Genomic DNA, 57,671 nt, shown 5'->3' with positions numbered 1-57,671 from the left:
GACGCGCTCGTGGTTGAGCTGGTTGGTGATCAGCCGCCAGCCCTGGTTCTCCTCGCCCACGCGGCGCGAGAGGGGGACGCGGATGTTCTCGTAGTAGCTGGCCGTGGTGTCGTGCGAGGCGAGGGTGTTGATCAGGGTGCAGGAGTAGCCGGGGTCGGAGGTCGGCACCAGCAGCATGGTGATGCCCCGGTGCGGCGCGGCGTCCGGGTCGGTGCGCACCGCGAGCCACACCCAGTCCGCGGTGTCGCCGTTGGTCGTCCAGATCTTCTGACCGTTGACGACGTAGGCGTCGCCGTCCCGCACGGCGCGGGTCTTCAACGCGGCGAGGTCGGTGCCCGCGTCGGGCTCGCTGTAGCCGATGGCGAAGTCGATCTCGCCGGTGAGGATCTTCGGCAGGAAATACGCCTTCTGCTCGTCCGTGCCGTACTGCATGATCGTCGGGCCGACGGTGTTGAGCGCCATCAGGGGCAGCGGTACGCCGGCCTGGGCGGCCTCGTCGAAGAAGATGAACTGCTCCATCGCGGTCAGGCCGCGGCCGCCGTACTCCTTGGGCCAGCCGACGCCGAGCCAGCCGTCGCTGCCGAGCCGCCGGATCGTGTCACGGTAGAACCGTTTCTGGGCGGCCGGGTCGGCGAACCGGGCCTGGGCGTGCCGTGGCACCAACTCCGCGAAGTAGGCACGCAGTTCGGTGCGCAGCCGCTGCTGCTCGGGCGTGTAGTCGAGATGCACGGCGCCTCCAGGCTTCCCCAGGCCGGTCCTGACGGCGCACACCGTAGAACGTGTTCCAGAAATTGGGAATGGCGAATCGGGAATGCCTGGGCTGCCGGCGGCGCGGTCAGCCGAGGCTGGCGATGAAGTCCGTGCACGCCCGCGCGCAGTCCCGGCACGCCGTGGCGGCCGCCTCGGCGTCCGGCTGCTGGTCGTACAGGTGCGCGCACTCCAGGCACACCGCCCGGCACCACTCCAGCTGCATGCGCACGCCCGCCTCGTCCTGGTCCTGCTGTTCGGACAGCACACGGCAGGTCGCGTCGCACACTTCCGCGCACATGATGCCCTTGCGTCGTACGAGTTCCTGGTTCTGTGTCCCGTCGGGGTCCAGGAGGCTGGCGCGCAGAGCACACGCGCGTGCGCACTCGGTGCACGCCTGCGCGCATGCGAAGCGGTCCTCGAGGAACCGGACGAGTTCCTGTTGGGATGCCGTCACACCGGGCGGGTAGCCGGAGCTGGACGCGCCAAACCCCGTGTGCCCGGTTCACGGCGGGCACCTCGGGTACTCGCGCGCCATGAGCACCCCATGGACCGAAATCGCAGGGACGGACCTCGCCGTCAGCCGCGGCGTCGTCGGCGCCGGGCTGGTCCTGGCGGGCCTCGTGGTGGTGGCGCTGCTGCTCGGCGCCGTCCGGCTGGGCGCCCGCGTACGTCGCCGAGAGCCTCCTCCGCCGCGTCCCGAGGAGCAGCCGAGGCTGCCGGACGACGGGCCGGTCCGCGAGGTCCTTCAGAACCGTGAGCCCAACGAGGTGCCCCGGGGCCGGCACCGTCTGACGCCGCACCGGCTGGACGGCCACGGCACCGCGGCGACCCGGCCGGGCCCGCCACACCGAGGGAAGTGAGACCCATGGCCGACTCCGGCCGCAGCACCCTCCCGCTGCCCGACTACGACCATCTGCCGATCGGCGGCCTGGAGAGCCGCGTACGGTCACTGACCGCCGAGGAGGTCGAGACACTGCTTTCGTACGAGCGCGCGCACGCCGACCGCGCTCCGGTGACCGCCGTCCTGACGGCCCGGCTGGAGCAGCTGCGCGCGGGCGCCGAGCCGACGTCCGGCGATCCGGGCGCCCTGCGCCCTGAGCAGACCGCCCGCCACTCGGGCTCCCCGGTCTCGCCCGCCACCTCACCGGAACCCTCCGGCCCGCCACCGCACGGCACACCGGACCAACGGGGCAGGCCGAAGGCCGACCGCACCTAGGCCGGCTGTCTACGTCGCGGCTCGGTCGGACTCGCTGCGCAGAACGCAGAATTCGTTGCCTTCGGGGTCGGCAAGGACTGCCCAGCCCGAGCCATCGGGATTCCGTCGGTCGGTGACAAGGGTGGCACCGAGGCCCAGCAGCCGTTCCACCTCCTGCTCGCGCGAGGTCTCAGGGCGCAGGCACAGGTGGATCCGGTTCTTGACCGTCTTGGCCTCGGGCACCTGGTTGAAGTACAGGTTCGGGCCCTCCGCGAGCTCCACTTGAGTCTCCCGGTCACCTGGCTTGTCCTCCGGATGCAGGGGACAGCCCGTCACCCTGCTCCAGAAGCGGGCCAGCTCGTAGGCGTCCGCACAGTCGATCGCCACGTTCTGCACTACCGAAGCTGTCCCTGCGCGCTGATGCCTGCCCGCGTCCAGGCGTGAGACCCGGTCCATGTTCTCCCGGTCCTCCGCGTCCTCGCTGGCCGTGCCGGCGAACCAGGCGTCGAGGATCTCCTTGAGGAGGGGTTCGGAGGTCAGGCGCAGGCTGAGGGCCAGCACGTTGGCGTCGTTCCAGCGGCGGGCGCCGTCCGCGGTGTAGGCGTCGGTGCACAGGGCCGCTCGCACCCCCGGCACCTTGTTCGCGGCGATCGAAGCGCCGGTGCCGGTCCAGCAGCACACCACGGCCTGGTCCGCCGTCCCGGAGACGACGTCCCTGGCCGCCGCCTCCGAGCACACCGCCCACTGCGGGTCGTCGCCGGCGTGCAGCGCCCCGTATGTCACCACCTCGTGGCCGCGCGTGCGCAGCTCCGCGACGAGGGCGCGGGCCACTGGTTCGTCCATGTCCGAGGAAACGGAGATCCGCATGTCCCCGAGCCTACGGTGGGCCGGTCCCTCATCGGCAGTCCAGGAGGACATCCGATGCCTGCCATCCGCTTCCCGAGGCGAGGGCGTCCAGGTGTGCCTGGACGTACGGCTTGGCGACCGTGTCGAGTTCGCCGTCGACGAAGGCGGGCTGGACGTTGACCTCGAAGACGACGCCGCCGTTCTCGACGGCCAGGTCGACGCCGGCGAAGGGCAGTCCGACCGACGCGGTGGCGGCTACGGCGAGGTCGGTGAGGCGGGTGGGGAGGTCGGGCGGGGCGATGGGGACGGGGGTGGCGCCCTGGCAGGTGTTGCAGGGCGTGTCGGGTTCGGGCTGGAGGTGCTCGCGGGCGTGGATGACCCGGCCGCCCAGCACGAAGACCCGGAACTGGTGACGCCAGCCGTCGGCGGTGATGTTCCCCGCGTCCCGGGACAGCAGCCAGGCGGTGCGGCGATCGGCGTAGAACGTGGCCGCACGCTCCAGCTGATCGCCGGTCGTGAGGTGGAAGACGTCGTTGCCGCCGGTCCCGACCACGGGCCTGGCCCAGGCGTCCCGGCCGAGCTTGTCGAAGGCGGCGGCAGCCTCGTGCGGGTCCGGCGCGGACAGGACGACGGTCTCCATGTGGGCGATGCCGTCGCGCCGGAAGCGCTCCATGGTCAGGTCCTTCTCCGTCGCGGTCCGCCAGGCGGCCACACCGGTGCCCAGGGTCACCACGTCATGGCGGGCGAGGAGGCGCTGGAATTCGGCGAGTGCGCGGCGGCGATGCGGCGGGATCTCGTACAGGACGACGATGTCGGGCACCAAGTGCAGTTCCTGTTCCGGGACTTCGAGGCATAAGCGCTCTCCGTCGCGTACGCCGATGCCGGTACCGCCGGCGGCGAAGTGCCGGGCGTCGATCCGGATCGGCGGCGCGCCGGTGAGCAGTTCCACGGCTCGGGCGAGTACGTCCCCGCACCCTTCGGGCGACGTCGGGTCGGTGATCAGGGCGATGCACGGTCGGGACACAGCGGCCTCCAGCGGTACTCGACGCGCACGGGTGCCGCGCACCGGCGGTGATGCGGCCCGGACGCTGTCACGGGTGTCGTTTCGCGCGGGGCGGTCATCGGCACCCGTCGCTCTTCACGCCGTACCGGTCTGCGAGGTGCGCCGGAACCGGACGGTGGCCGGGCCTGGATAGCCGGTGACCACGAGGTGGGGCTCCGCCCTGCCGGATCCGTGCCGCAGGGCCGTGGCGCCACACTGTAGGCGCGTGGCGGAAGCCCGTACCAGGGCGCACGAGCAGCCACCTTCTGCCCCTGCCTCTGCGCCGTCCGCCCCTGCCGTGCGCCCTTCCGGTGACGGCAGTGGCGTCGCACCCGCGTCAGCCGACGGGCACCGCATGCTCGGGGCCGCCGAGCTTGGCCCGCTGGATCTGCTCGTAGACCCGTGCGCGCAGTTCGGCGAAGCGGGGGCTGGAGCGGGTGTGCAGTTGGTCGCGTTCGTCGGGGAGGTCGATGCGCAGGTCCTCCTGGATGACGGTCGGTGACTTGGACAGGATGATCGTGCGCTGGCCCAGGTAGACGGCCTCGTCGATGTCGTGGGTCACGAACAAGACGGTGACGCCGAGTTCGCGCCACAGTCTGCGGACCAGGTCCTCCAGGTCGGCGCGGGTCTGCGCGTCGACGGCGGCGAACGGCTCGTCCATCAGCAGCACTTGAGGCTCGTACGCGACGGCACGGGCGATGGCGACGCGCTGCTGCATGCCACCGGAGAGCTGCCAGGGGTAGGCGTGGTGGGCGTCGCCGAGGCCGACGACCTCCAGGGCGTGTCCGACCAGCTCCGCCAGGCGGGCCTTGCCGAGCTTCTTGCGGCGCAGGGGCAGGGCGACGTTGTCGAACACCGTCATCCAGGCGAAGAGCGAGCGGCCGTACTCCTGGAAGACAACGGCCATGCCGGGCGGCGGTCCGGTGATCGGCTTTCCCTGGAGGCGCACTTCGCCGCCGGTGGGGTCGAGCAACCCGGACATGCACTTGAGGAGCGTGGTCTTGCCGCAGCCGGACGGGCCGACCAGGCAGACCAGTTCGCCCGCGTCGAGGGAGAAGGTGATGTCGCGCAGCGCCTCGACGGTGCGGTTGCGGCCGGAGTAGGTCTTGTTCAGGTTTCGTACGTCGAGCATGGACATGGACGCCTCCGTGGGGGCCTGTCGGTCAGGAGTCGCGCTGGGCACGGCGCAGACCGTGGTACCAGGCCAGGGCCCGGTTCTCCGCGAACCGGAAGAACAGGGAGAGCAGGAAGCCGAGCAGGCCGAGCAGCAGCACGCCGCTCCACATCTCGGGGATGGCGAACGAGCGCTGGAACTGCACGATGGTGAAGCCCAGGCCGTTGCTGGAGGCGAACATCTCGCTGATGACCATCAGGATGATCCCGATCGACAGAGCCTGGCGCATACCGGTGAGGATCTGCGGGCTCGCCGAACGCAGCACCAGGTGCCACAGCCGGGTGGGGCCGGTGATGCCGTACGACCGGCATGTGTCGCCGAGGACCTCGTCGACGGCGCGGACGCCTTCGACGGTGTTGAGCAGGATCGGCCAGACGCAGCCGCTGGCCACGACGATGATCTTCATGGTGTCGCCGATGCCTGCGAACAGCATGATCACAGGGACGAGTACCGGGGGCGGAATGGCCCGGAACAGTTCCAGGACGGGTTCGAGTACGTCGCGCAGGAGGCGGTGGGAGCCGACGGCGAGGCCGAGGGCGATCCCGACCGCCGTGGCGAGCAGGTACCCCGCCGTCAGCCGGAGCAGGCTGGGCACGACGTCCGACATGAGCCGGTCGGCGGTCCAGACCTCGGTGAACTTCTGCAGGATCGTGGAGAGCGGCGGCAGATAGAAGTCGGTGCTGTCGGCGCTGGTGAACCACCACACGGCGAACAGCACGGCGGGCAGGGCCGTGGCGAACAGGGCGCGGCGGGCTGCGATACGGACGGTCATGCGGGCCTAACTCTCTCCGCGCTGGGACTGGTGCCAGTGCAGGACACGATGCTCGACCGCCCGGGCGGCCACGTTGACGGCGACGCCGATCAGGCCGGTCGTCAGGACCAGCGCGTACACCTCGGGCACGGCTCCGGAGGTCTGCGCGACGGCCAGCTGCTGGCCGAGGCCGGGTGCGCCGATGACGAGCTCGGCGGTGACCGCGAGGACGAGGGCCACGGTGGCGGCCAGGCGTACGCCGGTCATGACGTACGGCAGCGCGGTGGGCCACAGGACGTACCGGATCCGGCCCCAGGTGCCCAGCCGGTAGCTGCGGGCGGTGTCCTGGGCGACGGGGTCCGCGTCCTGGAGGCCGGCCAGCACCTGGACGAGCACCTGCCAGAACGACGCGTACACGACGAGGAGCAGTTTCGAGCGGAGATCGGTGCCGTAGAGCAGCACCGCCACGGGGATCAGCGCCACGGAGGGAATCGGGCGCAGGAACTCGATGGTCGAGGCGGTCGCCGCGCGCAGCACGGGTACGGAGCCGATGACCACACCCGCCGCGACTCCGGCCGCGACCGCGATGGCGAGGCCGATCCCCCAGCCTGTGAGGGTGTCGCCGAGCGCGCTCCAGAAGGTGCCCTCGCCGAGCAGGTGCCAGAAGGCGCGGCCGATGGTGGAGGCCGGGGGAAGGTAGTCGGCGGAGACCAGCGGGGTGCGCGGCAGGACCTCCAGGACGGCCACCAGCCCTGCCAGGCCGCCAAGTCCCCGCAGTACCACGGGACTTGGGACCGGGCCCCGCCGGGCGGCCGGCGATGCCGGCCGCGGGACGTACGTCGTGGTCACGAGAACAGCGCTCCGATGTCCGGCTTCTTCCCGCCGAAGATGCCGTCCTGCTCGCCGAGTTGGGCCAGCTTCTCCAGCGAGGCGGTGTCGACCTGGGCGGGCCAGTTGGGCAGCGTCAGCTTGGTGAGCACATCACCGCTGATCTTGGTGTAGGTGGTGAGGATCTGACGTGCCTCGTCGGGGTGCCCGGAGGCGTACTTCAGCGACTCGGTCATCGCCTCGTTGAACTTCTTCACCAGGTCCGGGTTCTCCTGCGCGATCTTGGTCGAGGTGAAGTACGTCGCGACGGTGAGGTTGGGGTCCGTCTCGGCGAACGGCGAGGCCACCGCCCGCGCGCCCTGGGCCTTGGCGATGGTCTGGGCGGGCTCGCCCATCCAGGCGGCGTCCACGCGTCCGCCGTCCAGGGCGGCCGGCATCTGATCGAAGGGGATCTCGACGAACTTGACATCCGCGGGGTCACCGCCGTCCTTGCGCACCGATTCGCGGACGGTCGTGTCGCCGATGTTCTGCAGGGTGTTGACGGCGACGGTGTGCCCGACAAGGTCCTTGGCCGACTTGATCGAGCTATCCTTCTTGACCATGACGGCGGTGACGTCAGCGCCCACCTTGCCGTTGGAGGCGGCGCCGTTGACCACGGACTTGACGGGAACGCCCTTGGTCTGCGCGAGCATCAGTGACGTCGTGTTGCTGAAGCCGAACTGGAACTGCCCGCTCACCACTCCGGGGATGATCGCGGCGCCGCCCTGGGCGGTCACCATCTTCAGTTCGATCCCCCGGTTGCTGAAGAAGCCCTGCTTCTGCCCGAGGTAGAGCGGCGCCACGTCGACGATCGGGATGACACCGACCGTGACCTGCGTGGTCTTGCCGTCACCCGCGGGCGAGGCAGCGGAACTTGTGGAGTCCGACGAGCCGCACCCGGCGACCCCGGCGACGGTCACTACGGCGAGGGCAAGCCCGAGTATGCGCCTTTGCATGGGCTCCTCCTTGAGGAGAACGAGATGAGTGCCGCACGGGGGACGTGGACGGGCGAGCCGGCGAGATCCATGCGGCGAGAACGGTGAAGGCGACAAGCGCGAGAGCGGCCGGCGCTTCTCTTGGAGCGGTGAGACCTGCGGGACCAGAGGGGCTCCGGCGAAACCCCGGAGCTTGATGTTGTGCATTTTCTTGACGCCCGCAATCTACACACCTACCTTCGCCGTGTCAGGCCCCCCGACCGAGGGAATTTGTCGCTCTCCGTCCTCGCATCACCCGCGTCCACGACGAGGAGTTCCGACCCGTGAACCACCGCATCCGCACGCGTACGCTCACGGCCCTCGCGGCACTGCTGCTCGCCGTCCCCTTCGCACCGTCCGCCGCTCAGGCCGCGGAAGCCGCCCATGTCGAGGACCATCTGCCGTCGGGCGCCGCCTACCTCATGGACATGCCCGCCACGCGGAACGGCACGGTCCTGCTGGACCAGGGCTACGCGCTCATCGGTTCCTCGTACGCCACGAACGGCTGGGCGGTGACCGACGCCGTCTCGCACACCCTGGAGGCCCGCATCGGCACCGGCCGCTGGGCGGGAACCACCCCGGCCGTCCTCAACACGCGGGCGGCCGAGGCCGACCCGGCCTCCCCGGCGCGTTACGTCCCCTACGCGCCCGCCGCCTACCCCCGCCCCTACGACCGGTCCCACCCGTGCGACGGGCCCCGCAGGTGACGCCGCGCCGCCTGCTCGCCGCATGTCCGGCGACCGTACCCTGGCTCGGGTGAACGTGAACGCCGAGCCCCAAGGGGATCTCCAGGACCCGCCGGGCTCGCCCGACTCCCCGGCCCGACCGGGGAGTTCCACAGCGCGCCCGCAGTCACTTCTGCTCGCCTTCTTCGGCAACCACGCCCTGGACGAGCGCCCGCTCTGCGTCTACTCGGGCAGCGTCATCGACGTCCTCGCCCGGGTCGGCGTCGGCGAACAGGCCGTCCGTTCCACGCTCACCCGCATGGTCAACCGCGGTCTGCTGGTGCGCCGGCGGCAGGGGCGCCGCATGTACTTCGGCCTGACCCCGCTCGCCATCCAGATCCTGCAGGACGGCGGCCGGCGGATCTGGGAGACCAGCGCGGTCAACGACGACTGGGACGGCACCTGGACGCTGATCGGCTTCTCCCTCCCCGAGTCCTGGCAGCGCCGACGCCACGATCTCCGCTCGCGCCTCACCTGGGCCGGATTCGGCCCCCTCTACAACGGTCTGTGGATCGCCCCCGGTCGCATGGACGTCTCCGACGTGATCACCGAGCTCCAACTGTCCGCGTACGTCAAGGTCTTCCGCGCCCGCGCCGACGAGGCGACCGACATCGGCCTCATGGTCCGCGACACATGGGACCTGGACTCCCTCGCCGCCCGCTACACCGACTTCACCCGACGCTGGAGCGCCCTACCGGATCCGGGCACCGACGACGCCATCGCCACCCGGCTGCGGCTGGTCAGCGAGTGGCTCCGGATCATCCGTACCGATCCGCGGCTGCCCGGACGGCATCTTCCGCCCGACTGGCCGGCCCGGCGGGCCGAGGAGACCTTCCGCCGGGTCGCCGCCGCGACCGAGGCGCCGGCCCGCGCGATGGCCTGCGCCATCCTGGACACCATTCCGCTGGGCACGTCCTGATATCAGGAAGCGACCGCACCCCGACGCCGGGCAAACCCCTGAACGCCCTCGCCGGCCGCGCAGGCCCCGGTCGGTGACGACGTTTGCGTGCCCCTGCTCCGCCGCGCGTGACCTTCGCTGTCGCAAGGTCGATACTGCCGACAACAGGGGCTCCGACCACAAGGCCACGGAGCACCCGCAGACAGCGCAGGCACCAGGCATCCCACTTGCCGGTCTCACCAGGAGGTTCCCATGAAGATGTTGATCAACGTCTCGTAATTTGGTGCGGCCGCAGGTCAGGACCATGCTGAGGGCTCGTTGGTCAGCAAACTCCCAGCATGAGTCAGGAGACGTGCACGTTGGCGACCCAGCTCATACGTGGGATGGGCAGCTGCTTCAAGCTCTGCGCCTGTTCCCGTCAGACCCGATGCCCCCACCCTTACGCCATTCGCTATCGCGATTCAACAGGCCGCCAACGCGAGGAGACGGGGTACTCGACGCAGCAATCTGCGATCGAGCGGCTCACCAAGGTCTACAACGAGAAGATCAACACTCCGCGTCAGCAGGCGGACCTCAAACGCGAGATCGGAAAACAACGCTTCGGGACGTATGCCTCCACGTGGCTCACCCGACAGCGACACTACGCCCCCGGTAGTGTCCGCACGGTCAACCAGGTCCTCAACAACCACGTTCTTCCGGTTCTGGAATCCCGCCGGATGAACACCTTCACCTCGACCGTCGTCGAAGACTTCATCATGTCGATGGAGGAACGTTCCGTCGGCCTGGCCGCGCAGCAGAACTCCTTCGACACGCTCAAGAAGATCCTCCTCGACGCACGTCGCCGGGGAGGCATCACCGAGGACCCGTTCGACGGGGTCATACCGCCCGAGTACATCCCTCAGAAGATCACCATTCCGACGCTGGACGAAATCCACGCCCTCAAGGCGGTCGCCAGCGACGGCCTCGTCGTCGTCATCGACCTGATGTCGGGCTGCGGTCTCCGCAACGGAGAAGCCTACGCAGCCAACCTGGAGCGGATGGTCGCGGACGACGTCTACCGGATCACCGAGCAGATCGAGGGAAAGACGCGTGAGCGGTCACGCCTCAAGCACCGCAAGCCAGGAGAGTTCCGCGAAACTCCCATGCCCTGCACCGTTCGCGAGTCGCTCCTGCGGTACGAGAAGAACCACGGCGCGTCTACAGACGGGTAGCTTCTCCGGACCCAGCGGTCCGCCTATTGGGCACACACCACGCTCGAATACCAGTGGAACATTGCGAAGAAGAGGGCCGGCATTACGAGGAGGCTGACGACCTACTCTTTGCGCCACTTCTTCGCGTCAAACTGCTTGTCCAGGGGAATACCCATCACGGACGTGGCGGAGTGGATGGGGCACAAGAACATCAACATGACCTTCAAGATCTACCGCCACCTCATGCCGGCGTCGATCGGCCGAGCCGCTCGGATTCTCAACGAAGGCCTCTGAACGTGAAAGGGCCGGGCTTTCACCCGGCCCTTTCACGCAACCTTCTGCTGCTGTGCCCATCGGTCAAGATCCGCGATCTTGAACTTCAACTTACCGCCGAAGTAGTACCTGGGGATGCCATGCCGTTGGGACTCTTCGATACATCCAACGCTCAGTCATGTCGAGATAGGCGGCCGCATCAGCGACCCCCACGTACTGGCGATCCATCCATTCCTCCTCGTCACGCTCACGGGAGGTATACACAACGTTTCCGGCCGCACCCAACGAAAGGTCGTCACGTCATCCAAGCCCGGGCACCGCGTTGGTACCACGGAACCTGTTCCGGTGCTCACAGCCTGCGGCCGGACGTCGCACACGGATCTCCGCCAGCGATGTTCCGGGGCGGGTCGACGGCGCCCAGGTGCTCGGTTGCACAGCGGTAAGCTCAAGCGGCCTGCCAGTAGATGAAGCCGAGCGAGGTGAGTCCTTCGGACCGACAGAGGCGATCCGAAGGGCCACCGGCCTCCGTTTGGAGGAGCTGGTAAGCAGCCCCATTGACCTGGCCCCAGTGCATCGCCGCCCGCCACAGCAGACGCCCCAGTCCTGCGCCGCGGTGCTCTGGGAGGACACCGAAATACTGCGGCATCAGTTGTGGGGTACCGATCGCGTCGGGACGGATCTCCATCGGGCCGATAGCGCCAGCCACCCTGCCGTCCACGACGGCGGTCAGGACTGGGCCGACCGTTCCGGCCTGCATCTGTTCATAGAGAAAGACGAAGCCGTCGGATGCCATCTGCTCGGCGAAGTCGGCGAAGGTACCTCGTACGCCCGCCGGCCATTCGTCGATGGAACGAACTGGGCCATCCGGAGGCAGGCAGAGGGCCGTCCTGAAGTCCTTGAGCTGGATGCGCGTACCGCGGCCGCCCGGAGACTCGGGGCCGAGGAACCGTACGACGCGTGACTTGCTGGCACCGTGTTCGGCGGACAGCTTCTGGGCGAGCTCGGTGGCGGCGAGGACGCTGCTTGGCTCGATGCCGTAGAGGTGGACCTTGATCATGCCGACACCGCGCCGGGACAGCGTGGGGATCAACGTCTCACTGGACCGATGCACGATGCTCTCGACGAGGACGGTTTCGTCCTTGCTGTCGGACCAGCGGATGTCCTTGTCGTACCGCAGGAACCACCGATCGGTGGAGGCCGCGGTCAGGGTGTCCGTGAACAGATCCTCGGTCAGTACGGACGGGTGGACCGGCCCGATCGTCGGCACGTAGGGCGCCAGCACCACTGGACGGAGCCAGTCCCAGCGGAATCGCATTGCTTCAGGGTACTCATCTCGTGCTCAGGTCTCAGGCCCCGACGCGGATGCGCCAGGGCCTGAGGGCAGGTGACCGAAGAGGGTCAGTTCGGGTTGTCGTCGCCGGCGGCGCAGGAGCAGGCGCTGCCCTCCATAAGGGCGTCGGCGTCGACCTCGATGACGACCGCCGTGGTCGCAACGAGCGTAGTGGGCAGGGCCGGGCGGATGGCCGGCGGACGGCGGGTCTGGATCTCGACGGGAACGGGACTCATTAGTGCACCATCTCCTTGGTGTCTCCGTGCTGGCAGTAGGTGTTCAGCGGTGCCTTCGCCTCCTGGTAGACCTTGGCGAGCGGTCGGCACACCCGGCAGGTACCGGAGAGCGAACAGCCCGAGCAGCCACCGGTGCGAAGCATGAGCCGATCGGAGATCTCTCCGAGTCGGTGAAGGCCGTCGATGCCCTCGGTCATGAGGTCGATCTGGTCATCGCGTCCGATCTTGCAGATGGAGACCTTGGCGTGCGGGTCGGCATGGAAGAAGGTCACGCCCGCGTTGCAGCCTTGGAAGACCGGTCGCCTGCGCAGGTGCTCGGTGGACTGAACGAGCAGCGGCTCACCCTTGCCGGAAAAGGTCGGCTGCATGTTGGTGTAGACGTGGTGGTCGAGGCCCCAGCTTTGAGCCAGGGCCACCATGGCGTCGACCTCGTGGGCGTTGTCCTCCGTCACTACGACGGACACTCGCAGGGGCAGGCCGGCATTGCGGGCCGCGGCCATGCCCCTCTGGAAGTTCTTCCACGCGCCTTTGCGCTGGGTGAGCTCGTCGAAGGACTCCTCCGTCGCGCCGTACATGCTGACGACGACGCGGTATGGCGGGCAGTCCCGGAACAGCCGCAGCAGCGCAGGTTTCCACAGGCGCGAGGCGTTGGTCGAGACCGTGAGCATCATGCCCTGGCGGTACGCGTACCGGTAGGCGCCCTCGAAGTCGGGATCGACTGTCGGCTCCCCGCCCGTGATCTGGAGCCAGAGCACCCCGGAGTCACGGACGATGTCGATCAGCTTGACCTTGTCGTCCCAGCCCAGGCCGGCGAGGGGGCGCTCGCCGAGGTAGCAGTGCTTGCAGCCGAAGTTGCAGTAGAGATTGATCTCCCAACTCGCCCGGGCGAAGGCGAGTTCGGTCGGTTCACGCACCAGGAGTGCCTCCTGGGATGCCTGGCCGTCCAGGTCAAGGTCCCATGCTTCGGCCGCGGTGGCCACCAGCCAATCGGGCACGCGGTCGTCGGCCCGGGCATATTGCCGTAGGTCCTCGTAATGCTCGGCCGGCAGGCGCACGCACGCGGTACTCCCAGGCCGGACGGCCAGGTAGCCGTCCAGGAACGGGCTGACGATCAGCCGGTGCATCCTGTACCTCTTCTCTTGAGACTGATCCCGCCCCTGCTGCGACCTGTCCTTCTGAGGTGGGGAAACCTCCAGTTCGAGCAGCAGGGGCGGGATCAGGTATGGGGCCGGTCCAGGGCGTAGCTGTCCGCTACGCCCTGGACCGGCAGTCCTGGGAGCGGCGTTGTAGCCGGCCACTGATCAGGAGGACGGAACTCATCCGCGGATGTGGCTCCTCCGCGGCGACGGACGGCTCGTTCGCTCATCGTCCAGTGGAGCTGTTCGAGCCGGAACACACACCGTTGGCAGGCGAACAGCGGGAAGACCACGTCGGCCACCGCAATGTCCCCGACTTCTGCTACCGGAACACCGGTCTGCTCGCACTTGAAGCAGCTGCCCACCTGCCAATCGAAGCGCCCCCGCAGTTCCTCCGGTCTCAGCCCCATGGCATGCCTCCGGACGGCCGGTGTGGCAGTGGCTTACCGCCGGCGACAGTCACGAACAGCACCGGGCGGGCGTGCCACACAAAGGAGAACGGCTCCGCCACCAGGGGCAGCGTGAATTCCGCGCCCTTTTCAAGGGCCGACACGGCGCCTTCCCACCACGGGTCGCTTCGGTCGACGAGACGGTCAACGAGGTACGGCCCGACGACCGAGGCGATAATGCGGATGTTGAGGCGGGCCCACCGCACGGCCGACTCAGGAGTGCGCTGCGAGGCAGACCGGATCCGCTCTCCATCGGCGTGACGCCACTCGCACCAGAAGCCCGGCTGGGGCTTACCGACGGTGCTCATGAACGCGGACGAGCGGTGAAGCAGCATGGGGTGATCAGGTCGCATGGTGGCTCGGCTCCGTGTAGATCCACAACAGACGCCGGGCCACGTTGGCCACGTCGCGCATATAGACGAAAGCGTTGAAGGCCGCGGTCTCCTTCGTGGGGCGGCTCGTTAGGTCCAGTAGCCGGTAGGCCTGTCTGAACAGGTCTCTGACATCGGAATCTTCGTCGGCACCGAGCTCCTGGGCGAGGAGTTGGTTCAGGTGCTTGATGACGAGCGTCGTTCTGGTATCGATGTCCTCGCGGGTCGAGGTCCCGAGCTGCATCCGGAGGGCGGCGTCGGTGCAGTGCGCCATCAACTCCGCATCGACCGTTGGAGCCTCGGGTTCGTTGGTCACGGTGGCCACCACACATCTCCCCTCGGTGCCGCACGGCGCGGCTTCCTTGCTTGCTCGGGTTCGAGAACGACCGTAGGACTGCCGTCTTCCAACTCCCAAGAAGATTGCGCGAGTTTGCGGCAAGTCGATTGACGGCCTCGAATATGCCCTCGACCATCGAGGCATCGCGCAAATCAGCGCAAGACAGCAGACAGGAGAGCGCCATGCAGCTACGGTTCCTTGGTAAGAACTCCACCGTGGGCGACTGCCCGACCCTGTACGCCACGGACCGGGATACGTACCTCGTCCAGGGCTGGAAGATCTTCGCGAACGACCTGCTGATGCAACTCGACATTCCCGAGGGTCAGACAGCAGTAGAAGTACCGACGGAGCTGTTCGAGTTCCTGAAGGAGGACGGACTGGCAGCCGGCGAGTTCAGGCAGATCGAGGATCCGATCATGGTCCTCACGCCCGGTGGCACGTACGTCGTCCAAGGCCTGGAGGTCACCGACCCCGAGGCGCTGTCCCAGATGGAGATTCCGGACTACGAGACCGTGGTCGAGGTCCCCAAAGCCGCGATCACCGCCCTATTGGAGGAACCGCGTGGAGTTGATCTCCAGCGCCAAGCGCAACCGGCTCTTTGAGACCTTCACGAAGGACGCCTTCCATCTGGAGCTGAGGGACGACTACTCCGTGCCGGACGAGGACGGGCCGTTCGAGTGCTGGCTTCGGGGAGATCCGGTCGACTACTCGTACATGGAGCCGTGGGCGCAGCTCATCAAGCGCGCCTCCCAAAAGGGCAAGACCGTCCGTCGCGTGCGCGTTGTCACCGAGCCCCACTCCCCCTACATCCAGTGGGAGTACGCCGCCACTCCGCACAACGAGCAGGCTGGCGAGGAGATCCGTTGGCTGCCGCGTCACTTGCTTCCCGACGAGCTGGCCTTCCCCGTCGACGGCAACGACTGGTGGCTGTTCGACGGTCGCCTCCTGGCCGTGGGGCACTTCGACAGCGACGGCCGCGTGCTCGGCTCGGAGCTGGTCGAGGCTCCCGAGGCCGTTGCTGAGTGCGTCCGAGTCCGCGATCTGCTCTGGGAACTGGCCATCCCGCACCGCGAGTACAAGCCCTGAACCATCCGTGAGCAACCAAGCACAAGAAACGCGCGAGGCACTGGGTGCCCGGTTGCGCGGCTTCCGGAAGGATGCCGGATTCACCAGCGGCCGGGCCCTGGCACGTGCCCTCAACTGGCAAGAGTCCAAGGTCTCTCGCCTTGAGCACGGCAAGCAGAACGCCAGCGAGCAAGACATCAGGGCCTGGTGCACGGCGACCCGGCAAGAGCAACACATCGAGGACCTGATCGCCACGGTTCGCCACATTGATGAGCTGTGGCTTGAGTGGCGCCGGCAGGTCCAGACGGGCGCCGAGACCAGACAGAAGAAGTCCCTACCGGTCTATGCCAAGACCAAGGTCTTCCGGATCTGGCACCCCAACATGATCTGGGGGACCTTCCAGACAGCGGACTACGCCGCCGAGATCTTCCAACAGGCCGTCAGTTTCCTGGAGTTCCCCAACGACACAGAGGCCGCCGTCGGCAAGCGTCTAGAACGGCAGCGGTACCTCTATGAGGGCAACCGGATCTACAACGTGCTCCTCGGCGAACAGGCCTTGTACTCCAACGTAGGCGGGCCAGAGGTCATGAAGGCTCAACTCGACCGCCTCCTGGCCCTGATGGGACTGCCCCGCGTGAGCCTCGGCATCGTCCCCCGTGCCGCAGCCACCGAGATTTGGCTCGGTCACGGCTTCTCCATGTTCGACGACAAGCTCGTTCTGGTGGAGACCTACTCGGCAGAGTTCTCAGTAACCCAGCCACGAGAGATCGACCTGTATGCCAAGGCCTTCGCCCTGTTGAAGCAGTCCGCGGTCTACGGCACGGCCGTCCGTGACCTCATCCTCACCGCCACCCGACATTTTGATCAGATGCCGAACGACTAGGAGAGCACCATGCCCCCTGTGACCCCAAAGTGGCGTACCAGCTCCTACACGGGCACAGAGAACTGCGTTGAAGTGGCCGACAGTGAACCGGGATTGGTGATGGTGCGGGACACCAAGGCCCGCAGTCACGGAATCCTGGCCATCCAGCCCGCAGCTTGGGCGGTTTTCGTCGAGTTCGCCAAGAACGGATAGCAAAGACGGCCGCACCTGGACGTTCACGTCGTGTCGGCAAAGGAAGTAGTCGGCCCGGCTGATGCCACGCGATCCCACGGCATCGAAGGTCCAATCGTGACCGGCTCAGCCCGTACGGCTGGAGCAGGATCTGGGGAATAGACCTCTCTTCACCGCGATTGTCCATACGCAGTGATCAAGGTGGAGTCGGGGAGGGGCATGAGCAACCTGAAGGTCTTCAGGCTGCGAGGTGGGCGAGCTACCGAGATATCTGGGGCGTCCGTGGGGGTGGAACGCGAGCTGCAGACGCTGATCGAGGCCAACATGGAGACCATGCTCGGTATCCGCTTCCTGGTGACCGAGTACCGCACCGGACGTCACCGTGGCCGGATCGACTCCCTCGGCTTGGACGAGAGCGGGACACCAGTCATCGTGGAGTACAAGCGCTCCCGCGACCAGAACGTCATCAACCAGGGGCTCTCCTACCTGTCATGGCTCCACGACCACCACCATGAGTTCGAGAGTCTGGTCAAGAACAAGTTCGGCGCTGAGGCCGCTGCCGAGATCGACTGGAGCAATCCCCGGATCGTCTGCGTCGCTGGGGCTTTCACACGCCACGACACCGTGGCGATCGAGATGATCGGCCGCAGGATCGACCTGGTGATGTATCGGATCTTCGACGACGTGCTCACGCTGCAGCTCGTTGCCACGATTGCCGGTGTCGCTGCTCCGTCAGGACGGACGATCCTCGACGCCCCCCGATCCTCGAGTTCGCCCGCTCCCAAGTCGGTGCAGCAGTACCTCGACGAGGCGCCTCAGGACCTCAAGGACCTCTACTGGGATCTGGACGAAGTGCTCCTGTCACACGGTGACATGCAGAAGGAGACCCAGCAGCACTACATCGCGTACCGACGGATCAAGAACGTCGCCACCGTGCGCATCCAGCCGCGCAACCGAGTGCTCGTGGTGAACCTGAGACTGGATCCGGACTCGGTCGAGCTGCACGACGGTTTCTCGCGAGATATTCGCGGGCTGGGGTGTCTCGGCATCCGGGAGGGCGTCGAGATACGGATCGGGTCGCGTGCGGACCTCGCGCGGTCCAGTGCCCTGATCCAACACAGCGTCGAGGCATCCTGACTCCCTCACGCACAATGGCGGTTGCGCCACCGCTTTACGGTGATGCAACCGCCTTTTCCTGTGCCATCGCCCCGGTGATGGAGCTTCTCGCTCTCACTCCTCGGGCCCAACGAGTTCGAAGTCATTCTGCGTCAGGGCAGCACGCAGGCGCTCCTCCGCGATGTCTGCGTAGTGCTCGGAGAGTTCGATGCCGATGAACTTGCGGCCTTCTCGGAGGGCGGCTACACCCGTGCTCCCGGAGCCGGTGAAGGGGTCGAGGACGGTTCCGTCCGGCGGACAGATCTTCACGAGTTCCTGCATCACCTCGACAGGCTTCTGGGTGATGTGCACGCGGTCCTTCCTCGGCTGGCTCGCTGTGTAAAGACCCGGGAGGTAGACGGGGTTGCGGTTGGCGTCGACGGGCCCCTTGGTTCCCCACACGATGTACTCGCACGACTGCTTGTGTCGGCCCTTCTGGGGCCGGAGCCGGGCGCCAGCCACCACGGGTCAACGATGTTCGGGTCCCCAAACGGCGCTCATGGAGGTGATCGCAAACGCAGAGACCAACACCGCAGAAGGGCGCACGCCGACCTCAGCAACCGAGCCGCGAGGACACGCAAGACCCTCTCCGGACTCACGGAAATCGCTAGCGCGAACGGACCAACGACCCGGCGAAGCTCCTGCGGGAACAGTCTCGGACCCTACGTCAGGCCCACATGAGATCAAGGCCGGAAAGCTGCCCCTCAAGGCACGACAGGGCGGGTTCGCCATCCTCAACAAAACCTAAGAAATCGACCATTACCGATTTTCGATCATGGCCCTGAACTGCTGATTCACTTGCGGTCATATTGGTCACCGCAACAACAACCGACATGCACTTCTGTTATGTTTCCGAGATATTCAGTGGGGGTGCAACATGGGCGTTTACTAACAAAAAGTGCATCCTGCTGGCACTTTGGGGTGCGAGCGCATGTGTGGAAGAGGTCACTACTGCGCCAATCTGCGCAGTACCCCGCGTTACGCTCACGGACATGCCCAGCGACATATTCAGCCAGACTTCTGAGTACTCAGCGTTTTGGAATGAGTACCACCTGTGCACACTGACCACGCTTCGCTCCGACGGAAGCCCGCATGTAGTGCCTGTCGGCGTGACCCTTGATGTCGATGCGGGAGTCGCCCGCGTTATCACACGCAAATCAAGTAAGAAGGTCGCCAATATTCAGGCGCTCCGCCCCGGCGAAGCCCGCGCAGCCGTCTGCCAGGTCGATGGAGGCCGCTGGGCCACCCTGGAAGGCACGGCCGAAGTGCTGACCGACGCAGCCGCGGTCGACAACGCCGTCACCCGCTACGCGGACCGGTACGGGCGGACGCCGGCTCCGGACCCGGAGCGCGTGGTCATCGAGATCACAATCGACCGAGCCATGGGCCAGGTGAACGCCACCCGTCCGAAGACCGCGAGTACTGCGGCCTGACCCGGCCTTGGGGCCGACGTCCTGGGCCGCTACAGCTTCACCCCGTCGATGCCGGCGTCCGGGCTGCGCCCCCCTGCGCGACCCGGACGCCGTCGGGCCGACGAGGACGACGGCGACGCGGACTACCAGGCCGGGCGCCGGGCGGGGGCCGTCACGGCTGCACCGTCGCCTGGGAAGCCGGGCATGCTAACGCCGGGCATCCGACCGGGACCCGGCGTGCCTCTGAACCCCGCACGAGGCGGTGCATCGACGGCCGCTACAGCCCGCCGCGTTCCCGCTGAAGTACGTGGTTGGCGAGCGCCTCGCGGATATCACGAAACGGCCGCGCCGGTGGCCGGACTTGAAACACACTGCGCCGGCGATGCTGATCCGGCTGCCGCGTCGGCCCGCCACCCACGCCACAGGTCTGGCCCCGCGTGGGGCCCAGGTACGCCCACGCTAGGCGCTACATAAGGCAGCCAGGCGATTTTGACGCCGACTTCCTCAACATCCCTGGAATGAGAGGCCCCGGCAGGTGGAACTGGACCCGCAACAAGCGCTTCAGCACACAGATCACCGGAACCGTCACCGTCCCGCCGGGAGGCGTCGCCGTCGTCTGCGAGCCACGCCGAACCGTCTGCCGAAGTGACCTGACCGCGATACCACACCAGGGATGCGGTCCGGTCACTTCCGCTGTGCCGGAGCGGCTGATCAGTGCAGCCGGGCGAGCAGGTGGTACCGGCCAGAGATCTTTAAGGATGCGGGTTACGGCGGGTCATGACGGTTGTCGTGGTCCGCGCAATGCTGGAGGGATGAGGTATCCCGATGGCGGTGGGCTGACGGCCGAGGAGCGGGATCGGCGTGAGCAAGTCCGGCTCGCAGCTGCTGACTTGCTCGAGGCGGGGGCCAGTGACCGGGAGGTGGCCCGGCGGTTCAGAGTGACCCGCATGTCGGCGAACCGCTGGCGTCGCGCCCTGGCTTTGGGCGGTCGGCGGACCCTGGTCTCCAAGGGTCCTGGCGGTGCCCGCTGCAAGCTTGATGCGGGTCAACTACGTGCCTTGGAAGCGGTGTTGGAGGCCGGTCCGGCCGCGTGCGGCTGGAGCGACCAGTGCTGGACGCTGGTGAGGATCGCCGAAATCGTGCGCCGCCGGTTCGGCGTCGAGTACACCCTGGCCGGGCTCGACCTGCTGCTGCACCGCATCGGCTGGAGCGTGCAGATCCCGACCCGTAAAGCCACCGAGCGGGACGAGAGAAAGATCGCCGCCTGGAAGGACGAGCAGTGGCCCGTCATAAAATGAGGGCGGCGGACTTGGGTGCCTGGCTCTGCTTCGAGGACGAGGCAGGTCAGGGCCTGAGGCCGCCCAAGGGACGTACCTGGGGCCGCCGTGGCCATACTCCGGTAGTGCAGGTCACCACCGCCGGCACCAAACGGATCTCTATGGCGGCGCTGATCTGCGTCAAGGCCGGCCGTCGGCCGCGCCTGATCTACCGCATTCACCTCGACCGCGGCCCCGCCAAGGGGCGGCGCAAGGGCTTCACCGAGACCGACTACGCCCGCCTGCTCGACGCCGCACACCAGCAACTCGGCGGTCCCGTCGTCTTGGTCTGGGACAATTTGAACACGCACGTCAGCCGCACCATGCGACGGCTGATCGCCGCGCGATTATGGCTGACCGTCTACCAGATGCCGCCGTACGCTCCCGAGCTCAACCCGGTCGAGGGCGTGTCGTCGCACCTGAAGAGATCCCTGGCCAACCTCACCAAACACAGCCTCGACCAGCTCGCCGTGCTGGTGAAGACGCGGCTGAAACGGATGCAGTACCGCCCGCACCTCGTCGAGGGGCTCATCGCCAAGACCGGACTCGACCTCCAACCGCCGTAGCCCCAGCTATTAAAGATCTCTAGCGGACGGGTCCTGACACCGCTCGCTTCCCAGCCCTGCTCCGTTGACCGACAACCTCGGTCACCAACGGGCACGAGCAAGGACCTTGCGGCTCGGCGTCGATCACCGCCGCGCGCCGTCGGGCGGAAGGCTCTCGCACCATTCCCACTCGTTTCCCATCTCGACGGGTGTAGCGGGCTACACCTCCGGTTCGGGAGGGTGCTCCCTCGTGGCGACACGCTGCCGACGGAATCGTGGAGGGCGACGGAAGGGCCCCCTCCCAGCTCCCCTATGAACAAACAGGGCGCACCCCCACAGAGGCGGTTCTTCGACTTCTCGCCGTTCCTGAACCGCTGATGTGGAGGCGTATCCCGCCATGGCAACTGTCCTTTATCGCCTGGGCCGTGTGGCTTTCCGGTGGCGCTGGTTCGTCACCTTGTTGTGGGTGGCGGTGCTGGGCGCCGCCGGTTTCGCCGCCTCCAAGGTGCCTGCCGCCGCGGACGAAGGCTTCACCATGCCCGGAATCGAGTCGCAGAAGGCGTTCGACCTGCTGGAGCAGCGTTTCCCCGGCTCGGCGGCCGACGCGGCGAGCGCCCGGATCGTGTTCGTGGCACCGAACGGTGAGAAGGTCACCGCCACCGAGAACAGAAGGACCGTCGAGCACCTCGTCGACGATGCCGCCGACGGCTCCCAGGTCGCCGGCGCCGTCGACCCCTTCCAGGCGAAGGCGGTGAGCAGGGACGGTACGACGGCGTACGCGACCGTCAGCTTCAAGGCGGGCGCCGACGACCTGACCGACGCGAGCAAGGAGCACCTGGAGCGCGCCATCGACGGGGCCCGGGACGCGGGCCTGACCGTCGAGGTCGGCGGCGACGCACTGGCCACCCAGCCCTCGGCGGGCGGCGCGGCCGAGGTGGTCGGCATCGCGGTGGCCGCTCTCGTCCTGCTGATCACCTTCGGGTCGATGGCCGCCGCCGGGCTGCCACTGCTGACCGCGATCCTCGGTGTCGGCCTCAGCATGGCCGGGATCATGGCCGTGTCGGAGGCCTTCGGCCTGTCCGAGAGCACCGGCACGCTGGCCACCATGCTCGGTCTGGCCTGCGGCATCGACTACGCCCTGTTCGTCGTCTCCCGGTACCGGGAGGAGCGTGCCAAGGGGCACCCGCCGCGGGAAGCGGCGGGTCTCGCCGCCGGTACGGCCGGTTCGGCGGTCGTCTTCGCCGGCCTCACGGTCGTCATCGCGCTGGCCGGGCTGTCCGTGGTCGGCATTCCGCTGCTCACCAAGATGGGGCTCGCCGCCGCTGCCGCGGTCCTGGTCGCGGTGCTGGTGTGCCTGACGCTGGTCCCGGCCGTCCTCGGCTTCTGGCCGAACGCCGTTCTCTCACGCGGCGCCCGCCGCAACTCCCCGCGCTACCGCAGGAAGCAGCGCAAGGAGGACAACGGCGGATCTCGCTGGGCGCGCATCGTCGTACGCCACCCGCTGCCCGTCCTGCTGCTCGGCGTCGTGGGCCTGGGTGCCGTCGCCACGCCCGTCCTGGACCTCCAGCTCGGCATGCCCGGCGACGAGGCCAAGCCCACCTCCACCACCGAGCGCCGGGCGTACGACGCCCTGGCCGAGGGCTTCGGTCCCGGCTTCAACGGGCCCTTGACCATCGTCGTGGACGCCCAGGGCTCCGCGGATGCGAAGGCGGCTGTGGCAGCGATCGCGAAGGACGTACGGGCCACGGAGGGGGTCGTGTCCGTCTCACCGGCCCGCTTCAACTCCGCCGGTGACACCGCCGTGTTCTCCGCCGTCCCGTCCACCGCGCCCACGGACGAGAAGACCAAGGATCTCGTCACCGCCATCCGCGACGAACGCCCCAGCATCGAGTCCAAGGCGGGCGCCTCCATCGAGGTCACCGGCAAGACCGCGCTGGACATCGACGTCGCCGAGAAGGTGCAGGCCTCGCTGATGCCGTATCTGGCGGTCGTGGTGGGACTCGCCATCGTCCTGCTGCTGGTCGTGTTCCGGTCTCTGCTGGTGCCCGTGAAGGCCGCGTTCGGGTTTCTGCTGTCCGTGCTGGCGGCGCTGGGTTCGGTGGTGCTGGTCTTCCAGCAGGGGCACGGCGCCGACCTGCTGGGCGTGGAGTCCACCGGGCCGATCATGAGCATGATGCCGATCTTCCTGGTGGGCATCGTCTTCGGTCTCGCCATGGACTACGAGGTGTTCCTTGTCTCGCGGGTGCGCGAGTCCTACGTCCACGGGGACGCGGCCAAGACGGCGATCGTCTCCGGGTTCAAGCACAGTGCCCGGGTGGTCGTGGCCGCCGCACTGATCATGATGGCCGTCTTCTCCGGCTTCATCGGGGCCGGCGAGTCGATGATCAAGATGATCGGGTTCGGGCTGGCCATCGCGGTCCTGTTCGACGCCTTCGTCGTCCGCATGGCGATCGTCCCCGCCGTCCTGTCCCTCCTCGGTGACAAAGCCTGGTACCTGCCCCGCTGGCTGGACCGGCTGCTGCCCGACATCGACGTCGAGGGCGAGAAGCTCAGCCGCAAGGTTTCCGCACCGACGGGTCCCGCCGCCGACTTGGACGACCGGCCGCGCGCCGAGCCCGTCCCCATCCGCTAGCGGCGACCGCGCGGCCCCTCTTGGGGCGGCCGCCTCCCGACCGGGGCCGCCGAAGCGGCGGCGGCCCCCGCGCCGCCCCCGTGGGGACAGGGGCAGCGCGATCCCGGGCCCGGTAGCCGGAGCTTCCCCCAGCTCCGGCCGCCGGGCTCGTGGACTTGGCCGGGGGCGCGGGGTGTAGCGCGCTACACCCCCGCCTCGAGAGAGCGCTCCCTCGTCCCGGCCGCCAGCCCAGGGAATCGTGGACGACACAGCAGGACGTCCCGCAAGCTCCGCTGCGCAGGCCGGACTTCACCAGCCGCAACACCCCCTCGACTGGAGCCCCGCGATGAACATCACGGTCGCCGTGGTACTGGCGCTCGCCTCCATCGCCGCCTACGCCGCCGCGGCCACGACGCAGCACCGTGTCGCCTCCGCCGACGGGCATGAGCTGCGGCACATGTTGACCAGTCCTGCCTGGTGGGCGTCGAACGCCGCCAATGCCACGGGCGCGGCGCTGCACGTCACTGCCCTCAAGTACGGTCGGCTCACCCTGGTCCAGTGCCTCGGCTCGCTGACCGTCGTAGCCGCCGTCCCGATCGCCGCCCGCGGTGCCGGACGCTGTGTCAGCGGTGGCGAATGGCACGGCATGGCGCTCGCCCTCGCCGGGTTCGCCGCCCTGCTCCCGCTCACCGCGACCGGCGGGGACTCCACGGGCGTCCTCACCACCCCGGCCGCCGTGGCCGTCGCGATCACCGCCTCCCTCGTCGTCCCGCTCGCCCTGTCGGTCCGCACCGGCACCCCGCGCACCCTGGCCCTGGCGGCGGCCTCCGGGATCGCCTCCGGCACCGGCTCCGCGCTCGCCCAGACGGTCCTGCACACCGACCGTCTGCCGACCTGGCAGACCGCGCTGGTGGCTGTCCCGGCCGTCGCCCTGGCCGTGGCCGGTCTGCTGCTGTCCCAGACCGCCTACATCGGCGGGCTCGGCGCTCCCCTCGCCACCCTCACCCTGGCCAACCCTCTGGCCGCATCCGCCATCGGCCTCACCCTCCTCGGCGAGCACATCCACGGCGGCCTCCTCGGCATCGCCCTGGCCCTCACCGGCGCAACGCTCGCCGCCCGCGGAATCCTCCACCTCGCCCGCCCCACCACCGCCTTCCCCGCAGCGGACGACGCCCGGGCCCCCGGGGCACATGGCCCCGCCCGCACTGCTCCGGCCCCGCGGCCCCCGGCGATCGGCCGCCTTACGTACCCGCGCCTCGCGGGAGTGACCGAACTGGAAGGCAGACCCTTTGATGGCACCTCACATCCGGACCGTACTGGTCGGCGTCCTCGTCACCTGCGGCACGCTGGCCACCGTGGTCGGCGTCGCCCGGAACGAGCACGACCAGGCCCAAGCCGCCCCCGCTGCGAAAGGCCCGTACGTCGCCCTCGGCGACTCCTACACCGCCGGCCCGAAGATCCCCGGCCAGACGGGCACCCCGGCCGGCTGCGACCGCTCCGACCACAACTACCCGGCACTGGTCGCCCCCCGGCTCGGCGTGAAGGACACCGGCTTCCGCGATGTCAGCTGCAGCGGCGCCACCACCGCCGACCTCACCAGACCCCAGCTCACGGAACACGGCACCAACCCGCCCCAGCTCGCGGCGCTTTCGCCGAGGACCCGCCTGATCACCCTCGGCATCGGCGGCAACGACATCGGCTTCGGCTCGGTGATCAAACGGTGCGTCACGATGGGGGTGGCGTACCAGGCCCTCGGCAGCGGCAGGTACGTCCCCGAGGACGCCCCGTGCGAACGGCACTACGTCGACGGCGGCACCGACAACGTGGAGCGGGAGATCGGGGCCGCGGGCGAACGGCTGGCCGGCGCGCTGACGGAGATCAACCGCCGCGCGCCCCGGGCCCGGGTCTACGTCGTCGGCTATCCGGCGATCCTGCCCACCGACGGCAGCGGCTGCGGCGGCGTCCTGCCACTCGCGCCCGGCGATATTGGTTACCTGCGGGAGAAGGAGCAGCAGCTCAACGGGGAGCTGCGGGAGCGAGCTCAGGCATCGGGAGCGGTGTACGTCGACACGTACGGTCCGTCCGAGGGCCGCGATGCCTGCTCGGACGTGGCCACCCGCTGGATCGAACCCCTTGTCCCCAGCAGCCCTGCTGCGGCCGTCCACCCCAACGCACGCGGTGAACGCGGTATGGCGGACGCCGTGCTGGGTGTCCTCCGGTGACCGGTCAAGCACCCTTCTGCTGATGGTCGTTGAGGTAGGCCAGCACAGCGAGCACCCTGCGGTGCCCGCTGTCGCTGGGCGGCAGGTGCAGCTTCAGGAAGATGTTGCCGATGTGTTTGCTGACCGACCTCTCGGTGATGACCAGCGTCGTGGCGATGGTGGCGTTGTCGTGCCCCTCGGCCATCAGCTTCAGCACCTCGCGCTCGCGCGGGGTGAGGGAGCCCAGCGGTGAGTCCCGGCGGCGCGTCAGCAGCTCGGTCACCACCTCCGGATCCAGCGCCGTACCGCCGGAGGCGACCCGCTCCAGGGCGTCCAGGAACTCGTCGACCCGGCCCACCCGGTCCTTGAGCAGATAGCCGACCCCGCTCGCCCCGCCGCCGAGCAGCTCGGCGGCGTACGACTCCTCGACGTACTGGGACAGGACCAGCACCGGCAGCCCGGGGATCTTCTCCCGTGCCTCCAGGGCGGCCCGCAGGCCCTCATCGCGGAAGCCTGGCGGCATCCGTACGTCCAGCACGGCCACGTCCGGGCGGTGCTGCAGCAGCGCGGGCATGATCTCCGGCCCGCTGCCGGCCACGGCCACGACCTCGTGCCCGGACGAGGTCAGCAGCAGCACGAGCCCTTCCCTGAGCAGAGCGTTGTCCTCGGCGATCACCACGCGCACGGCAGGTCCGTCCTTGTCCACATCGGTCTTGTCCTCGTCCCCGCCGGCTCGGTCACCACACGCACGGCAGCTCCACGGCAATCGTCGTCGGTCCCCCCGCGGGGCTGGTCACGGTCACCTCACCGTCCATAGCTGCGACGCGCCGTCGGATGCCGAGCAGTCCGGTGCCGCCCTTGTCGTCAGCGCCGCCCATCCCCTCGTCCTGGACGACGGCCCGCAAACCCCTGGGGACGCGCTCCAGTTGAACGGTCGCGCGCCGTGAACCGCTGTGCTTGGCGGCGTTGGTGAGCGCTTCGGCGACGGCGAAGTAGGCTGCCGCCTCCACCGCCGCCGGAGCCCGCGGCCCCTCCTCCAGTCCCCCGTCCACCCGCACGGTCACCTCCAGGCCGCTGCCGGCCGCCAGCGCCCGTACGGCGCCGACGAGACCGCGGTCGGTGAGGATCGGCGGGTGGATGCCGCGTACCACCTGCCTCAGCTCGGTCAGCGCCTCCTCGGCCTGGTCCTGAGCGTCGGCCAGCAGCTTGCGCGCGGCTTCGGGATCACGGTCATACGCCCGTTGCGCGAGCCCGATCCGCATGGACAGGGCGACCAGGCGGGCCTGTGCCCCGTCGTGCAGGTCCCGCTCGATACGGCGCAGCTCGGCGCCGTGCGCGGCGATCGCGTCCGCCCGGGTGGCGGCCAGTTCCTCGACACGCGCGGCCAGCAGCGCCTGGGGCGAGGGTTTGAGCAGGGCCTGGGACCAGCGGGCCTCCAGGTCGGCGAGGCGGGTGACCAGCGGCAGGACGACTGCCTCGCGGCGCAGCAGCCCGCACCACACCCCGTCGACGACCAGGCCCAGCGGCCACAGCGGCAGCACCGCGAACAGCAGGGCTCCATAGACGTAGGAGGCGGCCATCCAGCGTAGGTCGGTGAGGGTGCCCGGGTCACGGACGGCGGTACGCAGACGCTCGCGCAGGGGGCCGGTGATCGGCTGGTACGCCTCGGGGATCCGCCGGCCCGTCCAGCCGGCCGTAAGAGCGCGTTTGGCTCCGGCGATCCGGCGGATCAGCAGCACCGTCTCGGGCAACATCCACGCCCCGACCACCGCGACCGTGCCAATGGCCGTGATCAGCAACACGGTGATGAACAGGTACAGGCCGAAGGCCAGCACTGCGGCCACGAGCAGATGGAGCGTGGCCCGCGCTGCCTGCCGGATCGTTCTGCCCATGGCGGCAAGGCTAGGGCCTGGGCGAACGGACGTGATCGTTCGGGGGCGCGCGGGCCGCTGACGTACTGGGTTCATGGCGCCGTGTACTCCTTCGCCGGGGGGTCTTCGAGAGGGAGCAGGCGCAACGGCGGTTCCGCGACGACCTCGAATCCGCCCCGTGGCCGATGGCCCGCGCGCAGACGGCCGCCGGCCGCGTGGGCGCGCTCGCGCATGCCGATGAGCCCGTAGCCGCTGTGAGGGAAGGCCGGGTCGGTCGACGCCGTGCTCCCGCTGTTGGTGATGGTGATGGCCAGCAGGTCGTCGGCGTAAGTGAGCCGTACCTCGGCCGTGCCAGTGGGGGCGTGCTTGGTGACGTTGGTGAGTGCCTCCTGCACGATGCGGTACGCCGTGAGGTCCGTCCGGGCGGGAAGCGGCGGCGGGGCCGGCAATCAGCGCCGTGGGCAGGAGCACCGCTATACCGGTGAAGGTGAAGGAGTTGGCCGTCTTGCGGTCGGAGCGCACGGCCGGCGAGTGGAGCGCGGCCATGAGCGGTCCCAGCAGCATGACGGTGAGAACGTAACCGACAGCGGCCATCACGGTGGCGCAAGCGATGGTCACCGCTGTCGTGATGCGGGGCCGCATACGGCGCCACAGCAGCGCGATACAGGAGATGCCGGCGAGGAGCGCCCCGGGCCACCGCGACCTTCGCCGGTGCGAGGGGGACCGCGGAACCGCCGTAGCATGCTGCTGATCATCGGTGGGAGTCCTGTGCGAAGGGGAAGCGGACACTTCGGTACGGGGCTGGGAGGGGCGGCGACGGATGCGCTTGAGGACGTGATGGGTGCGAGGGAGCACGCACTCCTCCGCCCGCCGGACCCCGCTCATGCGCTCGTTCCCTGTCGTAAGAAACCACCGCCCGGGGCGTCCAGGCCAGGTGCGCCGCCGTGTGGGAATTCGGCCGGTCTGCGTTACGACGTGCAGACGTTCTTCAGTGCGTCGGCCGCGGCATCGATCCGGCTGGCGTCCGGGGCGCTGTCACCGTCGAGGACGGCCTTGTTGTAGCTGGCGATCGCGTCCTTGAGGTCGTCAATCGCCTTGCCGACCTTGTCGTCGGCCGTCCCGCCGTCGACCTTGTCGATCTTGTCGAGGTTGTTCTCAATGGTTTCGATGGACTCCTCGGTCCGATCGGGATCCTTCGCCGCATCCAGGCCGGCCTCATGGATCGCCTGGACGCTGTCGGCGATCGTCCCGGCGTTCCGCAGGCAGTCCAGCGAGTTGTCTGCTTTCGAGCCGTCCGCGTCATCGCATCCAGTGGCCATTCCTGCGGTGAGGATGACTGCGGCTACGGCGGTGGCGACGGAGGCAGTACGACGGGGTCGGCTGTCAGCGGACATAGAGGGGTCCTGCCTTTCAGTTGCGCGGAACGACCAGAGCGACAGGTCGGCGACGGACGATCGCACGGGGGCAAGCGGCGGCTTCATGACAGTGCCCTTCGTGGGAAGGGGAGACGGCGGGGTGCACTGTGAGGTGCGGATCTGTTGTGATCTCTGGGGACCACGATCCCGCCGGCCGCTCGCCGACACGAGGGACCAGCCTCCCGAACCGATGGTGTAGTCCGCTACACCTTGGGGCCGAACGCGCCTGAGGGCCACGCGCGCTCTGTCGGCATGTGGCTGGCACCGCTCATGCCAACGCCCTGATCCCGAACCCGAACCCTCGCGGGAATTAGTTGAGTTAGGCAAGCGGAGCGGTAGGGTGGAGCGCATGGACGGCAGTGGCGCCCGAGCGAAACCGGCACTCGCCCGGGGAGCCGGTCAGCACCTCCTGCTCGTCGTCCATGAGCCGGGCGTTGCCGAACTCCTCTCCACCACCCTGGAGTTGGCGGGATACCGCACCGCCCTGGCCAGGACCGGGGGCGAGGCTCTGGAGCGGCTCGAGGAGCAGCGGTTCGACCTGATGGTCGTCGACTCGGCGCTGCCGGACATGGTGAGCCTGGCCCAGGAACGGCCCGTCGTGGTCCACCGCCCCCCGGTGCTCGTCCTGACGGAGTACGACTCGCTGGGCGCCCTCGTGCCCGAACTGGGCCCGGGAGAGCGGGACTACGTCACCAAGCCCTTCCGGGTGGCCGAGGTGCTGGCCCGGGTGCAGGTCCTGCTGCGGGATGCGCGCCCCGGGCATCCGCGGGACGGCACGCTCAGCTACCGCGACCTGGTCCTGGACGACACCCTGCGCGAGGCGCGCCGCGGCACCCGCACCCTGGACCTGACCCCGGCCGAGTACCGGCTGCTGCGCCATCTGCTGACCAACGCCCACAGGGTGCTCTCCAAGGAGCAGATCGGACAGCACGTCTGGGGCGGCCACCGCGGCGACAACTCCATCGAGCAACTCGTCTCCCGGCTGCGGCGCAAGGTCGACCGTGACGCGCCCGGCCTGATTCACACACGCCGAGGGTTCGGCTACTGGCTCGGGCACGCCGACGCCGAGCACTGACCTGCCGCACCAAACGGCGCCTGTGCTTGCAACTCCTCTACACAGCAAGGCATTTGGCCACCCCGACGCGTCTGTGATCTGCATCACGTCAGCTCTCTGTCAGGGAACTGATCGGAAGCCGTCAGCCCGCTCTGTTTGCATGTGCTCATCGAGGCCTCGACCACTTCACCCCGGCGCTCCCACTCTCGAGCGGAGCCCCCACCACCGAGGAGAACCATGGCCGACACCCTGGCAGGACCCGTTCCCGAGGCACCGGACTCGCCCCCCGAGTTCCCGATGGCCCGGGAGGCCCGCTGCCCCTTCGACCCGCCGCCCGCCCTGAAGGACCTCCAGGAGAAGACGCCCCTGACGAAGGTGCGGCTGTGGGACGGCAGCGAACCGTGGCTCGTGACCCGGTACGCCGACCAGCGCGCCATCCTCGGCGACGCCCGAGTCAGCGCCGACACCGACAGCCCCGGCTACCCGACCAAGGCCAGTCCCGAGGGCGGCGAGGGCAAGCTCAGCTTCATCATGATGGACGACCCCGAACACGCCCGGCTGCGCCGGATGGTGACGGCCCCGTTCGCCGTGAAGAAAGTAGAGGCCCTGCGGCCCGCCGTGCAGAGGATCGTCGACGACCTGATCGACGGGATGCTGAACCGGCCGGGCCCGGTGGACCTCGTGGAGGAGTTCGCCCTGCCGATCCCCTCCCTGGTGATCTGCGAACTGCTCGGCGTGCCCTACGACGACCACGCGCTGTTCCAGGAGAACACCAAGACGATGGTCCGCACGACCGCGACCCCCGAGCAACGCGGTGTGGCGACCCGGGAGATGGCCGGATACCTGGCCGGTCAGATCGCCAAGCGGCTCGCCGAGCCGAAGGACGACCTGCTCTCCAGCATCGCCGGTCGCGTCACGGCCGGGGAGATCGACCACCAACAGGCCACCGAGATGGCCCTGCTCCTGCTGATCGCGGGCCACGAGACCACCGCGAACATGATCGCCCTCGGCACCCTCGCCCTACTCCAGAACCCCGACCAGCTCGCCCTGCTGCGCGACAGCGACGACCCGAAGTTCGTCGCGGGCGCGGTCGAGGAACTGCTGCGCTACCTGAACATCACCCACCTCGGGCGGCGCCGCGCGGTCACCGAGGACATCGAGATCGCCGGCCAGGTCGTCAGGGCCGGCGAGGGCGTCATCATGGCCAACGAGATCGCCAACCGCGACCCCGAGGTGTTCCCCGACCCGGACCGGCTCGACCTCACCCGCGACGCCCGCCGCCACGTCGCCTTCGGCTTCGGCGTCCACCAGTGCCTGGGCCAGCCGCTGGCCCGGATGGAACTCCAAGTCGTGTACGGCACCCTCTACAAGCGCATTCCCACGCTGAAGCTGGCCTGCGCGCTGGAGGACGTCCGGTTCAAGAACGACGCGTTCATCTACGGCGTGCACGAACTGCCCGTCTCCTGGTGACAGCTCCCCGTCCCGCGAACGAACCAAGAACACGAGCGAAGCAAGTAAGGGGAATCCCATGAAGGTGGAGCTGGAAGCCGACAAGTGCGTCGCCTCCGGGCAGTGCGTGCTCGCCGCGATGGATGTCTTCGACCAGGACGACGACGGCATCGCGATCCTCCTGGAGGAGCAGGTCGGCGACGACCGACTCGACGACGTCAAGGAGGCCGTCGCGGTCTGCCCGGCCGCCGCCATCCGGCTGGTCGAGCAGTGAGGCGGATCGTCGTCGTCGGTGCCTCGGCCGCCGGACTCGCGGCGGCCGAGACCCTCCGCCGGGAGGGCTACGACGGCACCCTCACCCTGGTCGGCGACGAACCGCTCGCCCCGTACGACCGCCCGCCCCTGTCCAAGCAGATCCTGGCCGCGGAGTGGGAGCCCAAGCGGCTGGCGCTGCGCACCCCCGACGCGCTGGCCGCGCTCGACCTCGACCTGCGGCTCGGCGTGGCGGCCACCGGCCTCGAACCGGCCGCCCGAACCGTCGAGTTGGCCGACGGATCCGCCCTCCCCTACGACGGGCTGATCGTGGCCACCGGGGTCCGGCCGCGCCGGCTGCCCGGCGAGGGCGCGCACGTCCTGCGAACCCTCGACGACGCGCTGACCCTGCGGGAGCGGCTCACCCCGGGGCGGCGGCTGGTCGTGGTGGGCGCCGGGTTCCTCGGCGCGGAGGCCGCCGCCGTCGCCTGGCGGCTCGGCTGCGAGGTCACGCTCTTCGAACCCGCCCCGGTGCCACTGGCCCACGCCGTCGGCATGGAGGTCGGCAGGGTCCTGACCAACGCCCATCTGGAGCGGGGCGTGAAACTGCGCTGCGGGGTCACCGTCACGGAGGTGACCGAGGACGGCGTGCGGCTCGCGGACGGCTCGGAGATCGAGGCCGACGAGGTGCTGGTCGCCGTCGGCTCCCTGCCCAACACCGAGTGGCTCGCGGGCAGCGGCCTGATCGTCGGGGACGGCGTGGTGTGCAACGAGTACTGCGAGGCCGCCCCGAACGTGTTCGCGGCCGGTGACGTCGCCCGCTGGTACAACCCGCTGTTCGGCACGTCGATGCGCATCGAGCACCGTACCAACGCGGCCGAACAGGGCATGGCCGCCGCCCGCAACCTGCTGCACCCCGAGGCGGGCAAACCCTTCACGCCGGTGCCGTACTTCTGGTCCGACCAGTACGACATGAAGATCCAGGCCTACGGCTATCTCCGCGGCCACGACGAAGTCGCCCTCGTCGAGGGCGACTTGGCCGAGCGGAAGTTCGTCGCCGCGTACCGCACCGGCGACCGCGTCACCGGCACCCTCGCCGTCGGCATGCCGCCCAAGGCGATCCGCCCATGGCGGCAGGCGATCGCGAGCGGCGGGGCGTGGCACGACGGCGTACGCACCACAGTCCCCGCAGTGGAGTCCTGACCTCCGACGACGCCGATACCTCACCTCGGCAACTTCAGCCCCTCACATGAGGAGATAGACGATGTCCACTACTCCATCAGGTCCGCCGTCGACAGCGTCCCCGCACGAGGAGCGCCTGCTGATCGACGGAGAGCTCCGTAGCGCCGCGGGCAGCGGCACGTTCGAGGTGCTCAACCCGGCGGACGGCACCGTTCTGGGCAAGGTCGCCGACGCCGGCCGGGAGGACATGCTCGACGCGATCGCCGCGGCCCGGCGCGCGTTCGAGGAGACGGACTGGGCCGTCGACCGGCAGTTCCGCAAGCGCGTCCTGACCCAGCTCCTCGACGCGCTGGTCGAGGAGAAGGACGAGCTGCGCGAGGAACTCATCGCGGAGGTCGGAGCTCCGCGCATGCTCACCTTCGGTGCTCAGCTGGAAGAGCCTCTGAAGCTGTTCCAATGGCACATCGACCACATCGAGCAGTTCGAGTGGGTGCGCCGACTCGACGACACCGTCAACCGGTTCACCAACGAGCCCAGCGAGCGGTGGGTGGTCAAGGAGCCCGTCGGCGTCGTCGCCGCCATCACGCCCTGGAACTTCCCCTTCAGGTTGCTGCTCGGCAAGCTCGCCGGCGCTCTCGCCACCGGCAACACGGTCGTCGCGAAGCCCGCCCCCGAGACACCATGGAACGCCACTCGCATCGGCCGGCTCATCGCCGAGCGCACCAACATCCCGGCCGGCGTGGTCAACGTGGTGCCGACCAGCAACCTTGACGCGGCCGAACTCCTCCTGACCGACCCGCGCGTCGACATGGTGTCGTTCACCGGCTCCACGGCCACGGGGCAGCGCGTCCTCGAACTCGCCGCGCCGACCTTCAAGCGCACGATGCTGGAGCTCGGCGGCAAGAGCGCGTCGATCATCCTCGACGACGCGGACCTCACACAGGCCATCCCGCAGGCGCTCGGCGCGCTCGCCCACTCGGGCCAGGGTTGCGCACTGCCGACCCGACTGCTCGTGCACCGCAAGGTCTACGACCAGGTCGTCGCCGGCCTTACACAGGCGTTCCAGCAGGTGTCCTGGGGTGACCCTCAGGACCAGGGCACGCTGGCCGGCCCGATCATCTCGGCCCGCCAGCGCGACCGCGTCGCCGACTACATCCGCATCGGCCAGGAAGAGGGCGCGAGGCTCGCGGTCGGCGGCGGCGTCCCCGACCGCGCGGGCTTCTGGGTGGAGCCGACACTCTTCGTCGACGTCGACAACGACTCCACCATCGCACAGGAGGAGATCTTCGGACCGGTGCTCACCGCGACCCCGTTCGACACCGACGAAGAGGCGATCCAGCTGGCCAACGCGAGCCGGTACGGCCTCGCCGGATACGTCGCCTCGGCCTCGACGGAGCGCGCCCTGCGCATCGCACGCGCCATCCGAACCGGCAGCTTCATGATCAACGGTGGCTCGTTCTCCGGCGGGGACGCCCCCTTCGGCGGTTACAAGGCCAGCGGCATCGGCCGCGAGGGCGGCCGCGAGGGCTTCGAGGCCTACACCGAGACCAAGACCATCGGGTCCGCGCTCTCGCTCCCGCTTCCCTGACGCACCACTCCCACAGACACGGCAGGCCCGCACCCGCCACCGGGCGCAGGCGCAGGCGAGAGGAATCAGACACATGAACGACTACCTTCAGTACACCGGCAGGACGGCGGTCGTGACCGGCAGCGCCTCCGGGATCGGCAGGGCGACGGCGAAGCGACTCGTCGAACTGGGCGCGGAGGTCCACGCCATCGACTACGCGCCGACCGACCTGCCGGGCCTCGCCTCCGCGATCCAGGCGGACCTGGCACTGCGCGACGACATCGACCGTGCATTCGCGAAACTCCCCGAGCACATCGACGCGTTCTTCGGCGTGGCCGGAGTCTCAGGTCTCCATCACGACTACAACACCACGCTGCTGATCAACTTCGGCGCCTACAAGTACATCTCGGACACGCACCTGGAGGCGCGGATGGGCGACGGCGGCGCCATCGTCTATGTGACCTCCATGGGCGGTATCAACTGGGAGCGCTACCAGGAGGAACTCAAAGGGCTGATCCACGTCGCCGGGTGGGATGCCACCGTCGACGCGATCGAAGCACTCGGTCTCAACGACCAGCCCGGGCCGGCCGCTTACCCCCTCTCCAAGCGGCTGCTCAACCTGTTCATGGCGCACAGCGCCACCGCGCTCGGAAGCCGCGGAATCCGGGTCAACGCCGTCCTCCCGACGAGCACCGAGACCGGTCTGACGTCCGACTTCGCCGTGATGGCCGGCGGACGCGCATCGCTTGAGTCGCGGGCCGGCCTGAACCAACGTCTGGCCACGCCGGAGGAGATGGCAGACCCCGTCGTGTTCCTCAACTCCCATGCGGCGCGGTACATCTCCGGACACCCACTCACGGTCGACTTCGGCGCCCGCAACCTGCAACTCCTCGGCCGCACCGCCGACGCGCTGGACCGCCCGCTCATCGGGAACGCGCAGGCCACACGCTCCTGACTCCCTGCAAGCCTGCCTACCAGGGGTGCGCGAAGGCCGACGCCCGTCCTGGCCCGCGCGCACCCCTCTCCCCTTACGTCAGCTGAGCCTCCTGCCGTTCCAGCGCCGGCGACCGCGATGTCCTGCCTGCGCCCGTCGAGCGTGATGCACAGCAAACCGGTGACCTGAAACCCGTCGAGGAGCACAGTGAACGAGTCGACTCTCACGGAGGCGTCCCCCACGTCCCAACGGCAGGTACTGAAGGCGCTCAGCGGCCTGCTCCTCGCACTCTTCGTCTCGACCCTCAGCAGCACGGTGGTCTCCAGCGCGCTACCGAAGATCATCGAAGACGTGCACGGGACACAGACCCAGTACACGTGGGTCGTCACCGCGAGCCTCCTCACCACGACGGCGACGACCCCGATCTGGGGCAAGCTCGCCGACCTCTTCAGCAAGAAGTCCCTTCTCCAGGTCGCCATCGTCATCTTCGTGCTCGGCACCGTGGCGTCCGGGATCAGCCAGACGGGCGGGCAACTGATCGCCGCGCGGGCCCTCCAGGGCGTCGGCGTGGGAGGCGCGCAGGCGCTCGTCCAAATCGCCATCGCCGCCATCATCCCGCCTCGCGAGCGCGGCCGTTACAGCGCTTACCTCAGCGGCACCACCTCGACATCGACCATCGGTGGGCCGCTCCTCGGCGGTGTCATCGTCGACACCTCGTGGCTGGGCTGGCGGTGGAGCTTCTTCATCGCCATTCCGCTCGCCGCCGTCGCGTCCTTCCTCCTCCAGCGGACGCTGAACCTTCCTCTCCTGCGCCGCGAGAACGTGCAGATCGACTACCTGGGGGCCACCCTGATCGCCTCCGGGGTCAGTGTCCTGCTCATCTGGGTGTCCTTCGTCGACAACTCCTTCACCTGGGCCTCGTGGCAGACCGCCGCCATGCTGTCCGGCGGACTGGCCCTGCTCGCCGCCGCCCTGTGGGTGGAGAAGCACGCCACCGAACCGATCGTCCCACTCGCCATCGTGCGGCAGCGCACCACCGCCCTGGCCATCCTCGGCAGCCTGGCCGTCGGTACGGCCATGTTCGGCGCCTCGGTCTTCCTCAGCCAGTACTTCCAGCTCAGCCGCGGCCACACCCCCACCGAAGCCGGCCTGCTGACCATTCCGATGATGGCCGGCATCCTGATCGCCTCCATCGTCGCCGGCCGGCTGATCAGCCGCAGCGGGAAGATCAAGCCGTTCCTCATCACCGGCGCCGCACTGCTCACCGCCGGCTGCACGGGCCTCGGCGTCATCGACAACAAGACCCCCATGGTCTTCCTGGCCGTGTCGATGCTGTGTGTCGGGATGGGCGTCGGCATGACACTGCAGAACTTCGTACTCGCCGTGCAGAACACCGTGCCGCTGAAGGACATCGGGGCGGCGAGCTCCACGGTGACGTTCTTCCGCTCCCTCGGCGGCACGATCGGCGTCGCCGTCCTCGGCGCCGTCCTGGCCCGCCAGGTCGAGGACGGGACCGCGAGCGGCCTTGCCTCCGCCGGGCTGTCCGGCGCAGACTCGGACTCTCCCGCACTGCGGGAGATCATCCGCGTCGCGTACGGTGACGCGACGGCACACGTCTTCCTCCTCGCGGCCGCCGCAGCCCTTCTCGCCGTCATCGCAGCCGTCCTCCTCAAACCGGTCGACCTGCGCAGCAGCCTCGACCTGCCTGAGCAGACCGATGAAGCAGTGGCCGCGGCGCCCGATCCCGACCAGGGGAGCCGTGCGAGCGCGTGATGCCGAGCTGCCCCGCCGCTGCCGTACCGGGAGGATCACGGAAGGCCACAGGCGGTCGGCGTCCGGGTACCGGCCCTCGCCGACCAGCACCAGGCCGCCTCCGGCAGGTACCGCCTTCAGCGGACGACCTTGCGGGTGGCGGGCGTTGACCTTGTCCATCGTTCGTGCCGCATATGACCTTGCGTATCTCGACGTCGAAGAGAGCTGCCACGGGTCATGGGCTCGTCCAGGGCCTGTGATCACCTGGCTTGACTGTTGATCACCACCCGCCACCGTCGCCGGGCAGTCGCAGCTCCGGCCTCTCCACCGCCCGGCCCGAACCAGGAAAGCCCCCACATGAACGCGATCACCCCCTTCCGCATCGACATCCCCCAGTCCCAGCTGGACGATCTGCACGACCGCCTCGACCGCACCCGCTGGCCCGACGAACTCCCCGGCGTCGGCTGGGAGTACGGCATCCCCCTCGACTACGTCAAAGAGCTGGTCCACTACTGGCGCCACTCCTACGACTGGCGCGTCCACGAGACACGCCTGAACTCCTTCCCGCAGTTCACCACCGAGCTCGACGGCCAGAACGTGCACTTCCTGCACGTCCGTTCAGCGAACCCCGACGCCCTGCCCCTGATCACCACCCACGGCTGGCCCGGCTCCCTCGTCGAACTCCTCGACATCATCGAGCCGTTGAGCGAGTCCTTCCACCTCGTCGTCCCCTCCATCCCCGGCTACGGCTTCTCGGGCCCCACCCGCGAGACGGGCTGGAACGTCGAACGCGTCGCCCGCTCCTGGGCGCAGTTGATGAGCCGACTCGGCTACACCCGCTACGGCACCCACGGCAGCGACTGGGGATCGTCCATAACCCGCGAACTGGGCCGCATCGACGCCGAACACATCGTCGGCGTCCACGTCACCATGATCGGCGCTCCGCCTCCCCCGGACGCCGCGCCCTTCACCGACGAGGAGCAGGCACGTCTGAAGCACGGAGAGCGCTACCAGCGGGAGCTGTTCGGCTACGCGGCCGTCCAGTCCACCCGGCCACAGACGCTCGCCTTCGCCCTGCACGACTCCCCGGTCGGCCAACTCGCCTGGATCGTGGAGAAGTTCAAGGACTGGACCGACTCCGTCGACGCGCCCGAGGACGCGGTGGACCGCGACCAGATGCTGACCGACGTCATGGTGTACTGGCTCACCGGCACGGCAGCCTCCGCGGCTCGCCTGTACCGCGAGTCCGCCGCCTCCTGGGGCCGGCAGCCGGAACCCTCCACCACCCCAACCGGTGTCGCGGTCTTCCCCAAGGACCTCAGCCTCACCATCCGCCGCTTCGCCGAAGCCACCAACACCATCACGCACTGGTCCGAGTTCGACCGCGGCGGCCACTTCCCCGCCATGGAGCAGCCCGATCTACTGGTCGCCGACATCCGAGGGTTCTTCCAGAGTCTTCCGGAGACAGCACGGTCATCTTCTCGGCCGCGAGAGGCCGAGATTGCGGACTGAGACATTCACGCGGCGTCGCGTTCCCCGGTCTGCCCCCACGTCCATCAGTGGTGGCAGACCGGGTCCCGGTTCTCGGCGGTCTCCTTGTACGCGTGGCCCGCAGGAAGGTGGCGACGACCGTAAGGAGACACAGGGACACGACGCCCGTCGGTGTCTCTCCGCCCGTCCTGACCGCCTCCTGGCAGGCGTCACCCACGTCCCTGCACCGTAGCTGCGGCCGAGGGGCGCCGGTACGCGGGACTGCGGCGGCAGATTCCCACTGTCTCGCATGCCCATGCGCACCGGTTCGACCACCTGGAATTCATGGCTGCATTCAGCGCTAGCCCTCGAGAGCGATCCCATGACTCGAACTTGCTACTGAGTTTCACCTTTGCTAGCTTGTAGCAAAAATGGCGGAGTGGGTCCAAGGGAAGCCGCATCGACGGGCGTGCCTCACCTGAGTCGCACCGCCGAGCATGGGAGCGGCCATGCTCCCGTGCAAGCGAGTCGTCGCCAGCGCGGCCAGCGGGAAGTACCAAATGCGAGAGGTCAGCACGTATATCGACATAGACGCGAGCCCCGGGCTGGTGTGGGAGGCCCCGACGGACTTCACCCGCTATCCGGACTGGAATCCGTACATCCGTGCGCTGACCGGAGAGCTTCGGGTCGGGGCCACGTTGGCCCTGCGGACGCAGCCCGCGAAGGGCCGCCCGGTCAATTTCAAGGCTCGGGTGACAGCCGTGACGGAGGGCATCGAACTCCGCTGGGCCGGCGGGCTGCCCATTCCGGGCCTCTTCGGCGGCGATCACGGCTTTGCCCTCAACCCGCACAACGGCGGGACGCGGGTGATCCAGGGCGAGAGGTTTACGGGGCTGCTGGTACCCGTGATGAGCAGCATCATCGACCGGACCCTGGAGAACTTCGAGCGGATGAACCAGCCCTTCAAGGAATGGGCGGAAGCCAAGGCCTCGGCCGGGTCAGGGCGGTGACCGCACACGACGTACCCGGCTGCGAGGAACGGGTTCCCGTCAGCAGTAGATGCAGTAGCTGCCCGGACCTGCCCCATTAGCGGGAGCCGGTTGCAGCAGGCGCGCTAACGCCGCCGGTGTGCTCATAGATGAACCTGCCCGCGCTGAGCTGCGCCTGCCCGGTGCGACGCAGCGAACACCAGATTCGTACACGAGAGCCGTCCAGGCTCCTGAAAGGACTGACTGCAATGAGATTTCTCCTCCTGGGCGCCACCGGCGCGACCGGCGGCCTCTTCACGGACGCGGCCACCGCCGCCGGACACGAGGTGGTCGCCTTCGTACGCGACCCCGCCAAGCTGTCCCAGCGCGAGCGCGTGACCGCGGTCGCCGGTGACGTCCGCGACGCCGATGCGCTGACCGAGGCCATGCGCGGCGTGGACGCGGTGGTCAGCACCCTCGGGATCGGCAAGGCCAAGGACCCCGCGAACCTGATCACCGACACCACCCGCGCGCTCGTCCAGGCCGCCGAGGCCAGTGGTACCAAGCGCGTGCTGATCATGTCGGCGTTCGGCGTCGGCGAGTCTCTGGCAAAGGCCTCCGGGATCCTCCGGTTCCTCTACAAGGGCGGCAAGGCGAACTTCACCGACAAGGCAGCAGGCGAGCACATCCTCACCACCTCCGCCCTGGACTGGACGCTCGTCTACCCGGTGCTGCTGACCAACAAGCCGGCCACGACCGTCCAGGCAATCGACCTGCAGCAGCTCGACCGCCTGCCCGGCGTGCCCAGGATCTCTCGGGCCGACGTCGCCGCGTTCCTGCTCAGCGCCGCCGCCGAGGGCTCCTGGTCCCGGCGCACCGCAGTGCTCACCAAGTAGGCCCGTCTTCCCATGGCCGTCGCCAGGAGAGCCCAGGGCGATCACTCATGCCGCGCACCGTCATGGTCATGCCTACACGGATGACGACGGTCGTCGCCCCCAGCCTCCGCGACGGCCACCCCACCGCACCCCTTCTTGTCGTCTCCCCGATCCTCTGCCCCATCCACGAGGACACCCCGGCCCCGGCTCCCCCGACGTCACCGAACTCGCCGAGGGCCGCGTCCACTACCGCGCCATGGGCGACCCGACGGACCCACCCCCGGAATGCTGACCCTCCGCGTCATCCGCGACGAACTCTCCGCCCCGGTGGCCCAGCGCACGAAGGACGACCCTCACCTCCACTACCTCGACGGCCTCGCCCTCTACGGCGAGTCCGAGGCCACCACCCTCCCCCTCCCGGACGGCCTCCACCCGGACGCCGAGACGCACCGCCACATAGGCGAAGGTTTCGTGGACCTGACTTTCCGAGCCGACGGCCCCTTCGCCCCGTAAAGGGGCGTGGGGCTACATTGCAGCTCCCCCTGTGGGGGCGATCAACCACCCACAACCCGCACCCGCCCACGAACCCCATCCCTTCCTATGGCATGCGTCGTGGCCGCCAGCAGTCAGTCAGGGAGCGATGTGAAGATGGCGTCGACCTCACGCTGGAAGGCGCCCGCGCCCGGTGCGAACTCCTGCGGTGCGAGGGCACGAGCGAGATCCGTCGCGGGCGCGTCGAGGTGCGCGGCCAGCTGACGGGCCGCCTCGGCCTCGCCGCCGGGGGCCACACCGGTCCGGACAGCCGCAGCGGCTACCGCGGACCAGGTCGCCGGTTCGTCGAGCACATCGCGGACGGTGGCCGGCGTCTGCGGCTCGGGGGAGGTCGAGAACGGGTCGGGCACCTCCCAGTGATGCTCGCCATGTGCGACGGTCTCGTGCGCGTCGGCGCCGGGCAGCCGGACCTGCGCGGTGGTCCCGACGGGAACCTGCGCCTCCAGGCGGAAACGTCCGTCGGCGCGTGTCCAGGCCACGCAAGCTTCGCCGTACGGAGTGACGTGGCGGGCCGAGGCGGAGGTCAGCGCGGCGGACGGCACGGGGTGGATGGTGATCACGCGGTACCCGGGCGCGGCGGGGGCGAGGCCGGCGACCCGCCGGTGCAGCCAGTCCGCGACCGCGCCGAGCGCGTAGTGGTTGAAGGAGGTCATCTCGCCGGGGTTGATGCTGCCGTCGGGCAGCATGCTGTCCCAGCGCTCCCAGATTGTGGTCGCGCCCATGGTCACCGGGTAGAGCCATGAGGGGCAGCCCGTCTGCAGCAGCAGACGGTAGGCGACGTCGGCATGTCCGGTCGAGGTCAGTGCGTCGGTGACCAGTGGGGTGCCCACGAACCCGGTGCCGATGCGAAAGCCGCCGGTGCGTACGAGGTCCGCCAGCCGTCGGCCGGCCTCCTTGCGCTGTTCCTCGGGCAGCAGTGCCCACTCGATGGCCAGGGCGTAGACGGTCTGCGCGTCGGACAGGACACGGCCTGCGGGCGTGACGAAGGCACGTCCGAACGCCTCGCGGACCTCGGCCGCCAGGGCTGCGTGGTGGTCCGCCACCTCGCTCCGGCCCAGCACGCGGGCCGCCTCGGCCACGATCTCGGCCGAGCGGGCCAGGTGTGCGGTGGCGACCACGTCGGGGTCGGCCTTGGCCCGGTAGGGGTCCTCGGGCGGTGCGGTCGGGTCCAGCCAGTCGCCGAACTGAAAGCCGCCCGTCCACAGCCGGTCGGGGCCGGCGAGTTCGGTCATCCGGTTCACCCAGGCGCACATGCTCGGCAGCTGCCGCTCCAATACGCCGCGGTCCCCGGTGCGTTGGTACAGCACCCACGGCACCACCGTCGCGGCGTCGCCCCAGGCCGCCGCGCTGGGGGACGGGGTGCGCAGCACGTCCGGCACCACGAACGGGACGGATCCGTCGGGTTGTTGTTCGGCCGCAAGGTCGGCGAGCCACGAGTCAAGGAAGCCCGCGGTGTCGAAGAGGAAGGCCGCCGTCGGCGCGAACACCTGGATGTCGCCGGTCCAGCCGAGCCGTTCGTCGCGCTGAGGGCAGTCGGTGGGTACGTCGACGAAGTTGCCGCGCATGCTTCGGACCACGTTGTCGTGGAACTTGTTGAGCAGCTCGTGCGAGGAGCTGAACCAGCCCGTGCGCCGCAGGTCCGATCCGATCACCACCGCCTCGATGTCCTCACCGCGCAGGCCCGGCACACCGGACACCTCCGCGTATCGGAAGCCGTGGAACGTCAGGGACGGTTCGAGGAGTTCCCCGTCGGTGCCCGTGACGAGGTAACTGTCAGTTGCCTTGGCCGTGCGCAGGGGACGGGTGCCGAGTTCCCCCTCCTCCAGGACTTCCGCGTGCCGTACGACGACCTCGCTGCCCGGCGCGAGACCCCGGACACGCAACCGCACCCAACCCACGGCGATCTGGCCGAAGTCGACCAGCGTCCGGCCCGACGGTGAGGTCCACACCCGCTCGGGCGAGAGCAGAGCGCTGGCCCGCACGCCGGGCCCGTCCGACGCCACGAGGGGGATGGCGTCGCCTCCGGTCACTTCGACTCCGCCAGTGGCCGGGCGCCAGCCTGCGCCCCGCCGCCGCAGGTCAGTGCGCTGGCCGTCGTAGAGATCGTCGGCGAGTACCTCGCTCTCGCGCGCTGTCCACGTGCCGTCGGTGGCGAGGACGTGCACGCGGCCGTCAGCGGTCGTGACCTCCAACTGCGCCAGCACCGCGAGTCGGTCGCCGTAGAGCGCGCGCTCGCCCTGGAAACCGAGCCGGCCCCGGTACCAGCCGTTGCCCAGCAGGAAGTCCAGCTCGTTGGGCCCGCTGCGGACCAGGTCCGTGACGTCGTACGTCTGGTAGCGCAGCCGGTGCTGGTAGGCGGTCCAGCCCGGCGTCAGGACGAGGTCGCCGACGCGGCGGCCGTTGAGCGTGGCCACGTACAGACCGTGAGCCGTGGCGTACAGCCGGGCCTTGACCACCTCGCCCGGCACGTGAAGTGAGCCGCTCAGCACTGGCGCGGGTGCGTGCATGCCCCCGATGCCGACCGGACTCACGAAGGAAGCGGACCAGTCGGAGGCCTCGAGCAGACCGGCCTCCACGACTGCCGGCGCCCCCCACTCGCTCCACTCCTCCTTGTGCGCGACACGGACCCACACCCGGGCGGACTCCCGGGACGCGAGCGGCTCGGCCGGCCAGGGCACCAGCACCTGCTCGCCGCTGTCCACCCGGTACCTCTCACGGTTACCGCTCCGACTGATCTCGACCTCGTACGCCGTCTGCTCGTAGCCCTCGTCGGCCTGCGGAACCGTCCACGACAAGCGGGGGGTACCAGTCCCCACGCCGAGTACAGGAGAACCGTCCGTGTGGTGCTCGAATCGAGGTGCGCGGGGAGCGGCAGCCACAACCATGCGGGTCTCCAGACTTCTCGACAGACGGATGGGATCCGGGACAGGGGTGTACGCGTTGCCCGGTGGAAACACCCTTGCGAGCTCTCGGAATGAGCGGTGTCGAAGGGAGTCCGATGATTTGTATCGTTCCATAAGTGCCTTGACTTAGGAAGGCATCGGTGGCCGAGTCCAGCGTGCTGGCGGAGCCACCGCAGGATCCTTCTCTCAACAAGCGCCGAAGGACAGCTGACTTGACCTGTCCATTCGATGCCCACGACTCTTGTCCTTGACGAAGCCCCGCCTCGCAACACCAGCGCATCTCATTGACCACTCCCGGCTCCGCTGCCTAGCCTCGGAATGGAACGTTACAGACCCTGGTGTGCCCGAGAACGTTGTCCGAGCAACGGAGGCCTTCATGACTGAGCAGACAACGACCGACGCACCACACCGGCTGCGCTTCGAGCACCTTGATGACGCCGTCCTGGGCACGGATGTCGCCCGCCCACGTCTGTCGTGGCAGTTGCCCGTCGGTGCCACGCGTCAGACGGCGTACGAGATAGCGGCGGGCGAGTGGTCGACCGGCGTCGTGCGATCCGCCGAGCGCGTACTGGTCCCGTACACGGGCCCTGAGCCAGCCGCCCGCGGACGCGTCGAGTGGCGGGTACGCGTGTGGACCGACCTCGGCGAGAGCCACTGGTCGGCACCGGCGTTCTGGGAGATGGGGCTGCTGAAGCGGAGCGACTGGTCGGCCTCCTGGATCCGGCCCCATGAGCAGGACGTACCCGCGCCCGGTCATCGACCCGTCTACGCCCTGCACTCTCATGTGGAACTGCCCGGGCCGATCGCCTCGGCCCGGGCCTACGTCACAGCCCACGGCATCTACGAGCTGGTGGTCAACGGTCAGCGGATCGGCGACCAGGAGCTCACCCCGGGCTTCACCGCCTACCGGTCGAACCTTCAGGTGCAGACCTACGACCTGACCACCGTATTGCGCCAAGGCGCGAACGATCTGGGCGCGTTCCTTTCCGACGGGTGGTACCGCGGCCTGTTCGGCTACGGCCGTACCTACGACAACTTCGGTGACCGCACGGCGTTCCTCGCCCAGTTCGAAGTCATCCACACCGACGGTTCCACGACCGTTGTCGGTACCGACCTCGGCTGGGGCTCCACCATCTCCGACTCCACGGAGGCGGACCTGCTCGACGGACAGCGCGTGGTGCAGCGGCCGGGCGGTTTCCGCTGGGATCGCCAGGACTGGCAGCCGGTGCTCGAGCCGACGGATCCGCTGTGCGCCGACTGGAGCCGCCTGTGCGCGACCCCGGCACCTCCGGTTCGCCGCGTCCGGTCGATCACGCCGGTGTCGGTGACGACGCTCGAGGGCGGGCGGCACATCGTCGACCTCGGCGAGAACACCAACGGCTGGATCCACCTCGACGCGGTACGTCCCGGGTCGGAGATCGTGCTGACTCATGGCGAGGCCCTCGACGCCGACGGTGACGTCACGACCGATCACCTGCGTCCTGACGCGGACAGCCCCACTCCGAGCCCGTTCAACCAGATCGACTCGGTGGTCTTCGTAGCCGAAGGCCAGGCGTTCGAACCGCGCCACACGACCCACGGGTTCCAGTACGTGGCCGTCGACGGACTGCCGGGGCCCCTCGGCACGGCCGACCTCCACGGCGTCGAAGTCCGCACGGATCTGCGCCCTACCGGCACATTCCATTGCAGTGACCGCCGCATCGAACTGCTGCACGAGGCTGCGGTGCGCAGCTGGCGGACCAATGCGTGCGACGTGCCGACCGACTGCCCCCAGCGTGAGCGGGCGGGGTGGACGGGCGACTATCAGATCTTCGTGTCGACGGCGGCCTTCCTCGACGACATCGCCGGGTTCACCGACAAGTGGCTGAAGGACCTGGCCTCCGATCAGGTGTCGAACGGCATGGTCAGGAACTACGTCCCGTCTCCGGAGGCGGCGATCGCGGTTGTCGAGGGTTCGTCGGGGTGGGCCGATGCGGCGGTTTCCGTGCCGTGGCAGATGTGGCAGTCGTATCGGGATCGCGAGGTGTTGGCGCGGCAGTACCCGTCGGCTGTCGCGTGGTTGGAGTTCGTCGAGACGACCGCGCGTACGGCGCGAGCGCCGGAGCGGATCGAGGCGAATCCCGAGGCACTCGAACACGAGCAGTTCCTCTGGGACACCGGGTTCCATTGGGGGGAATGGCTGGAGCCCGGAGTCGAGATCGCCCTCTTCGAGGGCGAGCAATCGATCGTCGCCACCGCCTACTTCGCCCACTCCGCCCGTCTGCTCGCCAGGACCGCGGAGGTACTGGGCAAGACGGAGGACGCGGCACGCTGGACCGAGCTCGCGGCGAACGTCGAGCACGCCTGGGCCACCGAATTCATCGGCGCCGACGGTCGGCTGGCGCGGGACAGCCAGGCAACCTACGCCAGAGCGCTGCGGTTCGGCCTGATCCCCGAGCACCTCGTGCCGTCGGCGGTCGAGCACCTCGTCGAACTGATCCGGGCAGATGGCACACACCTGTCGACGGGCTTCCTGTCCACTGGAATGCTGCTGCCGGTACTGGCGGACAACGGGCGTGCCGATGTCGCGTTCGACCTGCTCTTCCAGGACACCTCGCCCTCGTGGCTGACCATGATCGATCGAGGCGCCACCACCATCTGGGAGCACTGGGACGGCATCGACGCCAAGGGCACGCCGAGCGGCTCGCTCAACCACTACAGCAAGGGGGCGGTCATCGGTTTCCTGCACCGGTACGTGGCCGGCCTGCGTCCGCTCGAATCGCACCCTGGCTACGAGCGCTTCGCCGTGGAACCGGTGATCGACGACCGGCTGGACTGGGCACGAGCGACGCTCGAGACTCCCTTCGGCCTCGCGTCGTCGTCATGGCGACGCGAGGACGGCGCCGTCCGCTACGAGGTCATCGTGCCGGCGGACACGGAATGCGAGTTCCGTGTGGGCGAACCCGTCGTCCTGGGACCGGGGACCCACGTAATCGCGTTCTAGTCCTCTTGCCCTGTGAGACAGCGGTGGTGGTCTCCTTGCGGTCGTTGGTGAGGATGTCGCCGCACGCCGGGCGGGAACGGACAGCACGGGCGGACGGCGTAAGGGGAGGAGGTGCCGCCCGCCCGTGCTGTCACTCGTGGAGGGCCTCACGGCGAAAGGCACGTGGTCCCGACGGGAAGCGCTCGGGCAAGCGGTCAGGCTTGGGCCGCGATCAACCGCTGGTACCAGCGGTAGCTGTCCTTGGGCGTGCGCCGCAGGGTGTCGTAGTCGACGTGGACGATCCCGAAACGCCTGTCGTAGCCGAAGGCCCACTCGTAGTTGTCGAGCAGCGACCAGACGTAGTAGCCGCGTACGTCCACTCCTTCGGCGACGGCCCTCGCGACGGCGGCCATGTGGTCGCGGAGGTACCCGATCCGGTCGGGATCGTGGATCTGGCCGTCGGCGGACACCACGTCGTCCTCGGCCGATCCGTTTTCGGTGATGAGGATGGGCGGAAGGGCGTCCGCGTACTCGTGACGCAGTGAGACGAGCAGCTCGCGCAGACTGTCGGGAACCACTGCCCACCCCATCGCGGTGCGCCGGACTCCCGGGATGTCGACGTGCTCGATGCGGCAGTCCGTCGCGGTACGCAGGGCCGGGTCGGGCCGGCGATGGGGCGCGTCACGGACCACGGCCGGGGTGTAGTAGTTGATCCCGAGGAAGTCCATCGGTGCGGAGATCAGCTCCAGATCGCCCTCTCGTCGGAAGGTCTGCCGGGTGATCAGCTCACCCCACGTCTCCTCCTCGGCGGCCGGATAGCGCCCGCGCAGCAGCGGCTCGGTCCACACCAGCTTCTGCAGGGTCTCCGCACGTACGAGGGCCGCGACATCCGCGGCGGAGTCGGAGGCCGCGGTCACGTGGCTGAGGTTGAGCGTGATGCCCACCTCCCGGAGGCCGGCGGTACGCAGCGCCCGCATCGCCAGACCGTGACCGGTCAGCAGATGATGGGCGGCGGCCAACGCCGGGGTGCCTTCCGTCGCGCCGGGGGCGTGATGGCCGTCCGCGTAGCCCAGGAAGGCGCTGCACCCTGGCTCGTTGAGGGTGATCCAGCGAGGGACTCGGTCGGCGAGGGCGTCAGCCACCAGGGCCACGTACTCGCCGAAACGCTCCGCCGTGTCGCGGATCCGCCAGCCGCCACGATCCTCCAGAGTCTGTGGCAGGTCCCAGTGGTAGAGGGTCGCGGCCGGTTCGACGCCGGCGGCCAGCAGTTCGTCCACCAGCCGGGAGTAGAAATCCAGGCCCTTGTGGTTCACCGGGCCCGAGCCGGTCGGCTGGATGCGCGGCCAGGCGATGGAGAAGCGGTACGAGCCGACACCCAACTCGCGCAGCAGCGCCACGTCTTCGGGGTACCGGTGGTAGTGGTCGCAGGCCACGTCACCGGTGGCGCCGTGCAATACCCGGCCCGGCTCGCGGGAGAAGGTGTCCCAGATGGAGGGCCCGCGACTGTCCTCGTGGACCGCGCCTTCGATCTGGTACGAGGCGGTGGCGGCACCGAACACGAAGTCGGGCGGAAGGGAGGGAAATTCGCTCATGCTGTCCTTACCTCTTGTTGCTTGCCGGAGTCGCCGGTGAGGACGGTCCGGGGCGGGGTGTCCGCGCTGTCGTGCGGAGACGCGCTCTCGGCTCCTGCATCGAGCCGCTTCGACGGGACCATCGATTTTTGTATCGTTCCATAGAGAGATCGGCCTAGGAAGGCATCGGTACCCTCTTCCATCGCGACCTGTGCGGTCTCGGTCTGTCACTGCGGCTGTAGCATGGCGCCCGTGGAAGACGACGCTGCTAAACCGGCTACGCAGGACGACGTGCGTGATTCCAGTGGTGGCCGGGCGAGGCCGGTGCGCGCCGACGACTTCATCGCGTCCCGGCCTTCCAGGGGTCGCCGTGCAACGATCCAGGACGTGGCGCGGGAGGCGCAGGTCTCGGTTTCCACCGTCTCCAACGTGATCCGCGATGCCCCCGGCGTCCGTCCCCAGATGAAGGCCAAGGTCACCGCGGCGATCGAGAAGCTGGGGTACCGGCCGCAGGCCGGCGCCCGCGCGATGCGAGGACGCTCGTACACCATCGGCGTCATGCTCACCGAGTTCTCGGCCCCCTTCCAGACAGAGATCGCGGAAGGGATCGCCGACGAGCTGGAGCCGAGTCCGTACCAGGAGATCTTCGTCGCTGGCGGCCTCTCCCCCGAGCGCCAGCAGAAAAGTATCGAAGCCCTCACCGACCGGCAGGTGGACGGGCTCATCGTCATCGCACCGGCGATGGCCACCTCGTGGCTGGAGAAACTGGGATCGGGACTGCCCACCCTGGTGATCGCACGGCACGGCGGCTCCGCCCAGTACGACACCGTCGTGGACGACGATCAGGGCGGCGCGCGCCTCATGGTCGATCACCTCGTGGCCCTGGGCCACAAGCGCATCCTGCACACCAGTCATCCGGCGGGACGCCTCAAGAGGCCCTTCATCCTGGCCCACACCGCCCGATGCGACGGCTACGTCAACGCCATGAAGAGGCACGGCCTCGAGCCCGACGTCGTCGAGACCACCTACTCGGAAGCAGGCGGTTACCAGGCCGTCCAGGAAGCCCTGGACAGGCCGACGCCACCGACGGCCGTCTTCGCCGGCGCGGACATCGCCGCATTCGGTGCCCTGCGCGCCGCGGAGGAGCGCGGCTTGAGGGTGCCTCAGGACATCACCATCGCCGGGTACGACAACGTCTATGCCTCGACGATCGGCCGAGTGTCCCTCACGACGGTCGACCAATCGGGCCGCCTCACGGGCCAGATGAGCGCGCGGCTCCTGCTGGAACGGCTGAACGGCCGGACCCAGCCTGTGCATTACGTCGTGTCCCCTCGGCTGATGCCACGTGGCACGAGTGCGGCCCCGGTACGTAAGCCCGCCAGACGGCCGGCCTGACGGGGAGAGCGAACCGTCCGGTTCCCACTCCCACACGCCTCCCCCTCTATTGGAACGGTCCACAGATCGCGCGTGACGGAAGGGGACATACCGTTCGCGCGACTCGACGTCCACCAGTGCGCCGACACGAGACGCCCGTCGCCGACCACGTCGAGCAATAGGCGCCCTGACCTGCCTATTTGTCACCACGACATGGACGCGTTACGGAACCGTTACCGCGCAATCACAACGCACTCCCTTGACCCATCACCGCCCGCTACCTAGCCTCCCCTTGAAACGTTCCAGATGGCAATTTCAGCCGATACGCGCCTCTTCGACCATCCCGGGCGCAGACGTTTCCGCCAGTTCTCACGGCCGCATCCGGCCGAGTCTCTCCCGTGTCCGAAGGAGCCGATCATGCGGCGCACCAAAAGACTTGCACGCGCATCACTGACGATGGCGACGGCCCTGACCTCGCTGGCTGCGCTGAGCGCCTGCACCGACGCGAACACCGCGTCGACGCCCGAGGGTAAGAAGGACACGCTCGTTCTCGGGTCGACCGCCGACATCCAGGGATGGGACCCCGCGAACCAGCCCTCCTTCCAGGGCTGGCCGGCGGACGCCGTCTTCCAGACTCTGGTCCGGTTCGACGCCCAGGGCAAAGCCCAGCCGGACGCGGCCACGAGGTGGGAGGTGAACTCCGACAACACCAGCGTGACCTTCCAAATGCGCGATCGCATGAAGTTCTCGGACGGTACGCCGGTCGATGCGGCGGCCTTCAAGGCGGCCTTCGAGTACCAGGCGTCGCACGGGGGCCAGGCCGCCCGCCTGGCCGAGATCAAGGTCACCACCCCCGACCGGCTGACCGTGCAGATCACCGAGCCGAAGCCCAACCCGGACATCATCAGTGCGGGCGGCGTCAAGCTGGCGAGCCCGAAGTACCTGAAAGCGGGCCAGGTGAACAAGGCCCCCGTCGGCTCAGGTCCCTACGAGCTCGACGAATCGGCGACAACCAGGGGTTCCACGTACTCCTTCACGAAGAACGAGAACTTCTGGGACGCCAAGAACGTGCCCTACAAGAAGCTCGTCGTGAAGGTGCTCAAGAACCAGACAGCCGCACTCAACGCCCTCAAGACGGGGCAGATCGACGGCACCCTGATCCAGCAGTCGATGTACAAGGAGGCCAAGGCATCCGGCCTCGAGGTCCTGAAGATGCGCGGCAACACCACGCGGCTGCTGCTGATGGATCACAAGGGCGAGAAGATCCCGGCCCTGGGGGAACTGAAGGTCCGTCAAGCCCTGAACATGATTTTCGACAAGGAGGCCCTGGCCAAGGACTTCTACCAGGGACAGGCTACGCCGACGCACCAGATCTTCCGCCCGGGATCGGCCGCGTACATCGAGAATCTTAAGGATCCCTACCCCTACGACGTGGCGAAGGCCAAACAGTTGATGAAGGAGGCCGGGTACGAGAAGGGGTTCTCCGTGACCTTCCCCCTCTTCGAGGGCCTGGGCATGGAGCAGCTGATCCCAGTCGTGGCGCAGGAGCTGGGTCAGCTCAACATCAAGGTGGAGCAGAAGACTCTGTCCGGACCGACCGCGGTCGAGGAACTTCTGAGCGGCAAGTACCCCATGATCCTCTGGCCGTTGGGGAACTACGGCCAGTCGCTCCAGGACATCAAGGACTACGTGCTGCACACCGGCATCTGGAATGTGATGCACCAGCCCGACCCGACGGTGAACGAGCTCTGGGAAAAGATCATCACCAGCACGGGGCAGGAGTCGGCCAAGTACCAGCAGGAACTCAACCGCTACACCATCGATCAGGCCTGGAACGTTCCGATCGCGTATCCGGACGGGCTCTACGCGTACAGCCCGAAGATCCGCATCCCTGAGATGAGTGACTCCAACGCCCTCAATCCCCGTCTGTGGGACTTCCGGTAAACGAGACGCTACGGAAGATCGGAGCCACAGGTGTTCGGAGTTCTCCTGAGGAAGCTCGTCCGGGCCGTGACGATTCTCCTCGTCGTCAGCTTCACTACGTTCCTGTTGATGTACGGCAAGGGATCCGGGATCGTGCGGGCGGTCCTGGGCTTCGAGGCCAAGGAAGCGGACATCCGCAGGGAGATGGCCCGCCTCGGTCTCGATCGGCCGCTGCTCGTGCAGTACGGCGACTGGCTGCATGGAGTGGTCACCGGTGACCTGGGCGAATCCTTCTTCACCGGACAGTCGGTGACGTCGCTCTTGGCGACGCGGGTCCCGGTGACACTCACCCTTGTCCTTCTGGCCCTCGTGGCGACGGCCGTTCTCGGCGTCCTGCTGGGCGTCACGGCCGCCGTCCGTGGGGGCTGGATCGACCGGACGGTCCAGTTCCTGGCTGTCTTGGGCGCCGCGATCCCGCCGTTCGTCATCGCGATCGCGCTGGTCTTCGCCTTCGCCATCGCGGTCCGGATCTTCCCGGCGACCGGATACGTCTCCCCGGACCAGAGCCTCACCGGATGGAGCTCTTCGGTGACCCTCCCGGCCGTCGCATTGCTGCTCAGCACGGTGGCCAGCACGGCCGCCCAGTTCCGGGGAGCGGTCATCGACGCGCTCTCCCAGGACTTCGTCCGCACGCTGCGGGCCCGCGGGATCAGTGAGTCCCGGGTCGTATACCGGCATGTCCTGCGCAATGCCGGCGGACCCGGCCTCATTTCCCTGAACCTGGGCGTCATGACCCTCCTGGGCGGGGCGGTGTTCATCGAGCAGATCTTCGCCCTGCCCGGACTGGGGGAAGCGGGACTCACCGCCTCCCTACAAGGGGACGTCCCAGTGGTCATGGGCATCCTGCTCGTCGGCATCACCATCGTCCTCGTTGTCAACCTGCTCGCCGACCTCGCGAACGCGGCACTCACCCCGAAGGCGAGGACACGATGAGCGTGGCCGAGCTTGCCCAGGCCTCCGGTGCTACGCCGGAGCCCGCGGCGAAGGGCCGATCCGTCCTCCGACGGCTCGCGGCCAACCCGCTGGCGGCCTGCTGTCTGGCTTTCCTGGTGATCGTGGTGGGCCTCGGACTGAGCAGTCCCTGGCTTGCTCCATGGGGCCCCAACGTCACTCAGCTCAGTGCGGTGAACGCTCCGCCTTTCTCCTCGGGACACATACTGGGCGCGGACGCGTCGGGCCGCGACATACTCGCCCGGCTGATGTGGGGGACCCGGCAGACGGCGCTGGCCTGTCTGCTTCTTCTGGCCGTCTCGGCCGTCCTCGGTGTGACAGGCGGCCTCGTCGCCGGTTTCTACCGGGGCAGGATCGAGGCCGTCGCGGACTGGATATCCGACGTCGCCATGTCGTTGCCCGTCACCTTGCTCCTGTTCGCGCTGTACGCCAGGACGGGGCCCAACATCGTTGCTGCGATGATCGTCTACGGCCTGATCGTGGCGCCGTCCTACTTCCGTCTCGTCCGGGCCGTCGTGGTCAGTGTCCGCAGTGAGCTGTACATCGACGCGGCGACCGTCGTCGGCCTCTCCGACCTGCGGATCATCGGACGGCACGTGCTCTGGGCGGTCCGCGCCCCCGTAGTCATCCACAGCTCGTTCGTCCTCGCCGCGGGGATCTCCGTCGAAGCCGGGGTCAGTTTCCTGGGACTGGGCAATCCGACCACGGCGTCCTGGGGCGGTGTACTCCAGGACTCCTTCAGCAACATCTACACCAGCAAGGCCGCAGTGGCCTGGCCGGCCCTCCTCATCAGCCTGACCATCCTGGCCCTCGTGCTGCTCGGCAACGCCCTGCGTGACGTGCTCCAGTCCTCGGCGCACCGCCCGACCCCCTCGGCGCGACTGCTCCGAGAGACAGCCCGGCGGGTTCGCGAGGAGAGCGCCGCCGCACTCGAGGAAGGGCCTGCCCCCGCGACGCATGCAGTTCTGTCGATACGGGGCCTGCGCATCGGCTACCCGGACGGTGAGAGCGGCATACGCGAGGTCGTCCACGGCGTCGACCTGGACGTCCGTCCCGGCGAGATCCATGGCCTGGTGGGCGAGTCCGGATCGGGCAAGTCGCAGATCGCGTTCTCGACGCTGGGCATCCTGCCCCGCGAGGCGGTCATTCTTGGGGGGCGTGTCCTGCTCGACGGCGAGGATCTACTGGCGAGCGAGCAGCACATGCGCCAGGCACGTGGCCGGCGCATCGCGTACGTGCCGCAGGAGCCGATGTCGAATCTGGACCCCTGCTTCACGATCGGGGCGCAGCTCACCCAGGGCCTGCGCGCGGTCAAGACCGTGACGAAACGCGAAGCCGAACGTGAGTTGCTCGCCCTGCTCGCGCGGGTCGGCATCAAGGATCCGGAGAGGGTTTTCCGGCAGTACCCGCACGAAATCTCCGGCGGCATGGCGCAGCGCGTACTCATCTGCGGTGCGGTCGCCTCCGGCCCGGACCTGATCGTCGCGGACGAGCCGACGACCGCCCTGGACGTGACCGTGCAGGCAGAGGTGCTTGAGCTGTTGCGGGAACTGCGTGACGAGCGAGGCCTCGCGATGATCCTGGTGACCCACAACCTCGGCGTCGTGGCAGACCTCTGCGACACCGTCAGCGTGATGAGAGACGGGCACATCGTGGAGCGGAGCGACGTGGACTCTCTCTTCGAGGCGCCCGACGAGGCGTACACGCAGGAACTGCTCTCGTCGGCACGCCGTGTCGAGATCGCGGAGGTGTGACGTGGCAGAGACGGTTCTGAAGGTCGAAGACCTGGTCGTACGCTACGGCGGACGCCGGGCCACCGGCGCCACCGTCATCGACGGCGTCTCCTTCGACCTCAACACCGGGGAGACGCTCAGCCTGGTGGGCGAGTCCGGATCGGGGAAGACGACGATCGGGCGCGCGATCCTCGGACTCGCGCCGGTGACGGAGGGCTCCATCTCGTTCCGTGGCGAGACCATCAGCAACATCCCACGGGCCCGCCGACGCAGGGTCGCACGAGACATCCAGGTGGTGTTCCAGGACCCGTACTCCTCACTGAATCCGTCGATGTCGATCGAGGACATCCTGGTCGAGCCCCTCCTGGCCACCGGGTCCCGGGACGGACGCACGCGCGTACGCGAACTGCTCGACGCCGTCGGCCTCCCCGCCGACTCCGGCCGGAGATCCCCCCGGGAGTTCTCCGGCGGACAGCGGCAGCGGATCGCCATCGCCAGGGCACTCGCCCTCGACCCCACGGTCATCATCTGCGACGAACCCACCAGCGCCCTGGACGTGACCACGCAGGCCCGGGTCCTCACGCTGCTGAAGGACCTCCAGCGCGAGACGGGTGTGGCGTACCTGTTCATCAGTCACGACCTCGGCGTCGTCAACGAGGTGAGCGACCGGATCGCCGTCCTCCACCAGGGGCGCATCGTCGAGATCGGCAAGGCGACCGACGTCGCGACGGCTCCCGAGCATCCCTACACACGCAGGCTGCAGATGGCGGCTCCCGTCGCGGATCCGAAGAAGCAGCGACTGCGGCGGGCCAAGCGCCTGGAAGCCATGGCGGCGGAGCTTCCGGCCCCCAAGGTCGACTCATGAGTGGCAGCGACGCGCCCGTGACCGGAGCCCCCGTCTCCAGGGCGTCGTCGCGGTCCGCCGACGGTCCGCACACGACCCCGTGCGCGCGGGCCCTCTGAGTAACACGCACCACCCACCCCTGAACGCACTACCTACCGGTAGGCGGACACGGGGCATGTAGCCCGGCACGCCGACTCGCGGGCGTCGGCCGCACAGGCAATCGGCACCGCCTTCAATTCATCGACCCCCGAAAGGACTGGCATGGAGCCGCAGGACAGTTTCAAACCGAACACGACACGCGAGGGCGGAGGTTTCCCACGGAGGGCCTTCCTGCGCGGGGGCGCACTCTCCGTGGCCGGGCTCGTCGCCGCAGGCGAGTTCGAGGGATTCCCGACCCTTCACTCGACCCCGACCGCTCACGCGTCACCGCTCAACGCGGCGAGAGGGCCGGAGGCGGCGTACGTCCGCACCTGGGGCCTCGCACCGGACGGCCCGTGTGAGGCGGCAGCTGACTCGGAGTGCCGCACGGGTCAGCCCTCGGGTCTGCGGGGATTCGCGGGCGGTATGAGCGTGCCCGGTCTCGGCATCCCGCTCGGCGGCGTCGGCGCCGGCTCGTTCCACTACAACCTGTTCGGAACCTTCGGGCCATGGAGCATGGGCGGTTCACAGGCGTCGGACTGGTGGGACATGCGCACACTCCCACAGGCGGCCTTCCACATCCGTGAGCAGGTCGCGGGTGCCACGGGCGGACCGACCGTCAAGACCCTCGCCACCCGGCACGACCACATCGCCCCGCAGCGCGACTTCGACGGAGTCCTTCCGCAGTGGAACCAGCTGAACCCTGGCGACGGCACCTACGCCGCGCTGTACCCGTTCGGCTGGACCACCTACAACGTGTTCAAGTCGAAGGTGTCCATGCGGTTCTGGTCGCCGATCGTGGCCGGCGAGGACGAGCGCACCTCGATGCCGGTGGCCTTCTTCGACGTGGAACTGGCGAACCCCACCACGAAGGCCATCGACCTCTCGGTGATGTTCACCTTCCCCAACGCCTCTCCGCATCCGTCGGGCACGACACGCACCGGGCTCTACAGCCGGTTCGACACCGACGCCCGGTCGGGTGTCGCTGGCGTGACGCTGGGCTCGGACGATGCGACGAACACGCCCGACTCCTACAAGTCGGAGTGGACCATCGCCGCCCTGCCGACCGCGGGTCAGAAACTGACGTACGTCACCTCGTGGAACGGAGCAGGCGACGGGAGCGACATTTACGAGCCGTTTGCCTCCACTGGCAAACTGCCGAACAGCACCTTGGACGTCTCGCACTCGGCAGGCGCCGTCGCCGTGACCGTGCAGCTGCGTCCGGGCCAGAAGACAACCGTCCGGTACGCCCTGTCCTGGGACTTCCCGCAGGTGTACTACGACGGCGCACCCGAGGGCCGGGCTGTCTGGATGCGCCGATACACCGAGTTCCTCGGCGCCACCTCGACGGCCACCAACGACTACGTCCCGAACTCGTACCCGTTCAACCAGGCCTTCACCATCGCCAAGCGCGAGCTGGCACGGCACGACGACTCCCTCGCCGCGGTAGAAGCGTGGTGGAAGCCGATCGCCCAGAACCCGAAGTACCCGGTGTGGCTGCGGAAAGCGGCCCTGAACGAGCTGTTCGGCATGGTCTTCAACGCCTCGTTCTGGGAGGCGGGCCTGGTCAGCAACACCATCCCGCCCGCCCCCGGCGGGCCTCGCCTGGGTGCGGAGATCCCCGGCACCCACCTCTTCTACACGATCGACGCCGGAAGCGGCGGCGCACCGGCCAATGAGATGGACGTCGACAGCTTCGGGTACCTGCTGTACACGAAGCTGTTCCCCAACATCGAACTCGGGCGCCTCCGCGCCTGGTTGCAGCTCACAAAGCAGGACCGGTGGGGGCGGGTGCCCCAGCAGATCATGTTCGACACAGGTCCTTTCATCAGCGCGACCGCGGCCAATCAGGGCGCCCCCTCGGCAACGTCCGAACCCGTCTTCGGCGCACCGCCTACAGGCACAGACGACCTCGGCGCACTCTTCGACCCGGCGGGCGGCGACGCGTTCCGGGACTGCTTCCACAAG

51 protein-coding genes and 5 pseudogenes (2 of these 56 only partly in view) are annotated in these 57,671 nt (G+C 68.6%); 34 read left to right on the top strand and 22 right to left on the bottom strand.

What is annotated here, in order from left to right:
• Window positions 1-729, bottom strand: the 5' portion of a protein-coding gene (locus ACTWQO_RS11035; RefSeq protein WP_443237039.1) for an acyl-CoA dehydrogenase family protein. 450 nt of this gene lie to the left of the window's left edge; the window shows 729 of its 1,179 coding nt (coding positions 1-729); its start codon is at window positions 727-729; its stop codon lies off the left edge, out of view.
• Window positions 730-835: 106 nt separating this feature from the next.
• The gene (locus ACTWQO_RS11030; RefSeq protein WP_443237038.1) at window positions 836-1,204 is read right to left on the bottom strand and encodes a ferredoxin; all 369 of its coding nucleotides are present in this window, start codon (window positions 1,202-1,204) and stop codon (window positions 836-838) included.
• Window positions 1,205-1,283: 79 nt separating this feature from the next.
• On the opposite strand from ACTWQO_RS11030, the gene ACTWQO_RS11025 reads away from it, so the two are divergent.
• Entirely contained in the window at window positions 1,284-1,610 is a 327-nt protein-coding gene (locus ACTWQO_RS11025) for a DUF6479 family protein (protein WP_443237037.1), read from the top strand.
• Window positions 1,611-1,615: 5 nt separating this feature from the next.
• A complete protein-coding gene (locus ACTWQO_RS11020) occupies window positions 1,616-1,966 on the top strand; it encodes a hypothetical protein (protein ID WP_443237036.1) in 351 nt (116 codons plus the stop codon).
• 9 nt (window positions 1,967-1,975) lie between these two features.
• On the opposite strand, the gene ACTWQO_RS11015 is transcribed toward ACTWQO_RS11020, so the two are convergent.
• From ACTWQO_RS11015 to ACTWQO_RS10985, 7 genes and pseudogenes are all read right to left on the bottom strand, one after another.
• A complete protein-coding gene (locus ACTWQO_RS11015; RefSeq protein WP_443237115.1) occupies window positions 1,976-2,332 on the bottom strand; it encodes a VOC family protein in 357 nt (118 codons plus the stop codon).
• 36 nt (window positions 2,333-2,368) lie between these two features.
• Window positions 2,369-2,812: pseudogene (locus ACTWQO_RS11010) on the bottom strand (RpiB/LacA/LacB family sugar-phosphate isomerase); the annotation flags it as partial.
• Between the two features lie 28 nt (window positions 2,813-2,840).
• Window positions 2,841-3,815, bottom strand: coding sequence for an ATP-grasp domain-containing protein (locus ACTWQO_RS11005; RefSeq protein ID WP_443237035.1), 975 nt, complete (start codon window positions 3,813-3,815; stop codon window positions 2,841-2,843).
• Between the two features lie 355 nt (window positions 3,816-4,170).
• Window positions 4,171-4,965 (bottom strand): ABC transporter ATP-binding protein, encoded by a 795-nt coding sequence (locus ACTWQO_RS11000; RefSeq protein WP_443237114.1) that lies wholly within the window; start codon window positions 4,963-4,965, stop codon window positions 4,171-4,173.
• Window positions 4,966-4,996: 31 nt separating this feature from the next.
• Window positions 4,997-5,779: an ABC transporter permease gene (locus tag ACTWQO_RS10995; protein ID WP_443237034.1), complete on the bottom strand. Its 783-nt coding sequence runs from the start codon at window positions 5,777-5,779 to the stop codon at window positions 4,997-4,999.
• 6 nt (window positions 5,780-5,785) lie between these two features.
• The gene (locus tag ACTWQO_RS10990) at window positions 5,786-6,541 is read right to left on the bottom strand and encodes an ABC transporter permease (RefSeq protein WP_443237113.1); all 756 of its coding nucleotides are present in this window, start codon (window positions 6,539-6,541) and stop codon (window positions 5,786-5,788) included.
• 62 nt (window positions 6,542-6,603) lie between these two features.
• Entirely contained in the window at window positions 6,604-7,581 is a 978-nt protein-coding gene (locus tag ACTWQO_RS10985; RefSeq protein WP_443237033.1) for an ABC transporter substrate-binding protein, read from the bottom strand.
• A gap of 302 nt (window positions 7,582-7,883) precedes the next feature.
• Here ACTWQO_RS10985 and ACTWQO_RS10980 point away from each other — a divergent pair, with 302 nt between their 5' ends.
• The 4 genes and pseudogenes from ACTWQO_RS10980 to ACTWQO_RS10965 all read left to right on the top strand — a co-directional run.
• Entirely contained in the window at window positions 7,884-8,306 is a 423-nt protein-coding gene (locus ACTWQO_RS10980) for a hypothetical protein (RefSeq protein WP_443237032.1), read from the top strand.
• 49 nt (window positions 8,307-8,355) lie between these two features.
• Window positions 8,356-9,243 carry a PaaX family transcriptional regulator gene (locus ACTWQO_RS10975; protein WP_443237031.1) on the top strand — a complete coding sequence of 296 codons (888 nt, stop codon included), beginning with the start codon at window positions 8,356-8,358 and terminating at the stop codon, window positions 9,241-9,243.
• A gap of 317 nt (window positions 9,244-9,560) precedes the next feature.
• Window positions 9,561-10,433, top strand: a complete 873-nt coding sequence (locus tag ACTWQO_RS10970) for a tyrosine-type recombinase/integrase (protein WP_443237030.1) — start codon at window positions 9,561-9,563, stop codon at window positions 10,431-10,433.
• Window positions 10,434-10,481: 48 nt separating this feature from the next.
• Window positions 10,482-10,706 (top strand): annotated as a pseudogene (locus ACTWQO_RS10965) (tyrosine-type recombinase/integrase); the annotation flags it as partial.
• A gap of 424 nt (window positions 10,707-11,130) precedes the next feature.
• On the opposite strand, the gene ACTWQO_RS10960 reads toward ACTWQO_RS10965, so the two are convergent.
• The 5 genes from ACTWQO_RS10960 to ACTWQO_RS10940 form a co-directional block, all read right to left on the bottom strand.
• Window positions 11,131-12,000 carry a GNAT family N-acetyltransferase gene (locus ACTWQO_RS10960; RefSeq protein ID WP_443237029.1) on the bottom strand — a complete coding sequence of 290 codons (870 nt, stop codon included), beginning with the start codon at window positions 11,998-12,000 and terminating at the stop codon, window positions 11,131-11,133.
• Between the two features lie 83 nt (window positions 12,001-12,083).
• On the bottom strand, window positions 12,084-12,251 hold the full coding sequence (locus tag ACTWQO_RS10955) for a hypothetical protein (protein ID WP_328370336.1): 168 nt from the start codon (window positions 12,249-12,251) through the stop codon (window positions 12,084-12,086).
• A complete protein-coding gene (locus ACTWQO_RS10950; RefSeq protein WP_443237028.1) occupies window positions 12,251-13,375 on the bottom strand; it encodes a radical SAM protein in 1,125 nt (374 codons plus the stop codon). Before ACTWQO_RS10950 ends, ACTWQO_RS10955 begins: the two co-directional genes overlap by 1 nt.
• 412 nt (window positions 13,376-13,787) lie before the next feature.
• Window positions 13,788-14,189, bottom strand: coding sequence for a hypothetical protein (locus tag ACTWQO_RS10945; protein WP_443237027.1), 402 nt, complete (start codon window positions 14,187-14,189; stop codon window positions 13,788-13,790).
• Window positions 14,179-14,532 (bottom strand): hypothetical protein, encoded by a 354-nt coding sequence (locus tag ACTWQO_RS10940; protein WP_443237026.1) that lies wholly within the window; start codon window positions 14,530-14,532, stop codon window positions 14,179-14,181. Before ACTWQO_RS10940 ends, ACTWQO_RS10945 begins: the two co-directional genes overlap by 11 nt.
• 194 nt (window positions 14,533-14,726) lie before the next feature.
• Here ACTWQO_RS10940 and ACTWQO_RS10935 point away from each other — a divergent pair, with 194 nt between their 5' ends.
• The 5 genes from ACTWQO_RS10935 to ACTWQO_RS10915 all read left to right on the top strand — a co-directional run bounded on the left by ACTWQO_RS10935 (window position 14,727) and on the right by ACTWQO_RS10915 (window position 17,800).
• Window positions 14,727-15,146 (top strand): hypothetical protein, encoded by a 420-nt coding sequence (locus tag ACTWQO_RS10935; RefSeq protein WP_443237025.1) that lies wholly within the window; start codon window positions 14,727-14,729, stop codon window positions 15,144-15,146.
• Window positions 15,106-15,630 (top strand): DUF6879 family protein, encoded by a 525-nt coding sequence (locus ACTWQO_RS10930; RefSeq protein WP_443237024.1) that lies wholly within the window; start codon window positions 15,106-15,108, stop codon window positions 15,628-15,630. The genes ACTWQO_RS10935 and ACTWQO_RS10930 overlap by 41 nt, the downstream gene beginning before the upstream one ends.
• Before the next feature lie 7 nt (window positions 15,631-15,637).
• On the top strand, window positions 15,638-16,492 hold the full coding sequence (locus ACTWQO_RS10925; protein ID WP_443237023.1) for a helix-turn-helix domain-containing protein: 855 nt from the start codon (window positions 15,638-15,640) through the stop codon (window positions 16,490-16,492).
• A 9-nt stretch (window positions 16,493-16,501) separates the two neighbouring features.
• Window positions 16,502-16,684 (top strand): DUF397 domain-containing protein, encoded by a 183-nt coding sequence (locus tag ACTWQO_RS10920; protein WP_443237022.1) that lies wholly within the window; start codon window positions 16,502-16,504, stop codon window positions 16,682-16,684.
• A gap of 198 nt (window positions 16,685-16,882) precedes the next feature.
• A complete protein-coding gene (locus ACTWQO_RS10915; RefSeq protein WP_443237021.1) occupies window positions 16,883-17,800 on the top strand; it encodes a DUF5655 domain-containing protein in 918 nt (305 codons plus the stop codon).
• A gap of 93 nt (window positions 17,801-17,893) precedes the next feature.
• Here ACTWQO_RS10915 and ACTWQO_RS10910 read toward each other — a convergent pair.
• A pseudogene (locus tag ACTWQO_RS10910) lies at window positions 17,894-18,262 on the bottom strand (DNA-methyltransferase); the annotation flags it as partial.
• Window positions 18,263-18,485: 223 nt separating this feature from the next.
• Window positions 18,486-18,653, bottom strand: a complete 168-nt coding sequence (locus ACTWQO_RS10905; RefSeq protein ID WP_443237020.1) for a hypothetical protein — start codon at window positions 18,651-18,653, stop codon at window positions 18,486-18,488.
• Window positions 18,654-18,810: 157 nt separating this feature from the next.
• On the opposite strand from ACTWQO_RS10905, the gene ACTWQO_RS10900 reads away from it, so the two are divergent.
• The 5 genes and pseudogenes from ACTWQO_RS10900 (at window position 18,811) to ACTWQO_RS10880 (ending at window position 25,924) form a co-directional block, all read left to right on the top strand.
• A complete protein-coding gene (locus ACTWQO_RS10900) occupies window positions 18,811-19,251 on the top strand; it encodes a pyridoxamine 5'-phosphate oxidase family protein (RefSeq protein WP_443237019.1) in 441 nt (146 codons plus the stop codon).
• Window positions 19,252-20,042: 791 nt separating this feature from the next.
• Window positions 20,043-21,112, top strand: a protein-coding gene (locus ACTWQO_RS10895) for an IS630 family transposase (RefSeq protein ID WP_443237018.1) whose coding sequence is annotated in 2 segments (ribosomal slippage) — window positions 20,043-20,526 and window positions 20,526-21,112 — 1,071 coding nt in all. Because the reading frame shifts where the segments join, the coding sequence is not laid out codon by codon here.
• 376 nt (window positions 21,113-21,488) lie between these two features.
• On the top strand, window positions 21,489-23,723 hold the full coding sequence (locus ACTWQO_RS10890; protein ID WP_443237017.1) for an MMPL family transporter: 2,235 nt from the start codon (window positions 21,489-21,491) through the stop codon (window positions 23,721-23,723).
• A 325-nt stretch (window positions 23,724-24,048) separates the two neighbouring features.
• Window positions 24,049-24,831: pseudogene (locus tag ACTWQO_RS10885) on the top strand (DMT family transporter); the annotation flags it as partial.
• 163 nt (window positions 24,832-24,994) lie between these two features.
• Window positions 24,995-25,924, top strand: a complete 930-nt coding sequence (locus ACTWQO_RS10880; RefSeq protein WP_443237016.1) for an SGNH/GDSL hydrolase family protein — start codon at window positions 24,995-24,997, stop codon at window positions 25,922-25,924.
• Between the two features lie 4 nt (window positions 25,925-25,928).
• Here the strand turns inward: ACTWQO_RS10880 and ACTWQO_RS10875 are convergent, their stop codons facing one another.
• The 4 genes from ACTWQO_RS10875 to ACTWQO_RS10860 all read right to left on the bottom strand — a co-directional run bounded on the left by ACTWQO_RS10875 (window position 25,929) and on the right by ACTWQO_RS10860 (window position 29,255).
• Window positions 25,929-26,588: a response regulator gene (locus ACTWQO_RS10875; protein ID WP_443237112.1), complete on the bottom strand. Its 660-nt coding sequence runs from the start codon at window positions 26,586-26,588 to the stop codon at window positions 25,929-25,931.
• A gap of 52 nt (window positions 26,589-26,640) precedes the next feature.
• A complete protein-coding gene (locus ACTWQO_RS10870) occupies window positions 26,641-27,795 on the bottom strand; it encodes a histidine kinase (protein WP_443237015.1) in 1,155 nt (384 codons plus the stop codon).
• Between the two features lie 71 nt (window positions 27,796-27,866).
• The gene (locus tag ACTWQO_RS10865) at window positions 27,867-28,169 is read right to left on the bottom strand and encodes an ATP-binding protein (protein WP_443237014.1); all 303 of its coding nucleotides are present in this window, start codon (window positions 28,167-28,169) and stop codon (window positions 27,867-27,869) included.
• A gap of 573 nt (window positions 28,170-28,742) precedes the next feature.
• On the bottom strand, window positions 28,743-29,255 hold the full coding sequence (locus tag ACTWQO_RS10860; protein WP_443237013.1) for a hypothetical protein: 513 nt from the start codon (window positions 29,253-29,255) through the stop codon (window positions 28,743-28,745).
• A 283-nt stretch (window positions 29,256-29,538) separates the two neighbouring features.
• Between ACTWQO_RS10860 and ACTWQO_RS10855 the strand changes: the two genes are divergently transcribed.
• From ACTWQO_RS10855 to ACTWQO_RS10805, 11 genes and pseudogenes are all read left to right on the top strand, one after another.
• Window positions 29,539-30,264: a response regulator transcription factor gene (locus tag ACTWQO_RS10855; protein ID WP_443237012.1), complete on the top strand. Its 726-nt coding sequence runs from the start codon at window positions 29,539-29,541 to the stop codon at window positions 30,262-30,264.
• 216 nt (window positions 30,265-30,480) lie between these two features.
• Complete coding sequence (locus ACTWQO_RS10850) at window positions 30,481-31,713, top strand: cytochrome P450 (protein ID WP_443237011.1); 1,233 nt, start codon at window positions 30,481-30,483, stop codon at window positions 31,711-31,713.
• A 58-nt stretch (window positions 31,714-31,771) separates the two neighbouring features.
• Window positions 31,772-31,966, top strand: a complete 195-nt coding sequence (locus ACTWQO_RS10845) for a ferredoxin (protein WP_189146035.1) — start codon at window positions 31,772-31,774, stop codon at window positions 31,964-31,966.
• Window positions 31,963-33,147 (top strand): NAD(P)/FAD-dependent oxidoreductase, encoded by a 1,185-nt coding sequence (locus tag ACTWQO_RS10840; RefSeq protein WP_443237010.1) that lies wholly within the window; start codon window positions 31,963-31,965, stop codon window positions 33,145-33,147. The genes ACTWQO_RS10845 and ACTWQO_RS10840 overlap by 4 nt, the downstream gene beginning before the upstream one ends.
• 61 nt (window positions 33,148-33,208) lie before the next feature.
• Entirely contained in the window at window positions 33,209-34,714 is a 1,506-nt protein-coding gene (locus tag ACTWQO_RS10835; RefSeq protein WP_443237009.1) for an aldehyde dehydrogenase family protein, read from the top strand.
• Between the two features lie 73 nt (window positions 34,715-34,787).
• Window positions 34,788-35,648 (top strand): SDR family oxidoreductase, encoded by an 861-nt coding sequence (locus tag ACTWQO_RS10830; protein WP_443237008.1) that lies wholly within the window; start codon window positions 34,788-34,790, stop codon window positions 35,646-35,648.
• 186 nt (window positions 35,649-35,834) lie between these two features.
• Window positions 35,835-37,400: an MFS transporter gene (locus tag ACTWQO_RS10825; RefSeq protein WP_443237007.1), complete on the top strand. Its 1,566-nt coding sequence runs from the start codon at window positions 35,835-35,837 to the stop codon at window positions 37,398-37,400.
• A 336-nt stretch (window positions 37,401-37,736) separates the two neighbouring features.
• Complete coding sequence (locus ACTWQO_RS10820; RefSeq protein ID WP_443237006.1) at window positions 37,737-38,891, top strand: epoxide hydrolase family protein; 1,155 nt, start codon at window positions 37,737-37,739, stop codon at window positions 38,889-38,891.
• A gap of 518 nt (window positions 38,892-39,409) precedes the next feature.
• Window positions 39,410-39,859, top strand: coding sequence for an SRPBCC family protein (locus tag ACTWQO_RS10815; protein ID WP_443237005.1), 450 nt, complete (start codon window positions 39,410-39,412; stop codon window positions 39,857-39,859).
• Window positions 39,860-40,086: 227 nt separating this feature from the next.
• Window positions 40,087-40,713 (top strand): NAD(P)-dependent oxidoreductase, encoded by a 627-nt coding sequence (locus tag ACTWQO_RS10810; RefSeq protein WP_443237004.1) that lies wholly within the window; start codon window positions 40,087-40,089, stop codon window positions 40,711-40,713.
• A 101-nt stretch (window positions 40,714-40,814) separates the two neighbouring features.
• Window positions 40,815-41,205 (top strand): annotated as a pseudogene (locus ACTWQO_RS10805) (lipase); the annotation flags it as partial.
• A 113-nt stretch (window positions 41,206-41,318) separates the two neighbouring features.
• Here ACTWQO_RS10805 and ACTWQO_RS10800 read toward each other — a convergent pair.
• The gene (locus ACTWQO_RS10800; protein ID WP_443237003.1) at window positions 41,319-44,129 is read right to left on the bottom strand and encodes a family 78 glycoside hydrolase catalytic domain; all 2,811 of its coding nucleotides are present in this window, start codon (window positions 44,127-44,129) and stop codon (window positions 41,319-41,321) included.
• Between the two features lie 394 nt (window positions 44,130-44,523).
• Here ACTWQO_RS10800 and ACTWQO_RS10795 point away from each other — a divergent pair, with 394 nt between their 5' ends.
• Window positions 44,524-47,130, top strand: a complete 2,607-nt coding sequence (locus ACTWQO_RS10795) for a family 78 glycoside hydrolase catalytic domain (protein WP_443237002.1) — start codon at window positions 44,524-44,526, stop codon at window positions 47,128-47,130.
• Between the two features lie 194 nt (window positions 47,131-47,324).
• Here the strand turns inward: ACTWQO_RS10795 and ACTWQO_RS10790 are convergent, their stop codons facing one another.
• Window positions 47,325-48,701, bottom strand: coding sequence for a GH1 family beta-glucosidase (locus tag ACTWQO_RS10790; RefSeq protein ID WP_443237001.1), 1,377 nt, complete (start codon window positions 48,699-48,701; stop codon window positions 47,325-47,327).
• Between the two features lie 270 nt (window positions 48,702-48,971).
• On the opposite strand from ACTWQO_RS10790, the gene ACTWQO_RS10785 reads away from it, so the two are divergent.
• From ACTWQO_RS10785 to ACTWQO_RS10760, 6 genes are all read left to right on the top strand, one after another.
• On the top strand, window positions 48,972-50,075 hold the full coding sequence (locus tag ACTWQO_RS10785) for a LacI family DNA-binding transcriptional regulator (RefSeq protein ID WP_443237000.1): 1,104 nt from the start codon (window positions 48,972-48,974) through the stop codon (window positions 50,073-50,075).
• Between the two features lie 396 nt (window positions 50,076-50,471).
• Window positions 50,472-51,998: an ABC transporter substrate-binding protein gene (locus ACTWQO_RS10780; protein ID WP_443236999.1), complete on the top strand. Its 1,527-nt coding sequence runs from the start codon at window positions 50,472-50,474 to the stop codon at window positions 51,996-51,998.
• Window positions 51,999-52,028: 30 nt separating this feature from the next.
• Window positions 52,029-52,970: an ABC transporter permease gene (locus tag ACTWQO_RS10775; RefSeq protein WP_443236998.1), complete on the top strand. Its 942-nt coding sequence runs from the start codon at window positions 52,029-52,031 to the stop codon at window positions 52,968-52,970.
• On the top strand, window positions 52,967-54,742 hold the full coding sequence (locus tag ACTWQO_RS10770; RefSeq protein WP_443236997.1) for a dipeptide/oligopeptide/nickel ABC transporter permease/ATP-binding protein: 1,776 nt from the start codon (window positions 52,967-52,969) through the stop codon (window positions 54,740-54,742). The genes ACTWQO_RS10775 and ACTWQO_RS10770 overlap by 4 nt, the downstream gene beginning before the upstream one ends.
• A 1-nt stretch (window position 54,743) precedes the next feature.
• A complete protein-coding gene (locus ACTWQO_RS10765) occupies window positions 54,744-55,586 on the top strand; it encodes an ABC transporter ATP-binding protein (protein ID WP_443236996.1) in 843 nt (280 codons plus the stop codon).
• 543 nt (window positions 55,587-56,129) lie between these two features.
• Window positions 56,130-57,671: the 5' portion of a GH116 family glycosyl-hydrolase gene (locus ACTWQO_RS10760; RefSeq protein WP_443236995.1), read on the top strand. The gene runs 972 nt beyond the window's last position; only the first 1,542 of its 2,514 coding nucleotides appear in the window; its start codon is at window positions 56,130-56,132; its stop codon lies beyond the right edge, outside the window.

Source organism: Streptomyces sp. 4N124 (genome assembly GCF_052245395.1).
Classification (GTDB): domain Bacteria; phylum Actinomycetota; class Actinomycetes; order Streptomycetales; family Streptomycetaceae; genus Streptomyces.
Note: the sequence above shows the minus strand (reverse complement) of the source record. Positions and strands in the feature narration are given on the sequence as shown.

Coding starts and splice junctions, on each gene's coding strand:
- ACTWQO_RS11025 (WP_443237037.1), top strand. CDS start 1,284: ATGAGCACCCCATGGACCGAAATCGCAGGGACGGACCTCGCCGTCAGC.
- ACTWQO_RS11020 (WP_443237036.1), top strand. CDS start 1,616: ATGGCCGACTCCGGCCGCAGCACCCTCCCGCTGCCCGACTACGACCAT.
- ACTWQO_RS11000 (WP_443237114.1), bottom strand. CDS start 4,965: ATGCTCGACGTACGAAACCTGAACAAGACCTACTCCGGCCGCAACCGC.
- ACTWQO_RS10995 (WP_443237034.1), bottom strand. CDS start 5,779: ATGACCGTCCGTATCGCAGCCCGCCGCGCCCTGTTCGCCACGGCCCTG.
- ACTWQO_RS10985 (WP_443237033.1), bottom strand. CDS start 7,581: ATGCAAAGGCGCATACTCGGGCTTGCCCTCGCCGTAGTGACCGTCGCC.
- ACTWQO_RS10970 (WP_443237030.1), top strand. CDS start 9,561: ATGAGTCAGGAGACGTGCACGTTGGCGACCCAGCTCATACGTGGGATG.
- ACTWQO_RS10960 (WP_443237029.1), bottom strand. CDS start 12,000: ATGCGATTCCGCTGGGACTGGCTCCGTCCAGTGGTGCTGGCGCCCTAC.
- ACTWQO_RS10955 (WP_328370336.1), bottom strand. CDS start 12,251: ATGAGTCCCGTTCCCGTCGAGATCCAGACCCGCCGTCCGCCGGCCATC.
- ACTWQO_RS10950 (WP_443237028.1), bottom strand. CDS start 13,375: ATGCACCGGCTGATCGTCAGCCCGTTCCTGGACGGCTACCTGGCCGTC.
- ACTWQO_RS10945 (WP_443237027.1), bottom strand. CDS start 14,189: ATGCGACCTGATCACCCCATGCTGCTTCACCGCTCGTCCGCGTTCATG.
- ACTWQO_RS10935 (WP_443237025.1), top strand. CDS start 14,727: ATGCAGCTACGGTTCCTTGGTAAGAACTCCACCGTGGGCGACTGCCCG.
- ACTWQO_RS10920 (WP_443237022.1), top strand. CDS start 16,502: ATGCCCCCTGTGACCCCAAAGTGGCGTACCAGCTCCTACACGGGCACA.
- ACTWQO_RS10915 (WP_443237021.1), top strand. CDS start 16,883: ATGAGCAACCTGAAGGTCTTCAGGCTGCGAGGTGGGCGAGCTACCGAG.
- ACTWQO_RS10905 (WP_443237020.1), bottom strand. CDS start 18,653: ATGTCGGTTGTTGTTGCGGTGACCAATATGACCGCAAGTGAATCAGCA.
- ACTWQO_RS10900 (WP_443237019.1), top strand. CDS start 18,811: ATGCCCAGCGACATATTCAGCCAGACTTCTGAGTACTCAGCGTTTTGG.
- ACTWQO_RS10890 (WP_443237017.1), top strand. CDS start 21,489: ATGGCAACTGTCCTTTATCGCCTGGGCCGTGTGGCTTTCCGGTGGCGC.
- ACTWQO_RS10880 (WP_443237016.1), top strand. CDS start 24,995: ATGGCACCTCACATCCGGACCGTACTGGTCGGCGTCCTCGTCACCTGC.
- ACTWQO_RS10870 (WP_443237015.1), bottom strand. CDS start 27,795: ATGGGCAGAACGATCCGGCAGGCAGCGCGGGCCACGCTCCATCTGCTC.
- ACTWQO_RS10860 (WP_443237013.1), bottom strand. CDS start 29,255: ATGAAGCCGCCGCTTGCCCCCGTGCGATCGTCCGTCGCCGACCTGTCG.
- ACTWQO_RS10855 (WP_443237012.1), top strand. CDS start 29,539: ATGGACGGCAGTGGCGCCCGAGCGAAACCGGCACTCGCCCGGGGAGCC.
- ACTWQO_RS10850 (WP_443237011.1), top strand. CDS start 30,481: ATGGCCGACACCCTGGCAGGACCCGTTCCCGAGGCACCGGACTCGCCC.
- ACTWQO_RS10845 (WP_189146035.1), top strand. CDS start 31,772: ATGAAGGTGGAGCTGGAAGCCGACAAGTGCGTCGCCTCCGGGCAGTGC.
- ACTWQO_RS10835 (WP_443237009.1), top strand. CDS start 33,209: ATGTCCACTACTCCATCAGGTCCGCCGTCGACAGCGTCCCCGCACGAG.
- ACTWQO_RS10830 (WP_443237008.1), top strand. CDS start 34,788: ATGAACGACTACCTTCAGTACACCGGCAGGACGGCGGTCGTGACCGGC.
- ACTWQO_RS10820 (WP_443237006.1), top strand. CDS start 37,737: ATGAACGCGATCACCCCCTTCCGCATCGACATCCCCCAGTCCCAGCTG.
- ACTWQO_RS10815 (WP_443237005.1), top strand. CDS start 39,410: ATGCGAGAGGTCAGCACGTATATCGACATAGACGCGAGCCCCGGGCTG.
- ACTWQO_RS10810 (WP_443237004.1), top strand. CDS start 40,087: ATGAGATTTCTCCTCCTGGGCGCCACCGGCGCGACCGGCGGCCTCTTC.
- ACTWQO_RS10800 (WP_443237003.1), bottom strand. CDS start 44,129: ATGGTTGTGGCTGCCGCTCCCCGCGCACCTCGATTCGAGCACCACACG.
- ACTWQO_RS10795 (WP_443237002.1), top strand. CDS start 44,524: ATGACTGAGCAGACAACGACCGACGCACCACACCGGCTGCGCTTCGAG.
- ACTWQO_RS10790 (WP_443237001.1), bottom strand. CDS start 48,701: ATGAGCGAATTTCCCTCCCTTCCGCCCGACTTCGTGTTCGGTGCCGCC.
- ACTWQO_RS10780 (WP_443236999.1), top strand. CDS start 50,472: ATGCGGCGCACCAAAAGACTTGCACGCGCATCACTGACGATGGCGACG.
- ACTWQO_RS10770 (WP_443236997.1), top strand. CDS start 52,967: ATGAGCGTGGCCGAGCTTGCCCAGGCCTCCGGTGCTACGCCGGAGCCC.